The organism is Streptomyces canus (genome assembly GCF_001514145.1).
GTDB classification, from domain to species: domain Bacteria; phylum Actinomycetota; class Actinomycetes; order Streptomycetales; family Streptomycetaceae; genus Streptomyces; species Streptomyces canus.
On sequence record NZ_KQ948660.1, the window covers coordinates 283,073 to 340,023 of the forward strand.

Below are 56,951 nucleotides of genomic sequence, written 5' to 3' on the forward strand. Positions count from 1 at the left end.
ACGAGGGCCGACGCCGCGTAGAACGCCGCCGCGAGGAGCAGACAGACGCGGGGAGACAGCAGGGTCAGCAGCGCGCCGCCGGTCGCGAAGCCGGTCACCTGCACCAGGCCCCAGAGCATGTTGAACACCGAACGGCCCAGGACATAGCCGTCCTTGGGCAGGATCTCGTTCATCAGTCCCCCGCGCACTCCCCCGCCGAGCGACGCGACCAGGCCCTGCAGGAGCAGGACGACGAAGACCGCCCAGACCGGCAGACCGGGCAGCGCCAGCACCGCCGTACCCGCCGCGAAGGCGAGGGAGATCGCGGTGAGGATCGCGCGCGGGGGCAGGCGGTCGGCGCCGGAGAGCAGGAACGCGGCCCCCAGTAACTGCGCCAGCTGCGGTCCGAACATGCTCACCGCCGACAGGAGCGGGGAGCCGGTGGCCCGGTAGACCAGCGTGGCCAGGGCCAGGCCGGCGATCGTCTGGGCGGCGGCGTAGCCGGCGAAGGAGAGGAGGAAGGGGGCGTATTCCGGGGTGCGGAAGAGGGTGCGGTAGCTGCGCATGCGGGGGAGTCTCGGAGCGGTCGGCAGCTGACGGTTAGTGTTTCGCGCGGTCGCGAAACCAAGGGGGGTCCATGGGCTGGTGGCAGGTCAACGCGGACACCCTCGTCCGCAGCCGGTTCGTGGTCTGCCCGTTCACCGAGACCTTCGCGACCCTGCGGCTGCTGCACACGGGCACCGCCGCCCACCCGGGCGAGGAGGCCTGGCTCCGCACCCACCTGCCCGGCTACCGCGCGCGCCTCGCGGCCGACCCGGTGACCGCGCTGCTGGTGCGCTCGGCGATGGGCACGTCCTGGATCGCCGACTTCCTCGCGCCGCTGCCGCGCGAGGGCACGCCCCTGGAGGAGACGCTCGCGCGGATCCGGGCGACCGACCCCGCCGAGGCCCGCGCGAACGTCCGGGTCTCCCTGCGCGGCCCGCTGCCCGCCGCTCTGGAGCGCGACGACCTCCCGGAGCGGGCCGCCGCGCTCCTCGCCTACGTCTGGACGCGGACCGTACGGCCGTACTGGGACCGTCGGCGGCGGATCCTGGAGGCGGACGTGGTCGCCCGGACCGCGCAGGTGAGCCGGGGCGGCTGGGCGGCCGTCATCGACTCCCTGACCCCGGGCCAGACCCGCTGGCTCGGCGACAACCGGCTCCAGGTGAACCGGCACGAGCGTCCGCCCCGCGAGATCTCCGGCGCCGAACTCGTCTTCGTCCCGGTCACCCCGGGCCGCGGCTGGGCGACGTGGGAGGAGCCGCGGCGGTACGCCATCGTCTACGGCTGCACGGGCGCCCTCGCCGACCCCGGCGCCCGGAGCGTGCCCGCGAGCCTCGGCACGCTGCTCGGCACCGCTCGGGCCAGGGTGCTGGTCCTGCTGGACTCCCCCCTGAGCACGAGCCAGCTCGTCGCCGTGACCGGGCAGGGGCTGGGCTCTGTGGGACGGCATCTGCGGGTGCTGCTGGACGCGGGCCTGGTGGAGCGGCGGCGGGCCGGGCGGTCGGTGCTGTACGCGCGGACGGCGGCCGGGGAGGTGCTCGTGGAGGCGTCGGGGGCCGGAACCGGGGATTCACTGAGCGGAGTTAGCATCCGGTCATGACGACTACAGATGGTTCCTCTCCCCTGGACGTCGAGATCGGTGCCCTCACGGGCGGTTCCGCCGACCTCGGCCGGTACGCCGGCAAGGCCGTCCTCATCGTGAACGTGGCTTCCAAGTGCGGGCTCACCCCGCAGTACAACGGCCTGGAGAAGCTCCAGGAGCGCTACGCGGACCAGGGCTTCACCGTGCTCGGCGTGCCCTGCAACCAGTTCCTGGGGCAGGAGCCCGGCAGCGCCGAGGAGATCGCGGAGTTCTGCTCGGCGACGTACGGGGTGACCTTCCCGCTGACCGAGAAGGTCGAGGTGAACGGCGAGGGGCGGCACGCGCTCTACGAGCGTCTGGTGGGCTTCGCCGACGCCGAGGGGCACACCGGGGACATCCGCTGGAACTTCGAGAAGTTCCTGATCGGCCGGGACGGGTCGGTGGTGGCGAGGTTCTCCCCGCAGACGGAGCCGGAGTCGGACGAGCTCGTCTCCGCCGTGGAGGGCGCGCTGGCGTAGGCGGCTGCGGTCCGGGTGGGTACAGACAGTCATGTGTGACTGCACCCACCGCAGGCACACGCCGAGCCCCCTCGGCAAGGACGGCGATCTGGTCGAGAGGGCTCTGTGGTGGTGCTTGTGCTGTTGTGGTGTGCAGTTGTGGATGAACGGGACGGGGATCAGACCGGTCCGCCCCTCACACCTTGACCGAGGCCACGAAGACGCTCCACGCCTCGGCGGGGAAGGCCAGCTTGGGACCCTCGGGGATCTTCGTGTCGCCGAGTTCGAGTGCTTCCTCTTCGGTCGACCTCACCATCAGGCACGCCCCGTTGGCGTTGGTGTAGGTGGAGGTCGTCCATGTGTCCAGGTTGCCCAGACGGATTGCCATATTCGCTCCGTAGCCAGATGTGCAGTGTGCGGATCACGCCAACCTTTACTGATCGTTGGCGTGATCGACGCTACTCGCCGACTTCCTCTTTCGGAGCAGCCATTCACTCTTCTGGCGGCATATTCCAAAGGACTCTTCCAGCCGGACCGGGCCGGGGTGTACTATCCGGCCCGCCCTGTCCGGAAGCGGTTCAACGGGCGTATTCCCGGGCGTACTCCTTGGCGATGTCCTCGATCAGCTGACGCGACTGGTCGACGTTGAGCGCCTGCGCCCTCAAGTGCTCATACATGACGGTGTACTTCTGCACGTCGTGCGCTTTCTCCAGGTACAGGTCGCTGGTGACGCCCTCGATGTAGACGACGCTGGAATCGGCCGCGTCCGAGAACTCCAGAATGGAGTACTGGCCGCTGAGTCCGGGGTGGGCGCCGACGTCGAACGGCAGTACCTGCACGGTGATATGGGGCTGCTGGGACATCTCGACGAGGTACTCCAACTGCTCGCGCATCACCTGCCGGTTGCCGACCACCCGGCGCAGGGACGCCTCGTCCAGGACCACCCACAGCCGCAGCGGATCCCGCTCGGCCGCGACCCGGCTCTGCCGCCGCAGCCGCACCTCGACCCGCTTGTCGTTCTCCGTGTCCGTCGCCTCGGGCGCGCCGCCGCGCACGATGGCCTCGGCGTACGGCCGGGTCTGCAACAGGCCGGTGATGATCTGGGGTTCGTACACCCTCAGCGACTCGGCGTCGGTCTCCAGACCGATGTACACGCTGTACGGGATGTCCCCGAAGGCATGCCACCAGCCCTGCTGCCGCGAGTCCTTGGCCATCTGCATCAGGGAGTCGACGATGCGCTGGTCCTCGACCTCGTACACCCCGCACAGGTCGCGGACATCGCGCTGGCTGATGCTGCGCCGGCCGTTCTCCAGCCGGCTGATCTTCGACTGCGACACGAGCAGCCGCTCCGCCACCTCTTCGGCCGTCATGCCCTTGAGCTCGCGGAGCCTGCGCAGCTCCTGGCCCAGCCGGCGCCGCCTGACGGTGGGATTGACATTGGACGCCACGGGACGTGCACCTCCGGCTGCGTGCCTCGTTCTTGACTTTGCGTATCTGCTGTTGAGCAGACTGCCACCAAGGTGCTTATTACCGCTGGGAAACGGTGTATATGCGCTGCGTACACGTCAGTCGAGGGCCCCCGGTCCGACCGCGCCCGGACATGCGGCCGCGCGGGGCGGCGGAACCCGGCGACGCCCGATGTACGGACGTACGGTTCCGTCGCCCCGCGCGGACCAGCGGCTCCCGGACCGGTCTTTGGGGACTGACGGTGCGGCGGCTGTGTGGTGCGTGGTGCGGGTCGTGCTGTCGGCGGTGCGTGCCGTGGAACTGCGGCTCAGTGAGCCACGGCGCGCGCCATCGGTCCTCGGCGCGGTTGCATCGGAACGCCGCGAGCGGGTTCCGGTGCGGGCCTGGCTCCCGGGGCGGCCTGGCGGCCGGCGGGTGCCGGGCTACGACGTGGCTGTGCGGCCACACCGTTCTGGACGTCCATCACGGCGTGCGCGACGAGACCGCCCATCGGGTCGTGCCTGATGAGGTCCCGCAGCCGGGACCTCGAGGACCGTCCCTCGTTGCCCGGATACAGGTGCTTGCCGAGGCCGACCGCGTGTGCCAGGGCGGCGAGCGCGGCGGTCCGCGGGTCCGGCGGTACGCCGGTGCGGATCGCCGAGTCCAGACGGGACTTGATCTCCCGGCTGATCTCGTTGTCCGTCGCCTGGTAGCGGGTCGTCGGCAGCACTCCGCACATCTGACCCGCCACGGCATGAACCATGCCGCACCGCTCCAGATGCGAGAGGTATGTCTGGCGGAGCCCCAGTCGCGGCCCGCCGATCCAGTTCACTGCCCGCACGGGAGCGCCACGCCTTCGCAGCAACTCCAACGCGCAGTCCAAAGTCGGATCTCCAGTCGGCCGTGGGGCTACCACGGCGATACGATCCCCGTCTGGGGCTATCCGTCCGGCCAGCGCCAGCTCCACTAGCTGTGCTCCGGCCAGACCGAGGTCGAGCGACTGCGGCTGTGCGGTGGTACCCGTGGTCGGGTCCAACGCCAGCAGCAGAAGCTCCTCCGGAAGTGTTCTGCGGCTCCTGCCCATCCATGCCTCCCCGCGTGGATGACAGACAGGGTGACCCCTCTCACATTGGTCTGTCGAGGGTGCGTGACCTGTTTGTAGTGGAACCGGTAGGTATGTCGTTCTCGTCTACCGCTTGGGACAGGGCCACACACAGGACACTGGTACATGGTTCGGACAGCGTGGTGTGGCGGCTGCCCGTACGGCGATTCAACGGTTCGGCAGACGCAGGGTGACGGATACCGATCACCCGCGGCACATGGAGGAGGCATCGGTGGCGGGCGAGTCCCCCGACAGGTCGAAGCAGCGCGAGTCGTCGGCAGAACCGACGTCGGGGAGCGCGAGTCCGGTTCCCGAGGCGAGGAGTTCCGCCCGCGATCCCCGGCTGGCGGTGGCACGGGAGTCCATCTCCCTCGGCGGTGTCGACACGGCCACGCGGGTCTTCTCGGTACGTGACCTCCCACAGACCCCCGAGAAGCCCGCCGAGAGCCCCGCAGAGGCCGCAACGGGCGGATCCGACACGGGGAGGCCGGACGAGGCCCCCTCGGCCGCGGAGAAGCGCCCTGAGGACGCCGAGGGAGCGGAGAGCCCGGAGGACTCGGCCACGACGGAGAGCCCCGGCGACTCCAGCGCGGCGGGAGACGCGGGCGGCACGGACACGACGGACGACCCCGATGATTCCGGCACGGCCGAGAACTCCGACGACTCCGACACAGCGGGAAACCCGGACGCCACGGATACGACCGACGACCCCGACGATTCCGGCACGGCCGAGAACTCCGACGACTCCGACACAGCGGGAGAAGCGGGCGGCACGGACGCGACTGAGGAACCGGACGATTCGGCCACGGCCGAGAGTTCCAGCGACTCCGGCGCGCCCGACGCGCGACTGCGGGACGCGGTGGCGGCGTGGGTCCGCACAGGGGACGAGAAGACCGGGCCCGAGGGCAAGGACGCCGAGTCCACCGACGACGCCTCCTCGGACGAGTCCGCCCCGGACACCGCGCCGAAGTCCCAGTCGGAGACCGACAGCAAGCCGGAGCCGGCCACGGAAACCGACGCGGCAACCGACACCGACGCCGCCGAGACGGCCGTAGCCGACGCCGAGGACCACGTCCCGGACACCGGCGACTCGGATTCGCGCCCCGCCCCCACCGACCCGCAGACGGACGACGAGCCCGGCGACGACGGCGAGACCCCCGACGACGGTGGGTCCGGTGACGCGGACGTGAGCGACAAGCGTCCCGTCGACCAGCCCACCGCCGTCTTCAAGGCGCCCCGGCCCCCCGTGGACCAGCCCACCACCATGCTGAAGCTCGGCAAGGCGGCGGAGGCACCGGCAGAGCCCAAGGATGCCGAAGCACCCCGCAAGCCGGAGACCCCCGCCGAGCGGACGAGCAAGTTCGTCGCGTTGAAGGCCCTCGACGAGCCGCGTGAGTCGCGCCCGAAGCCGGACGTGACCGCCGCCGTCCCCCAGGTCGGCCAGGTCGGCCCGGAACGGACCACGCAGCAGCCCCTGCCGCCGAAGCCGCCCCTCGACCTGCTCGCGGAGCTCACCAACACTCCGCCGCCCCCGCCCAGCCCCCTGCGCACCCTCGGCCGCCGGGTCAAGATCTGGACCCCGATCCTCATCCTCCTGGTCGTCGCGTTTGCGATCGCGCAGTCCCTGCGCCCGCTGCCGACCCCCACGCTCAGCCTCACCGCCGAGGACTCCTACACCTTCGACGGCAGCAAGGCCACCCTCCCCTGGCCCACCCAGGGCCAGGGCTGGCTGGACGTCAACGGCGTCGGCACGATGGGGAACTTCGGCAAGCAGACCCCCGTCGCGATCGGCTCCGTGGCCAAGGCCATGACTGCCTACATCGTCCTGAAGGACCACCCCCTCAAGTCCGGCGAGGAGGGCCCGAAGATCACCGTCGACGCGCTCGCCGAGAAGGAGGGCGGCTACAACAAGCAGGGCGAGTCCACCCTCAACACCGTCAAGAAGGGCGACGTCCTCACCGAGCGGCAGGCGATCGCGGCGATCATGATCCCCTCCGCCAACAACATCGCCCGGCTGCTCGCCCGCTGGGACTCCGGTTCCGAGGCGGCGTTCATCAAGAAGATGAACGACACCGCCGAGGAACTCGGCATGAAGAACACGAAGTACACCGACGCCTCGGGCCTGAAGGAGACCACCGTCTCCAGCGCCGAGGACCAGGTGAAGCTCGGCAACGAGCTGGTGAAGATCCCGGCACTGGTGGAGATCACGTCCATGGGACAGTGGATCGATCCGTCCGGACAGAAGTGGTACAACTACAACTATCTGGTCCCTTACACCGGCATCGGCATCAAGACCGGCACCACCACCGCAGCCGGCGGCAACCTCCTCTTCGCGGGCCGCAAGGAGGTCGGCGGGGAGACCGTCACCGTCGTCGGCGCGATCCTCGGCCAGCACAAGGCGCCGATCATCAAGACCGTCAACGACGTCAGCAAGGTCGCACTGCTCGCCGCCGAGGACGCCCTGACCTCGGCGAAGATCCTGAAGAAGGGCGATGTCGTCGGGTACGTGGACGACGGCCTCGGCGGCCACACCCCCGTCGTGCTGACCAAGGACGTCACCGCCGTCGGCTGGTCCGGCTACAAGGTGAAGCTGTCCTTCGCCGCCGACGACGTACCGCACACCGCGAAGGCCGGCACCAAGGTCGGCAGCCTCACCGTCGGTGACGGCGAGGGCGGCGCGGTCAAGGTGCCGGTCACCCTCCAGAAGGATCTGACCGAACCGGGATTCTCCGACAAGCTGACCCGCGTCGGCTGATCCCGAACCGGGACGGACACCTCACGCGGTCCACCGGCCGGACCCCGCCCGGGTTCCGGACGGCGGGCCGCGTGCTAGCGTCACGAACCGGGGCAGGTCGACGCTGGGGCGCGGCCGGGACATGAAGACGGGACACCACGGGGAGTGCCTTCAGGTGGCCACTGCGGAGCCGACACGCGCCGACGACACCGACCCGGGCCCGGGTACCGGCCCGCGAATACGCGAGCCCGCAGAACCTGAGACCGGGAACGGCAGCCCTCCCACGGGCCTCAGGGCCAGGACCTGGACCGTTCTCCTCGCGCTGCGTGAGCGGCTGCTGCGCCACCCCGTCCTGTCCATGACCGCGCTCTCCGGCGTCCTCCACATCGTCTGGTTCTTCACGTTCGCGAACAGTGGCGGCGACCTCGCGGCGCAGGACGCGTGGGCCGAGTTCGTCGGCCGGCACCCGGACTCCGCGTACAACCTGGCCTGGTACGGCGGCATGCACCCGGTGTCGTACAGCATCGTCTCGCCGTATCTGATGTCGGTCCTCGGCGTCCGTACGACGATGATGCTGGCCGGGACCGTCTCGGCCGGGCTGCTGACGCTGATCCTCCTCCGCAGCCGGTCGGTGAAGAACCCCCTGTGGGCCTCGCTGGCGGGCGTGTACGCGTTCCTGTGCAACGCGGCCTCGGGCCGGGTGACCTTCGGACTGGGCACGGTGTTCGCGCTCGGCGCGGTCGCCGTCGTCTTCTGCTGGCCGCACCGCTGGCGCTACAAACGCTGGGCGAAGGCCCTGTGCGCGGCCACGCTCGCCGCGCTCGCGACCATGGCCTCACCGGTCGCCGGCCTGTTCGTGGGCCTGGTGGCGGTCGCCCTCTTCCTGCAGAAACGGCGTCCCGGTGCCTGGGCGCTGGGCATCGCTCCCACGGCCGTCGTCGCCCTGTCCGCCTGGCTCTTCCCGTTCGCCGGCACCCAGCCGATGAAGATCGCCTCGGTGCTCCTGCCGCTGGCCTACGGCCTCCTGGTCTTCCTCCTCGTCCCGCGCGAGTGGACGACGGTCCGGATCACGGCCGGCGTCTACAGCCTGTCGGTCGTCCTGGTCTGGCTGGTGAGCTCCCAGATCGGCTCCAACATCTCGCGCCTGTCGATGCTGTTCGCGGGGGTGGCGCTGGCGGCCGCGCTGCCGTTCGCGGTGCCGCGCACCCGCAAGTGGTACGCCCTCGTCGTCGCCTTCGCCGGCTTCACCACCTGGATCGGCTTCAAGTCCGTCGACGACGTCGTCCACACGACCCCCACGGCGTCCTGGGCACGCGAGCTGGCCCCCCTCGTCAACGAACTCCAGGAGGTCGGCGCCGAGAAGGGCCGCGTCGAGGTCGTACCGGCCGCCTCCCACCGCGAGGCGTCCGCGCTCGCGCCGTACGTCAACCTCGCCCGGGGCTGGAACCGGCAGGCCGACATGGAGCGCAACCCGCTTTTCTACGACGACACCCTGAACTCCGCGAACTACCACGAGTGGCTCCAGCGCTGGGCCGTGCACTTCGTGGTCGTGCCGAAGGACGAGCCCGACGGGGACGGGGGCGAACGGGAGCGGGAGCTGGTCCAGCGCGGGATGCCGTATCTGAAGCAGATCTGGGGCGACGCGAACTGGCAGCTGTTCCAGGTGACCGACCCGGCGCCGCTCGCCTCCCCGAACACGGTCGTCGACCGGGCCGCGCAGGGCGAGATGACCATGCGCGTGAAGAAGGCCGGGCGCATCCTCATCCGGATCCCCTACTCGCCCTGGCTGTCGATCGTGGACGCGGAGGGAAACAAGCTGAAGCCGCCGCAGGAGACGGACGCGTCGAAGGAGCGGGAGGACGGGGAGCCGAAGACCTTCGACAACGTCAACGGGTGCCTGATGGAGACGCCGGAGGACGCGGACGGGGACAAGTGGACGATGCTGCTCGCGCCGAAGGCGGGGACGTATCGGCTGGCTGCGCCTTATACGGTGCCCCGTGGGACGCCTTGTCCGGATGAGTTGAAGTGATCAGCGCAGCGTGATCAGCGCAGTTGATCCACATGGGCCTCCGCGCCCGGGACTGTCGGGACGAAAAGCGCCTGGCGTCGATCACCTCCAGCACCGGTCCCCGGTACGTACTCACCGGACTTCAGACGGAGTCGAACCGAATCCCTCTCCACATCTGATGCTCAGTCAGGTAGACCGGGCTCATGACAGAGGATGCGACGTACACCGATGAGACCCTCAGCCGCACGTATGCGGAACTGGCCGCCGTCGGCCCCTATGGAGCCGACCTCGGGCATGCCCTGATCACCATGGTCGAGCCGCACCCGGGCCAGGAACGACAGTACAATCGTTGGTACGAAGACGATCACTTCATTGCCGGCGCGATGGCCATGCCATGGATGTACGCGGGCCGCCGCTGGGTCGCCACCCGGGACCTGCAACTCCTGCGCTACCCCGCGGCCTCCTCGGTCGCACAGCCGGTGACGGCAGGGTGCTACATCTCCGTCTACTGGATGACCGCCGGCCGCTACAACGACCACATGCGGTGGACCGTGAGCATCAACAAACGTCTCAACCGTGACCACCGCGTCTTCCAGGAACGAACGCACGTTTTCACCGCCTTCCAGGACCACGCCGTGACGGTCTACCGCGATGGCGACCACGGCCCCCGAGACATCCACGCCCTCGACCACCCCTACACCGGGCTCATCGTCGAGGTCATCGACAGCAACTCCCCCGACCTACGTGGGGAACTGCTCGCATGGCTGCGCGACGACCACCTTCCGAAACGGCTGGCAGGCTCGACCGCGGCCCTGGTGACCGCCTTCGCGCCGACGCCGTTGCCCCTGGACCGGATGACCTATGTCAAACAGGTCGAGGGGGTCGGGACCCGGCTGACCCTGCTGTGGTTCCTCGAAGACGATCCGCGCGGCAACTGGCGCGACCACTTCGCGGACCTGGACACGGCGGTGGCGGCGTCCGGGCTGGGCGAGGTGCAGTTCGTAGCACCGTTCATACCAACGGTGCCCGGGACCGACCGCTATGTGGACGAGTTGCGGTGAGCCCAGGCCCGGCAGCGCGACCGAGGTTCGGGGTGGCACGCTCTGGTGAACAGCACTGATGGTGCGGTCAGTTCGATGTTGTCACCTGTCAGCCCGGGCTCCTGTCGTGGCGATCCGTGACACCGCCCGCGACGGCCGCTTCAGGACGGCCGTGTCGGGGTCATGGAGAGCGGCACGGCGCACGCTGTTCCCAGGGCCACGAGGCGAGAATGCGGGGTGACCTTCGACACATCGGAGGTCTTCCGCCGGGCCGACGGTTTCATCCTTCACTCATTTCCCCGCCAGTTGCTTCCAGTGCACTGTTCCCGCAGGACGGGCACGTGTCACCCGACCTCTGACGCAATGTCATGTCAACGATCCAGGGCATGAGTTGTGCGGAACGTCTACGTCCGGGGAACTTCGACGGTTGCCGACAAACACCCTCATGGGCCGTTTCAGCCTCTAGTCTGCTGCCAGACCCCCACAGGGCCTTCCCCCGCGGCATGGGCGGGATTCCCGCCCGTACCACTGAGAACAGGCGGCCGAGGGCATGCAACCACTGCACCCAGAAGATCCCGAGCAGCTAGGGCCCTACCGTCCGGTGGCCCGTCTTGGAGCAGGCGGGATGGGCCGGGTCTATCTGGCCACCTCGTCGGCCGGCCGCACCGTCGCGGTCAAGGTCATCCGTCCCGAGATGGCCGAGGACAAGAACTTCCGCATCCGCTTCCGGCGCGAGGTGGCGGCCGCGGCGGCGGTCGGCGGCGCCTACACGGCGTCCGTGGTGGACGCCGCTCCGGACGATCGGACGCCATGGCTCGCCACCGCCTACGTACCCGGCCCCACCGTGGCCGAGGCGGTCGCCGCCCACGGGCCGCTGCCGGTGGAGACGGTCCTCGCGCTGGGCGCGGGCATCGCCGAGGCGCTGATCGCGGTGCACGCCGAAGGGCTGGTGCATCGCGACCTCAAGCCGTCCAACGTGCTGCTCGCGGCGGACGGTCCGCGCGTCATCGATTTCGGCATCGTCCGGGCCCGGGACGGCTACCAGCTCACCGGCTCCGGCGGCCTGTTGGGCTCGCTCGAGTACGTCTGTCCCGAACAGGCCACCGGCGACCCGGTGGGACCGGAGGGAGACGTCTTCTGTCTCGGCTCGGTGCTCGCGTTCGCGGCGTCGGGACACGCGCCGTTCAGCGGGGCCTCCGCGGCCGCCCTGCTCTACCAGGTGGTCCACGGTTCGGCCGATATGACCCGGGTGCCCGAGCCGCTGGACAAAATCATCAGCCTCTGTCACGCCAAGGACCCGGCCCTTCGCATCAGCCCCGACCGGCTCTCTGCGGCCTGTGCGCCGGGCGGTGCCGACCAGGTGCTGACGGAGGGCTGGCTGCCCGCGCGGGTGGCCGCCATGGTCGACGACCGCCGGGCGGCCGCGACGGATCTCGAGCGTCTCGCGCGGACCCTGACGTCCGCACGGCCCGCGGCCGACGCAGCCGCCAGGGCCTCCATCGCGTCCGGGAGACACGGGCCGGGCCGGACGCCGATGGGACCGTCGTCGCGCGGCACCGACAGCAAAGCCGGCGCGGCGGATGCAGACCGCATCCGCCCGGCCGGGGACACCGACAACCGCGCCGCCGGTGGAGCCGGAGCCACCGGTGGAGCGCCGCCCACCGCCGATCCGCCGGACCGGAGACCCCCGGCGGCCGCGGCCGAATCGGCGGAACCGGCGGAACCGGCGACGGAACGTTCCGCCGCACCCGCGCACCGCCGTGCCCCCGAACGCTCCCGTATCGGTCGGCGCACCCTCCTCGCCGTGACCGCGGGCGCGGCCGTCGTCGGGGGCACCGCCCTCGTCGTCCGGGGAAGGGCCGGCAGGCAGCCGGCCCGCCGGCCCGGCCCCGCCCCCGAACCGACCTGGGTGTACCGCGGCGGCCCACTGCTCCAGACCCCGGCCGTCTTCAACGACGGCACGGCCCTGCTGAAGAGCCGCCCGGGCAACATGATCTGCCTCGACCTGAGGAACGGATCCCAGCCCGAATGGGTCTACCAGGGCATCAGCGTCTCCCCCAGTCCCGTCCTGCTGGCCAACGACGCCGCGGTCGCCCTCGGCACCGGTGCGACGGTGATCGGCGTCGACCTGGACGGCGGCACCGAGAAGTTCACCCTCGACTTCGGCCCGGACTGCCAGTTCGATCAACTCCTCGGCGGATACGACGGCTATGTCATCTCGGTCCTCGGCGCCAAGCTGGAACGCCGGTCAGAGGAGCAGGGCGTCGCGACCTCCACCAGCGCGGTCTTCGGCGTCGACCTCAGGGCCCGGCGCGCCGTCGTCATACCGATCGACCCCGAGGACGTCGGCGTTCCCCTCAAGCCCGTCATCACTTCCGACTACTTCGTCTACGCCGACGGGCTGCGCAATGTCACGGTCCGCAGCACCCGCGAGGACGGTGGCCTGCGCTGGCGGCACCCGGTGGGCTACGACCTGCGGCCGGGTCTCGCGGTGCTCGGCCGAACTGTCTTCGCCATAGGCTCCGAGTTCATCGCCCTGGACCTCGCCACCGGAAAGCTCCGCTGGAAGGTGAAGGCGGAACGCGGCGCGTTCGCCTCCCTCGGGGCGGGCGGCAACACGGTCTACGCCACGGGCACCGATCCCGACGGCGTCCACGCCTTCAACGCGGCGACCGGCGCCCGGCGCTGGTTCTGCGAGACCCCCCGCCTCAACGTCGACCATCCGGTCGCGGTGGGAGCGCACACCGTCCACGTGCCGGCCTTCGAGAACAGGAACGGCTTCTACGCGATCGACGCCGCCTCCGGCCGTCTGCTGTGGAACTTCACCGACGGCCGCGAGACCGGCGTCAACGACTGGCAGCTCTCCTGCGACGGGGCCGGACACCTCGTGGCCCAGCACTTCGACCGGGCCTACGGACTGCCCGTCACCTGAGGAACTTGCCCCGGACAGCCACTGCCGGCGAGCCATCGGCGGGCGGGCGGTGAGCCTCCTTGTGCGGCGGCGCGGTTCAGTCGTTCGGCGTCCTGGAGATGGCTTTGGGCCAATTGCCCCCCGGCCCAGTACGCGGCCCGCACCTCCCCCTCCGCGAAGTCCCGGCGCGGCAGACGCGGGCCGAGGGACTCCTCCAAGGCGTGGAAGTACAGCTCGAACGTGCTCGTCAGTTCGGGGTGGTTCAGCTCGGCACGGCGCACGGCCCGGTTGAGGAGGTCCAGCTCGCCGCCCCGCAGACAGGGAGCACGGCCGCGCTCGTACCGGATCAGCTCCAGCACACCCCAGTCGTCGTCGACGCGGCGACCGTCCCGCATGCACGGCGCAGGACCGTCACCTGCAACGGGTCTTCATCTTCCCCTTCGCCTGCGGACGGATCAGTGCAGCTGCGTCAGCTCGGCGCGTTCCCCTTTGTCGCTGGGACCGCGTGAGCCGGCGATCACGGAAACGTCACAGGCACCGATCGAGACCGCTCTTCGTCGGGCGCACGGTGGCGGACACACCGGGATGACGGCGTCCACACAGCACATTCCGGCAACAACGCGCCTTCGCGGCGGTTCGGGTCGGGTGGCACTCAGTACGTTCTGCCGACCTTGGAACGGCGGATCGAGGAGTGCGCGCGTGTTCAACCGGAACCGAGTCCTGAGAAGAGTGGCCGCTGTCGCCTCCATATCCCTGCTGACGGGCTGCGGCATGGTCTCCAGCAGCGCGGGGGCCGACAGGCCGATAGTCGTCGGGACGACCAGTACCCCCAGCACCCTCGATCCCGCCGGATCGTGGGACGGCTCCTGGGAACTGTTCCGGAACATCTACCAGACACTGCTCGCCTACCCCAACGGGGCCATCACCCCCCAGCCCGACGCTGCCAAGAGCTGTGCCTTCACGGACTCGGGCAACCGCACCTACCGATGTGAGCTGCGCTCCGGCCTGAAGTTCACCGACGGCGACACACTTGACGCACGGGCCGTCAAATACTCCATCGACCGGATCCGGGCCATCAACGCGCCGAGCGGGCCGGCCGGACTCCTCGGCAGCCTCGACCGGGTGCAGACGCTCGGCGACCACGAGGTGCTGTTCCATCTCAACAAGGCCGACGCCACCTTCCCGCTCGTGCTCGCGACCCCGGCCATGTCGATCGTCGACCCTGACGACTACCCCGCCAAGTCGCTGCGCAAGGAGGAGTCGGTGCACGGCTCCGGGCCGTACACGCTCAAGTCCTACGAGGACGGCAGGCAGGCGGAACTGGTCCGCAATGATCGCTACCACGGTTTCGCCGATCGGCAGAACGACGCGGTGACCATCCGCTACTTCCATGATTCGGCCACGATGGTCGCAGCCCTTCGGTCCGGGGCGATCGATGTCACCTACCGCGGTCTTGCGGCGTCCGACATCGTCGCCCTGCAGTCCTACAGAACCTCGGACCTGCAACTGATCGACGGAACCGGTATCAACATCAACTATCTGGTGTTCAACCCCAAGGCGCCATGGGTCAGGATTCCGGCCGTACGCAAGGCCGTTGCCCAGATCGTGGACCGTCCCGCCATCGCCTTCAAGGTCTACCAGGGCACCGTCGACCCGCTCTACTCCATGGTCCCGGCCGGGCTGACCGGCCACACCGCCAGTTACTTCGACGCATACGGCGACCCGAGCGCCTCCAAAGCCCGCAAGATCCTTGCTGACGCCGGCATTACCCAGCGCGTCCCGCTCACCTTCTGGTACACGACCGACCGCTACGGCTCGGAGACTGCGAAGGAGTTCAAGGAACTCAAGCGGCAACTGGACCGCTCGGGCCTGTTCGCCATCACCCTCAAGAGCCGGCCGTGGAAGACGTATGTCGCCGGTTACCAGAGGGGCGAGTACCCGGTGTTCGGGCGCGGTTGGTCCCCCGACTTCCCCGACGCCGACAACTTCATCGACCCCTTCGTCGGCGACCACAACACCCTTGGCACGCCCTACTCGTCGCCGGTGATCACCGGCAGGCTGCTGCCCGAGTCGCGCGCCGAGAGCGATCGCGGCGCGGCCGTCGGGGACTTCGAGGAGGCCCAGCAGATCCTCGTCGACGACGCCCGCCTGATCCCGCTCTGGCAGGGGCGGCAGTACATCGCGGCCAGTGACGGCATCTCCGGTGGCGAACAGGTGCTCGACCCTTCGACGATCATGATGATGTGGGAGCTGCACCGCAAGGTCAGTTGGTGAATCGGCCGCCCGGCGCTGTTCGCCGGTGCCACCTGATGCGAAGCCGCCTTGCGCAAAGTGAAAGCGCTCAGGCCGGTGGCCGCAGGTGTTCAGCCGGGGTATCGGGAAACTGGCCGCCGACAGGGAATCCGGGGCGCACGACGAGGACTTCTTCTTCGTCGAACTGGAACCGGGTGACGCGCTCCATGTGCCGGCCCGCCTGCGCGACACCCTGCACCGCTCCCGGCTGCTCAACCCGGGGGACTGCACGTGTCACCCGGCCGGTCGGCCGGTCGGTGAGGAAGCACCGCCTTGTCCACGGGTATGCCCAGCCTGTCGGCCACCGCGGTGAGCGCGGGTCCCAGTTCGAGCTCGATTCGAGCGACGGCATGTCGATCACCTCGGGTCACGTCCGGGTGATGATCAGCACGGGCTTTCAGGAAGTCTCCGACCTGCCCGTCACTGAGGTCGGCGTCACCGTCCGGGTTGATACCGGCAGCCACCGGCGCGAAGTCCGGATCGGCCTGCTCCAGCCGACGGGCCACTTCCTTGCGCGAAGTGAGCACGCCACACCCGAGGCACACCACCCGCTCCAGGCTGCCGTGGAGTTCCACGACTCCCTCGCTGCCCGCGGCCTGGTGCAGCCCGTCCGCGTTCTGGGTGATCACACCCGAGAGCAGCCCATGCCGCCCGAAAGCGGCCGTCGCCCGGTGCCCCGCGCCCGCGCACTGCCCGTGAAGTCCTGCTAGAGCATCGGCGTATGGCGGCTCAGGCTCCCACCCTCACCGCGGTAGTCGGGAATGCCCGACTCCGTGGAGATGCCCGCGCCACTGAGTACAGCTGTGCCGCTGATCGAGGAGCGCGCCGTTCGCCTGGCCGGCCCTGTCGCTCGGGACGTGACAGCTCATGCAGACGCGTGCCGCGTGGCGCCGCTTCCCCCGGTGCGGGAACTCGGCAACCGGCCCGTCCACATCGGTGGACTCCAGGGTGGGTCTCTTCTGACATGGGACCTTCCCTCCTCCAGCACTCGCCCATACTCTGACGCCCCGTCAGATAATGTGCCAGAGCAGGGAGGCCGCCGGTATGTCACTTCTCTCCGGGAAGACCGTCGTCGTGTCGGGCGTCGGCGCCGGGCTCGGTCATCAGGTCGCCGCGGCCGTCGTGCGGGACGGCGGGAACGCCGTGCTGGGGGCGCGGACCGAGGCGAACCTCGCGAAGAGTGCCGTCGAGATCGATCCGGACGGGGCGCACACGGCGTACCGGTCGACGGACATCACCGACGAGCAACAGTGCGTGCGGCTCGCGGAGTTGGCGGTGGAGCGGTTCGGGCGGCTGGACGCGGTCGTGCAGGTGGCCGCGTGGGACAGCTACTTCGGGGGGCTCGAGGACGCGGACTTCGCGACCTGGCAGTCGGTCATCGACGTGAACCTGCTGGGGTCGCTGCGGATGACCCGGGCCTGTCTGCCGGGGCTGAAGGCGGCGGGCGGCGGTTCGGTGGTGTTCGTCGGGACGCAGTCGGCCGTGGCCGCCCCCTCACAGGTTCGGCAGGCCGCGTACGCCGCCTCGAAGGGGGCGCTGACCAGCGCGATGTACTCGATGGCGCGGGAGCTCGGACCACACCGGATCCGGGTCAACACCGTATTGCCGGGCTGGATGTGGGGGCCGCCGGTGCAGGCGTACGTGCAGTTCACGGCGCATACGGAGAAGGTGCCGGAGGCGGACGTACTCAAGCGGCTCACCGACCGGATGGCCCTGCCCGATCTCGCGACCGACGGGGATGTGGCGGACGCGACGGTGTTCCTGGCCTCGGACCGGGCGCGGGCGATCACCGGACAGTCGTTGCTGGTCAACGCCGGGGAGCTGATGCGGTGAGTTCATGTAGGTGAACACAGGCCATCATCACGAATATCTTTACCTCCCCTTGACCCTACACCAGCTTGTCGTGTCCACGCGGTGGCGCCCACGATGAGCGCCGGGCTGATCCCTGGGAGGGCGCATATGAACGGTCTCGACTGGGCCGTGCTCATCGGCTATTTCGGCGTGATGGTCGCGATCGGCGTCTGGTCGCACAAACGGGTGGACGACGTCAGCGACTTCTTCACGGCCGGCGGCAAGATGCCGTGGTGGCTGTCGGGCATCTCGCACCACATGTCGGGCTACAGCGCGGTGATGTTCACCGGGTACGCGGGCATCGCCTACACGTATGGCGTCACCTCGTTCGTCACCTGGTCCTTCCCCATCGCACTCGGCATCGCCATCGGCTCGAAGCTGTTCGCGCCGCGTATCAACCGGCTGCGCTCACGGCTCCATGTGGCTTCCCCACTCGAATACCTCAAGAACCGCTACGACTTGAAGACCCAGCAGGCGCTGGCCTGGTCGGGCATGCTGCTGAAGATCGTGGACGTGGGTGCCAAGTGGGCCGCGATCGCGACCCTGTTGTCCGTGTTCACCGGGATCTCGCTCAACCAGGGCATCCTGATCACCGGCGCCATCACGGCCATCTACTGCACGATCGGCGGTCTGTGGGCCGACGCGCTCACGGAGTTGGGCCAGTTCGTCATCCAACTCCTCGCCGGTATCGCGATGTTCATCGCCGTCGTCCTCAAGCTCAACGACAAGGGCATCGGCTTCTTCGGCGCCTGGGACGAGCCCGAGCTCAAGGGGCACGGAGAGCCGCTGGTGGGGCCGTACGGCACGGTCTTCCTGCTCGCCTTCCTCTTCATCAAGCTCTTCGAGTACAACGGCGGCATGCTCAACCAGGCCCAGCGCTACATGGCCACGGCGAACGCGCACGAGGCCGAGCGCTCGGCACGGCTGTCGGCGATCCTGTGGCTGGTGTGGCCGGTCGTCCTGTTCTTCCCCATGTGGATGTCGCCGCTGCTGGTCGAGTCGCAGAAGACGGACGGCTCCGACTCCTACGGCCTGATGACCGAACAGCTGCTCCCGCACGGCCTGTTGGGCCTGGTGATCGTCGGCTTCTTCTCGCACACGATGGCCATGTGCTCCTCCGACGCCAACGCGATCGCGGCCGTCTTCACCCGGGACTGCGCGCCGGTGGTGTGGCGCAGGGCACGCAGCTGGAGCCAGGGTCAGGGCCTGCGGGTCGCGCGCATCACGACGGTCGTCTTCCTCGGCCTGTCGATGGCGGCGGCGACCCAGGTCAACTCGCCCACCTTCAAGGACATCATCACGGTGGTCATCAGGTGGGTCGCCGGTCTGATGGGCCCGATGGCGATCCCGATGATGCTCGGCCTGCTCCGCCCCTTCCGCCGCTCCGGTCCCACGGCCGCGCTCACCAGCTGGTCGATGGGTCTGCTCGCCTTCTGGCTGGTCAACTACCCGATCAGCTGGAACGTCGAGGGCGGTGTCCCGCTCCAGTACCAGGTCTCGATCCCGCTCGTGGTCTCGCTGATCCTGTACATCCTCGTCGGCTTCATCAAGCCGGAGGACACCCCGGAGCGCCTCGCGATCATCGAGAAGATCAACACGGACGGGGACGGGGCGGCGGCCGCGGCGATCCCGACTCCGGTGGGCCCGGCGGACCGTACACCGGTGAAGGACTGACCTCGGCCCCCTTGAAGCACCAGACCTCCTCAAGGCATGTGATCCCCTCAACCACCCGATTCTCCTGGGTGGTTGAGGGGATTGCTTTTGCCGGATCATTGCCGCCTGTGTACTTCAGAGTTCCCACAGCTGCTGTGTGATCACTGTCATGAACCTGAGCCACCCCCCAACGGGCGTACGGGCGGCCGCCCTTGCCACCTGCGCCCTGCTCCTGGTCGCGGGCCGCGCCGATGCCGCCTCACCCGCCCACCCCCACGACCACCTCAGATCAGGGCCGGTCGACCCCACGAGGACCACCGCCGTCACCGCCCTGACCGCCCAGGACGACGGCGACGGCGGCGACGGCGACGGCACCGACCGCGACGACCCGACGGCCGGGTTCGCCCAGCAGGCCCGTATGAAGACGGCTCCCGGCGACTCGATCGGCCCCGGCGCGCTGACCCACGCCTACGCGCAGGCAGGGAAGCTGCCGACCGTGCCGACCCGGTGGTCGGAGGTCACGAACGTCCCGCTCCAGCAGGAGGACAAGGAGTACGCCGACCCCGTCGCCTCGAACTTCGGTTCCGGGTTCGGCCTCGTCAGTGGCCGGGTCTCCTCGCTCGCCGTCGACGGGCACACCGTGTACGAGGGCGCCGCCGACGGCGGCCTGTGGCGCTCGGGCGACGACGGGCGGCACTGGAAGCCCCTGTCCGACCAGCAGCAGACCCTCGCCATGGGCGCCCTGGCCGTGAACCCCGCCGACCACTCCCTGTGGATCGGCACCGGCGAGCCCAGCAACTCCGGCGACTCCTACACCGGCCTCGGCATCTACCGCTCCACCGACCGGGGCAACACCTGGAAGCAGGTGGGCAGACGGATCGACGGCAGCATCGTCCCCCGCATCACCTTCGACGGCCGGGGGAACGTCTACGCGGCCACCAACGAGGGCGTCCTGCGCCGCGCCGCCGACGACATCACCACCGACTGGACGGTCGCCCTCGCCCCCGGCGACCCGGACACCAGTTGGTCCTCGGCCGCCACCGACGTCGCCGTACGCCCCGGGACGGGCGGACGGCAGGTGACCGCCGTGATCGCGCGTCAGTTCGTCGCCGCCGGCGACGCGAACGGCGTTTACCAGTCCGACGACTTCGGAAGACCAGGCACCTGGCACAAGGTCACGGTGACCGGCGACCTGGCAGACGTCACCCCGGGACGGTCGACCCTGTCGTACTCGGCCGACGGCCGTGAACTGTTCGCCCTCGTGGGCGACGCCACGAACGGCAGCAGCGACGGCGACGTCTTCCGCTCGGCCACCGGTGACGCGGCCGGGCCCTGGACGACGGTCGCCGACGAGGACGTCCTCAAGGCATCGGGCGCGCAGAACAGCGACGCGGCCGGCGCCGCCTGGTACAACCAGTACGTCGCCGTGGACCCCGCCGACCCCGACCACGTGTACGCGGGCTTCTCCGAGGTGTTCGAGAGCTGGGACGCCGGGAAGACCTGGGCGACCATAGGCCCGTACTGGAACTACGGCCTGAAGTGCTACACCAACGGCCTGATAGCGGGCGGCTGCCCGATGACCACCCACGCCGACCAGCACGCCATCGCCTTCGGCCCCGGCCACCGCGTCTACTTCGGCAACGACGGCGGCGTCTACGAGCGCTCGGCGACCCTGCGTCCTGACCCCGAGCTGCCCTCGAAGGGCTGGACCAACCTCAACCAGGACCTGCGCACGCTCCAGTACTATGACGCCGCCTACGGGACCGACCCGAAGACCGGCGCCCTGTCCACGTGGGGCGGCACCCAGGACAACGGCAACGTGCTGAGCCTGCCCGGCGCCCGGGAGCTGTACCAGCCCTCGGGCGGCGACGGCGGTTTCGTCCTCGTCGACCCGGCCGATACCGATCGCGCCGTCAACGAGTACGTCGACCTGGACATGAGCCTGACCACCAACGGCGGCCGCTCCGACGGCACCACGCCCTCCTTCACCGGCATCTCCCCGGCCTGCGACTGGAACGCCGACCTCAAGGGCTGCGACCCGGGCCCCGAGTTCATCGCCCCCTACACCTCCGACACCGCCGACGTGAACCACTGGGTCGCGGGCGGCCGTTACGTGTGGGACAACGCCGGCAAGGGCTGGGACACCCGCTGCACCGCCGACTCCTGCGACTGGACCGCCGTCCACGACACCGGCGAGGACCACTCCGTCACCGCCCTCGGCGTGAACGGCTCCGTGACGTACGCGGGCTGGGAGGACTGGAGCGGCGAGCAGTACGCCAGCGGCATCGACACCGACGCGGGCGGCACCTGGCACCGGCTCACCGCGCCGCTGCCGAACCGGTACGTCACCTCGCTCACCGTCGACCCGCGCGACGCCCGCCATGTCTGGGCCACGTACGGCGGCTTCACCCGCTCCTACGTCTCCGGCGCGGGCGAGGGCCACGTCTTCGAGAGCACCGACGGCGGCACCACCTGGGCCGACCGCACCGGCGACCTGCCGGACGCGCCGGCCGGGGCGCTCGCCCTGTGGCACGGCCACGTGGTCGTCGGCACGGACGTCGGCGTCTTCGCCGCCGCGCCGACCGCGACCGGCTCGTACACCTGGTACCGGCTCGGCGGCGCACTGCCGCACGCCGGAATCGTCTCCCTGGACGTCTCCCCCGACGGCGGACGCCTCCTGGTGGCGACACACGGACGTGGACTCTGGTCCGCGCAGGCACCGCTGTAACGGGTCGGGGGCGGGCATCCGGTCACGGGATGCCCGCCCCCGACCGCGGTCCTGTGGACGACGTGCTGAGGGCGATCGGGTGGACGTCACCCCCGCGGGTATCGCGCCAGCCACCCGGGAGACGCCCCCGCCGGACCATGCAGCGCGGGCCCCTGGGTCATCTCCATGGCGAAGTCGTCGGCGAGTTCCAGCAGGGTGGGACGGCCCTCCAGTTCGGCCAGCCAGGCCGGCGGGAGGGCCGTCTCGCCGTGCAGGGCGCCCAGCAGGCCGCCGGTGAGGGCGCCGGCCGCGGCCGAGGGGCCGTCGTGGTTCACGGCGAGGCACAGACCGTGCCGTACGTCCTCCCCGACCAGCGCGCAGTACACGGCGGCGGACAGCAGCCCGTCCGCCGAACCGTCGGCGGCCAGCTCCTCCACCCGCGCCGGGGTGGGCATCCCCTGCCGTACGGCACCCAGTGCGTGCTGGAGCGCGTCCGAGACGGGTTCGTGTCCGGGCCGCGCGGCGAGCAGTGCGAGCGCCCGCTGCACCGCCCCGTCGAGACTGTCGCCGAGGGCCAGCGCGTGCACGATCACGGCGTACGCGCCCGCCGACAGATAGGCGACGGGGTGCCCGTGGGTCTGCGCGGCACACTCGACAGCCAGCTGTACGACGAGCTGGGGCTCCCACCCGACCAGCAGCCCGAAGGCCGCGGACCGGGCGGTGGCCTCGGGCCCGAGCTCGTTCGGGTTCTTGGGCGACTCCAGCGTCCCCATGGTGTCGTCGCCGAACCCGAGGAGAAGGGACCGGGTCGGGTCACGGCGGGCGTACAGCCACTCCTCCCGGGCCAGCCACCCGTCGTCCTTGCGCCGCTCGTCGGGCCCCCAGTCCCGCTGGGTGGCGGCCCATCGCAGATACGCCCGGTGCAGATCGGTGGGCGGGTGCCAGGCGCCGGTGTCCCGTCGGACCTGGGCCCGTATGAGCCCGTCCACGGTGAAGAGGCTGAGCTGGGTGAGATGAGTGACGGCGCCGCGTCGGCCGTACCCGAATCCGAGGTCCACGAGCCCCTCGGCGCCGTACGCCTCCCGGATCTCGTCCAGTCCGAGTCCGTCGATCGGCGCGCCCAGCGCGTCACCCACGGCCACCCCGAGGAGCGTCCCACGCACCCGGCTTCGGAAGTCCTGCTGCTCGGCACGCCCCCAGACGACGGCCCCGGCTGTCGCACCCACCAAGACCTCCCATGGCGACCGTCCGTATGTACGACGCTCAGCACTGTAATCGACGGGGGGTGGGAGGTTCAGGGGGCGTGTGGGTATGCGGGGTGAGACCCGGTTGGTCCTCGAAGTGTGGTTATCGCCTGGAAACCGCAGGTCACCGGAAGGCGGCGGCGTTGCGGGCCGCCCAGTCGGCGAAGCTGCGGGGCGGACGGCCGAGGACCCGCTCGACGTCCGGGCTGACGCGCCGCAGGCCCGGTGACGGGTCGCCGAGGATGTCGAGGGTGGCGTCCGCGACCGGCTCCGGCATGAACCGCACCATCTCCGCCCTGGCCTCGCTCCGGGTCTGCTCGACGAACCGCACCGGCTCACCCACCACGTCCGCGATCGCGGCGGTCTGCTGCCGGGGGGATATCGGGGCGGGCCCGGTCAGTTCGTGGACGCGCCCGGCGTGGCCGGGATCCCGCAGCGCCACGGCGGCGACCTGGGCGATGTCCTGCGGATCGACGGTCGGCAGCGCGACGTCCCCGAACGGCGCCGCCACCGCCCGCTCTTCACGCACCGCTTCGGCCCACTGGAGGGTGTTGGAGTGGAACCCGCCGGGCCGCAGCATGGTCCATTCGAGGCCCGACCGCCTTACGGCGTCCTCCAGTGCGGAGGGATGGTCGCCGGTGGCGACGCCCTGCGAGGACAACAGCACGACCCGCCGGACACCGCCGGCCCGGACGACTTCGAGCACGTCGTCGAGGTTGCCGCCTTGCGTCACGAAGTCGCCGGAGGTCAGGAGGAAGAGCGCTTCGGCCCCGTCGAGGGCGGGTTTGAGGGTCTGGGGTGCGGCGAGGTCGGCCTGGTGATGCCGTAGCCCTGCCGGGCGTTCCCGGGGACTCCGCCGGGAGACGGCGGTCACCCGCTCCCCCGTCGCGAGGAGTTCCCTCACGAGGGGCCGCCCGACGTTCCCCGTAGCACCGGTCACCACGATCATGTTGCTCCCCTTTTTCCGAGGTCCTGGACTGGTTCCTGTGGACACACGGCGAAGCTACTATCGGGACGACAGTAGGTACCTAGAGGAAAGTAATGGCGGAGAGGGTTGATGTGACGGAGACCACTACACGCGGCCGCGGGCCCAGGACCGATGTCCCGCCGGAGAACGCCTGCCCCATCGCCCCCGTGGTCGACATCGTCTTCAGCCGCTGGACCACACCGATCCTCTGGGCCCTCCACGAGTACGGCCGCCAGCGCTTCGTGGAAGTGGAACGCCGGATCGCCACCATCTCCCCCAAGGTCCTGACCCAGCGCCTGCGCCAACTGGAACGCGACGGCCTGGTCCACCGCACGTACCACGCGGAGGTCCCGCCCCGCGTGGAGTACGAGATCACCGAACTGGGCCGCAGCCTGGCCCCGCTGTTCGCGACGCTGGCGGAGTGGTCACCGAATCTGGAGAGGGTGGAGGAGGCTCGGCGGGCTTATGACGCCAGGGACCCTGCCTGCCGAGCCCGGAACGGGTCGTGATCCTGGTGCACCCGGGCAATAGGGGCTGAGGATTATCCGGCGACCCTCCGCACCTGGTCCCGCACCGCACGTGCCCGCTCGTCGTCCGGGTTCGATGCGCATGCGCGTTCCGCGTCGGCGAGGGCCGCGTCGAGGGCGGCGAGGGCGAGGTGGGTTTCGGCTCGGCGGCACAGGGCCCAGGTGTAGGTGGGGTCGAGGTCCAGGGCGCGGTTCAGGGCGGTGAGTGCCTCCGCGAAGCGGCCCAGTCGGGACAGGGCAGCGCCTCGGCTTGCGTGGGCCGAGGCGTAGTCGGGGGCGAGTGCGAGTACGTGATCGTAGTCGCGGAGGGACTCCTCGAGGCGGCCGGCGTTACGGAGGGCGTCGCCGCGCTCGCAGCGGCCCCAGGGCCAGTCCGGCTGGAGGGTGACCGCTCGGTCGAGGTCGGCCAGCTGGCGGGCGGGGTCGCCGAGGCCACGCCATACGCGGGCGCGGCGGACCAGGGCCCAGGTGTAGTCGGGTTTGAGGTCGAGGGCCCGGTCCAGGTCCGCCAAGGCGGAGTCGAGTTCACCCCGGGTCAGGCGGACGGCGCCTCGGGACGCCCAGGCCAAGTGGTGGGTGGGGTCGAGTCGGATCCCCGTGTCCAGGTCCCTGAGCGCTTCGTCGCCGTGGTTCAGCACCCTGTGGTACTCGCCCCGCACCGAGTGGGCGGAGGCGTTGGCCGGCTCCAGCGCGAGGGCCTGGTCCAGGTCGTCGACCGCCGCTTCGTAGTCGCCGAGTTCGCCGCGCACGTAGGAACGGCCGCGGTAGGCGCGCGCGAGCCCGGTATTCAGCGCCACCGCCTGGTCGTACTCACGCAGTGCCTCCTCCAGCGCGCCCAGGCGGCGTAGCGCGCTGCCGCGTACCACTCGGGCGTGTGCCTGGGCCGGTTCTTCGAGGGCCGCCCGGGACAGCAGTCGGGCGAGTGCCGCGGGAACGCCGCCCTCGGTGAGCGTCCGGGACAGTTCGCTCCCCCACCGGGACACCGCTTCCATGTGGCCGTCCCGGCCCGCGTCCAGCAGGGTCCGCGCCCATCGGCCCGCGGTGACATCGTCCGTGTCACAGGCGTCCATGAAGTCCCGCAACACCAACGGCAGCGCGACACGCGCTTGAGCGCACAGCAGGTGGTAGGACTCGGCGAGGCGCAGCTCCCGCCACTCCTCGTCCGCCCACAGCTCCCCGTCCGGGCGCCCGGCTGCGGACTCCGCCCGCCACTCGCCGAATATCCGGGCAAGACGCTCCTGTTGCTGGACCCAGCCGCGCGGCGACCGCCCGCGCTGCATCCGCAGCATCGCCTCCCGTACCAGGTCGTGGTAGCGGAGCCGGTCGCCGCGGTCGGTGACGAACGGCAGGGACCGCAGCCAGGCGAAGAGCTGTTCCGCCTCGTCGTCCGGGCAGTCCACGGCCGCCCGGAACACGTCCATGTCCAGTTGGCGGGGCAGCGAGCACGCGAGGGCCGCGGATCGCCGTACCGGATCGTGTTCCCACTTCAGGAAGCGTTCTACGGCCGTCGCACTGGGGTCGCCGATGTCCTCGGGGTCGGTGGGGCGCTGCTCGGCGAGGGTCGACACCAGGACGGGCAGTCCGCCCGTGAGGCGCAGCACCTCCTCCACCACGGGCTCGGCGACCACTCCCTTGCCCGCCAGCAGGCCACGGGCCTCCGCCTCCGTGAACGGTCCGAGGGGCATGTCCGTCATGAAGTCGGCGAAGGCGCCCCAGCGGGCGGTGTCGAAGGGGCGTTGGCCCGCCGTCACCACGACGACCGTCGCCGGGAGGGTGCCGTACCGGTCGCCGGTCATGACCTCGTGCAGCCAGCCGTCGAGGAATTGGCCGGTCCGTTCGTACGTGTCGAAGAAGAGGACGATCCAGGGGGCCGCGGCCGCCGCGTCGGTGAGTTCGTTCAGAAGCACCGGGGTGAGTATCTGTTCCGGGTGCATGACCAGTTGGACGTCTTCCTGGCTGCGGAAGCGTGCGCTGAGCCCGGCCCGCAACCGGTCTGCTCCCTGGGCGAGTTGAGCCGCGTCCAGGGCTCCCGCGAAAGCTCCCACGCCCGGCACCATTCCCAGTCCGGCCAGTCCTGCCCGCGCCGCGGCCATGCTGCCCGCCGACGGTCCTTCGGGCTCCGCTTCGAGGGTGGCGACGGCGGCGGCCTCCGCCTCGCGCCGGCGCTCGCGGTGGGTGGCGAGGAGGCGTTCCAGTTCCTTGAAACGGCAGCCCTGGTCGCCCAGTTGGCGGCCGATCTCCGACATCGCCTCCGGCACGCTGCCGACGCTCTCGTCGACATAGACCGTGAACGCGCCTTTCTCGCGGGCCACTTGCTCCAGTTCCCGGACCAGGAAGGTCTTCCCGACACCGGCGTTGCCGTGCACATGGAAGAGGAACCGGTGCCGCTCGTCCTCGGGCGCCAGGTCGAGGTTGCGTCGGAACGCCGCCCGCTCGTCACTCCGCCCCACGAAGCCGGCGCGCCTGCGCTGCCGGATCAGCTCCTGCATCGACGGCCGCACCGCCATCCGATCACCCCCGTCATGCAAACACCCCGAAGTCTGGCAGAGGTCCGAAGCCCTGGACAGCCGTCCAGCGATTGACTTCGGAATACGTTCCGAAGTACCGTTGGATCATGCCCACCCCCACGGTCGCCTTCTCCGAGCTCTCCAAGAACTCAAAGCGTGTCGCCGAAACGCTCGACCGGACCCAGCGCGTGCACATCACGCGTCGAGACGGCGAGGATCTGTACCTGACGACTGCCCGCCACGACCAGCAGCGCGAGGAGACGGCGGACATCACGGCTCGTCTTCTCGCCGCCCTCGTCCGCAGTGACGCCGGCGAGCGGGCCATACTGCGGGCGCTGCCTTCGGTCTTCCCATGGATGCGCCATCTGTCGGCAGACGAATCGAAGGAGTTCGTGGCCGAGCTCATCGACGCCACGTACGACGCCGCACAACTGGACGTCCACGCCAATCTGCACCGAGTCGTCGTCGAATGGCGCGCGACGGCCCGGATCCTCGCCGATCCCGGTCTCACTGCACAGCTCACCCGTCGACTGCCGGACGAGGACCATGGCGAGGTGACGGCGCCATGAGTCCCAAGCGCGGCGACGACGTCGCCCCGCCGCCGGTCGACCGCGAGTGGCGGCTGCGCTTCGCCACGAACGAAGCGGCGAAAGGGTGGGGGGAACTGGGCGCGGAAGCCCCCGGGAACACCCGGCGCTGTTTCGAGGCACTGCGCCGCGACCCCGTGTCCCGAGCGGACCCCGACAGACATCACCGACTGCGCGGGCGCCTGGCCACCGGCAGTCTCGGGGGGCGGGAGTATCCCCAGTGGGAATACGAGGTGACGGCGTGCGGTCGCGTCCGGTACCTCGTCGACGAGGCCCGCCACACGGTCCACTTCGTGTACGCGTCTCCGCGCCACCCCAAGGACACCGAGTAGACCAGCCGCGGCCAACCTGCCTCCCCGCCAACGGATTTGGCGTTGGATCACATTGTCTTTCGCGGGGAAGATGGCCCCCATGGCATCGACACCCCCACGCACCACACGCAGCGCACTCCACCTCTCCGCCACCCTCCTCACCGCGAGCGTCGCGCTGTACATAGCGCTCGTGGCGTTCGGGAACATCACGGACTTCGGGACCAACCAGGCGTTCGTGCAGCATGTTCTCGCGATGGACACGACGTTCAAGGACGACGATCTGATGTGGAGAGCCATCACCAGCAAGGGACTTCAGAACACGGCGTACGTCGCGATCATCGTCTGGGAGACGCTCGCGGCGCTCGTGCTGATCTACGGCACGTGGCTGTGGGTGCGCGGGGACGATCCGCGGGCCCGGCGCTTCTCCACCTACGGCCTGCTCATGCTCATGCTGCTCTTCGGCGCCGGGTTCATCGCGATCGGCGGGGAGTGGTTCTCCATGTGGCAGTCGGACACCTGGAACGGGCTGGACGCGGCGCTGCGGGTGTTCGTGTTGAGCGGGGTCGTGCTGCTGGTGGTCAATCTGCCGGACCGCAGCGCCAGTTAGGGCCAGTTGGCGCTAGTTGACGACGACGACCTTCGTCCCCGTCTCGCCGAACGTCCACAGTGCCGACCCGTCCGCCGTCTTCATGCGGATGCCGCCGGTCTGGACGCCGTTCGCGGGCGGGGGCGAGGAGCCGTCCACCGCGTTGGAGAAGGCGACGTTCACGCCGCCCACGGCGGTGAAGTACACGATGTGCTCGATCCGCACGCCGTCGGATCCGGTCGTCGGGTCTCCCCGGCGCAGCGAGACCGAGTAGGTGCCGGGGGCCGGGTCCACCGTCCCCGGCCAGACGGCGAAGGTCCGCCGGGCCGCCTCGCTCGCGTCGATCAGCCAGACCCGCTTGTCGCCGAGCGAGTAGACGATCCGACGGCCGGTCCCGGAGGCGTCCGGGACCGCGGTCGCCGACGGCTCGGGCTGCGCGGACGCGCGGGGGGACGCCGACACGCTCGGCCGGGCGGTGGCGGCCACGCTCGGCTTCGTTCCCTTGTCGGCCTGTACGGCCAGGGCGACGACGGCGGCTATCGCCCCCACGGTCAGACCCGTCACCCAGACCTTCGGGGCTGGCACGGCACGCATCTCCTCGGCTAAGGATCCCCGTCGAACGGGGGTCGGATCATCGTACCGGCCCCCGCCGAGACACCTTTCCCGTCAGTCCAGCACCGGCAGCAGCTCCGGCAGGTGCCCGTCGGAGACCTGCGCCGCCTTCTGCCGCTCCTCGGACACCTCCCCGTAGAGCGTCGTGCGCGGGCGGGCGGGACGGCCCGCCGCCTCCGCCACCGCGATCAGGTCCTTCACCGACTTGTACGAGCCGTACGACGAACCCGCCATCCGCGAGATCGTCTCCTCCATCAGGGTGCCGCCCAGGTCGTTCGCGCCCGAGCGGAGCATTTCCGCCGCGCCCTCCGTACCCAGCTTGACCCAGCTGGTCTGGATGTTCGGCACCCAGGGGTGGAGCAGCAGCCGTGCCATCGCCGTGACCGCCCTGTTGTCCCGCATGGACGGGCCGGGGCGGGCGATGCCGGCCAGGTACACCGGGGCGTTGGTGTGGATGAAGGGGAGCGTCACGAACTCCGTGAAGCCGCCCGTGCGTTGCTGGATTCCGGCCAGCGTGCGCAGGTGGCCCAGCCAGTGGCGGGGCTGGTCCACATGGCCGTACATCATCGTCGACGAGGACCTGATGCCGACCTCGTGCGCGGTCTCGATCACCTCGATCCAGGTCGCCGTCGGCAGCTTGCCCTTGGTCAGCACCCAGCGGACCTCGTCGTCGAGGATCTCGGCGGCCGTGCCGGGGATGGAGTCGAGGCCGGCCTCCTTTGCCGTCGTCAGCCACTCGCGGATGGACATGCCGGTGCGGGTCGCGCCGTTGACGACCTCCATCGGGGAGAAGGCGTGCACATGCATGCCGGGGACCCGCTCCTTCACCGCGCGGGCGATGTCGAAGTACGCCGTCCCCGGCAGGTCCGGGTGGATCCCGCCCTGCATGCAGACCTCCACCGCGCCCACCTCCCAGGCCTGCTGGGCACGGTCGGCCACCTGGTCCAGGGACAGGGTGTAGGCGTCGGCGTCGGTGCGTCGCTGGGCGAAGGCGCAGAACCGGCAGCCCGTGTAGCAGACGTTGGTGAAGTTGATGTTCCGCGTGACGATGTACGTGACGTCGTCGCCGGCCACCGACTTGCGGACGTCGTCGGCCACTTGGCACAGGGCGTCCAGGGCGGGCCCGTCCGCGTGCAGCAGGGCGAGGGCCTCTTCGTCGGTCAGGCGCGTGGGGTCGTCGGCGGCGACCCGCAGCGCCTGCCGTACGTCCGTGTCGATGCGCTCGGGCACCATGCCGGGGGCAGCGGCCTCGCGCAGGGCGCCCCAGTCGCCGTAGACCTCGTCGAAGTCGTCGCGGCGGTCGGACGTACGGCCCTCGGTGTCGATCGTGGCGTGCAGATCCGTGCGGCCGGACGGGACGAAGACCTCCTCCGGCTCCTGCCAGGGCAGTCCCCGCGGAAGGGCGTCGGGGCGTGCCAGGCCCGTCTCCGGGTCCGCCAGCGCCGCCACGTGCGGCCGCAGCCGCGGATCCAGCCACGGCTCGCCGCGCTGCACGAACTCGGGGTACACACAAAGACGTTCCCGCAGCTCGAAACCGGCCGCCGCGGACCGCTCGGTGAGCTCCTCGATCTGCGGCCAGGGCCGCTCGGGGTTCACGTGGTCGATGGTGAGCGGGCTGACCCCGCCCCAGTCGTCGATCCCCGCCCCGATCAGCCGCTCGTACTCGCTGTCGACCAGGTTCGGCGGGGCCTGGATGTTGGCGGCCGGGCCCATGATGAGACGGGCGACGGCCACCGCGGCGACCAGCTCGTCCAGTTCCGCGTCGGGCATGCCGCGCATCGCGGTGTCCGGCTTGGCGCGGAAGTTCTGGATGATCAGTTCCTGGACGCTGTGATACGCCCGTGCTGTGCGCCGGAGCGCGAAGAGGGACTCGGCGCGCTCCTCGTACGTCTCCCCGATCCCGATGAGGATGCCGCTCGTGAAAGGCACCGACGAACGCCCGGCGTCCTCCAGGACCCGCAGCCGTACGGCGGGTTCCTTGTCCGGGGAGCCGTAGTGCGGTCCGCCGGGCTCGGACCAGAGCCGCTCGGCGGTCGTCTCCAGCATCATGCCCATGCTCGGCGCGACCGGCTTGAGCCGCTGGAAGTCGGTCCAGGACAGCACGCCCGGGTTGAGGTGGGGCAGCAGCCCGGTCTCCTCCAGGATGCGGATGGAGATGGCCCGGACGTAGGCGATGGTGTCGTCGTAGCCATGGGCGTCAAGCCACTCCCTGGCCTCCGGCCAGCGGTCCTCGGGTTTGTCGCCGAGGGTGATCAGCGCTTCCTTGCAGCCCAGCGCGGCACCCTTGCGGGCCACGTCCAGGACCTCGTCGGGGGACATGAACATCCCGTGGCCGCCCCGGCGGAGCTTGCCGGGCACGGTCACGAAGGTGCAGTAGTGGCACTTGTCCCGGCACAGCCGGGTCAGCGGGATGAAGACGCTCTTCGAGTACGTGATGACACCGGGGCGGCCCGCCTGCGCGAGGCCCGCGTCCCTGACGCGGGCGGCCGACGCGGTGAGGTCGACGAGGGCCTCGCCGCGCGCTTGCAGCAGGACCGCTGCCTCGGCCACGTCGAGTGCGACGCCGTCCCGGGCCCGTTTGAGAGCGCGACGCAGGGAGTTCTCGGTGGGGCCGGTACCGCCGGGGCGGTCGGTGGGGCCGGTTCCGGAGGTCGCGGAAGTCGTCATCCTTCGAGCATACGAGCGGTGTGACCAGGGCAGAGGTGCCACCCGAAGGTGGGTGACGTCACACGCCCTCACCATCCCCCTGGACATAACGGGCATACTCGTCAAGCACCTTGAGTACCTCGGCCTCCCCGGCCGGGGGCAGTTGCAGCACGACCTCCTCGATCCCGAGCTCGGCGTAGTGGGCGAGCTTGCCGGGGGTGGGGACGACGGCGTACGGAACGACCTGGAGGGCGGCCGGGTCACGGCCCGCATCGGCCCAGGCGGTGCGCAGCACGGGCAGGGACTCGGTCAGACCGCGTCCGCCGATGGGCAGCCAGCCGTCGGCGTACTCGCAGATGTGGGAGAACAGCTTCGGCCCTGCGGCGCCGCCCACGAGGGTCCGCTTCCGGACGGGCTTGGGGAAGGCGTGGCTGGCCCGGACGCTCCCGAACCGCCCCTCATAGGCGGTCGGTTCGTCCGCCCAGAGCGCCTGCATGAGCGCCATCCGGTCCCGGACGAGCTCACGCCGGGTGCGCCACTCGACGCCGTGATCGGCGGCTTCCTCGACGTTCCAGCCGAACCCGAGTCCGAGCGTGAACCGTCCGCCGGAAAGGTGGTCGAGGGTCGCGATCTGCTTGGCGAGGTCGATCGGGTCGTGCTGGGCGACGAGCGTGATGCCGGTGCCGAGACCGAGCCGCTCGGTGACGGCGGCGGCCTGGCCGAGCGCGACGAAGGGGTCGAGGGTACGGCCGTACTCGCGCGGCAGGTCGCCGCCGGCCGGGTACGGGGTGACCCGCTCGACGGGGATGTGGGTGTGCTCGGGCAGATACAGCCCGGCGAAGCCCCGCGCCTCCAGCTCACGGGCGATCCGGGTCGGGGTGATGGTCTCGTCGGTGAGGAAGATCGTCACGGAAATTCGCATGACTGCATCTGTACCGGGCGGGGGCCGGGATGTCCATACCGACTGGTCGGGATCAGCGCCGTGATCGAGCCCGCTGCCGCGTGTCGGTCATCTGTCGGGGCTGTCGGTCATCTGTCAGGGCTGTCGGTCGGATATCGGGGGCTTGTCGACAAGGACCCGGAGTCTTGTCGCAGATCCCGCCGGGTGACCGCCCGCCGGCCCTGCGACCTCCCTGGAGTCACCATGACCACCCACGTCACGATCATCGGCGCCGGACTCGGCGGCCTCATGCTCGCCCGCGTCCTGCACGTCAACGGCATCCCGTCCACCGTCTACGAGGCGGAGTCCTCGCCGACGGCGCGTGCGCAGGGCGGGATGCTCGACATCCACGACTACAACGGACAGCTCGCGTTGGAGGCGGCGGGCCTGATGGAGGAGTTCCGCGGTCTCGTCCTGGAGGGGCGCGAGGCGACGCGGCTGCTCGACCGGGACGGGACGCTCCTGTTCGAGAAGGCCGACGACGGCACCGGCGGCCGCCCCGAGGTGCAGCGCGGCGAGCTGCGGCAGCTCCTGCTCGACTCGCTCCCGGCCGGGACGGTCCGCTGGGGCCACAAGGTCAGCGGCACGCGTGTGCTGGGCGAGGGGCGCCACGAGGTGACGTTCGCGGACGGCGGGAGCGTGGTCACCGGTCTGCTGGTCGGCGCGGACGGTGCCTGGTCACGGGTGCGGCCGCTGCTCTCCGCCGCGAGGCCCGAGTACACCGGCATGTCCTGCGTCGAGGTGCACCTGTACGACGCCGACACCCGGCACCCGGTCAGCGCGAAAGCGGTCGGAAGCGGCGCTCTGTTCGTGCTCGCGCCGGGCAAGGGCTTCGTGACGCACCGGGAGAGGGGCGGCAACCTGCACACCTACGTGATGTTCGCCCGCCCGCAGGACTGGTTCGCGGACATCGACTTCACCGACCCCGCCGCGGCCACCGCCCGCATCGCGGCGGAGTTCGACGGCTGGGCCCCGGAACTCACCGCACTGATCACCGACGGCGACACCGCCCCGGTACTGCGTCCCTTCGTCGCCCTGCCCGTCGAGCACCGGTGGGAGCGGGTGCCGGGAGTGACACTGATCGGCGACGCCGCCCATGTGGCCGCCCCGAACGGCGAGGGCGCCAACCTCGCCATGCTCGACGGCGCCGAACTCGCCCGGGCCCTCGCGGCCCACCCCGACGACATCGAGACCGCGCTCACCGAGCACGAACGCGCCATGTTCCCCCGCAGCGCCGCAACCGCCACCGAGGGCACCGAGCTCTACGCCCTCATGTTCGGCGAGAGCACACCGCACGGCCTGATCGACATGTTCACCGGACACGAACAGGGCGAGTGAGGTCATGCGTTGAGGTAGCGGTACCTGCCGTCACTCGGCGAGACGAAGAGTTGGCCGTCCCGAACTTGCCATTCAGTCGTGCCGTCGACTTCATGGCTGGCCAGGAAGAGGCCTGTTACGTGGTCTCCGTCCTCGTTGGCCGGGATCCTCGCCATGTCCCGGACCTGACGGACAAGCCAGTCCACACCCGACTCGCGGATGTCGGCGCCGTAGAACAGGTAATGAATCCAGTTGACGTGCCGGCGGGGAGTGCCCCATCCGTTGGAGTAGTGGTCGTCTTCGTGGGACGAGATGATCCCCTGGGCTGCGGCGAGTTGTTCCTCGTCGCACTCCAGCCATCCTCTGACCGACACGTAGATACCCATCGATGTTTCCTCTCCCCACGTCAGCGCAGAACCTGTGAAGGAGCCGACATGAGCACGGGCCGTTGGCAGAAGTCGTCCTACTGCCAGGAAGGCGACGCCTGCGTCCACATATCCAGCGACCCCGACAACGTCCACATCACCGACTCCGACGCTGCCCAAACCATCGTCACCGTCAGCCACGGCGCCTTCGCCGCCCTGGTGAAGTCACTCTGACCCGTCCGCCAGGTCCGCCACCACCGCCGCGTGGTCCGACGGCCAGACCCCGTCCACCGGCCCGTCGCCCGCGCGCCGGACGCCCAGGACATGGCCCAGCCCCCTCGCCGCCGGCGGGCCCACGTGGATGTAGTCGATACGGACCGGCGGGGCCACGCGGACGTACGGGTTCGCCGGGTCCCAGGTCGCCGAGGGGGCCGTCGGGTCCGCGTACTCCCAGGCGTCCAGGAAGAGTTGGTCCGGTGCGGCCGGGGCCGTCTTGTAGCCGCCGAAGAGGCGGACCTCGTCGGAGTCGGGCCAGGCGTTGAAGTCGCCGGTGACGACGGGCGGGAAGTCGGTGCCCGACCTGTGCGTGGCCACGAACTCCGCCAGAGCCGTGACCTGTTGGCAGCGGATCGCCGAGGCGGTGGGGGCCGAGGTGAGGTGGGTGGTGAAGAAGGGGATGTCGTACGACGGTCCCGCGAGCCGGGTGTGGAAGGCCAGGCGGCCGTCGTCCAGATCCTCGGGGGCCGGCAGCCGCAGGACGGCCTGGTCGGCCACCGGCCATCGGCTCAGTACCGCGTTGCCGACCTCGACCCCCGGGTCGCCGATCCGCCGCTGCCAGCGCTCCGAGGCGGGCGACGCGGCCCACGCCCAGTGCAGGCCCAGCTCCCCGGCCAGCCACTCCGCCAGGTTCTCGGAGCCGGCCGACCACACCTCCTGGAGGCCGACCACATCCGGCCGCAGCTCCCGCAGCACCGCCAGGATCGCCTTCTGGCGTTCCTCCCACGGGCCGAAGCGCCACCACAGGTTCCAGGTCACCACGCGCATCGCCGACACCCCTTCGTCCGTCCGGCCCGCACCCTGAGATCATCGAGGCCGCCGGTCAGGTTACGGAAGACAAGAGACAGGAGTCTCACCCCCCATGTCCCGCGACGCCGAGCGCAAGTACCGCACCGCCAGGGCCGTTCAGCGCCTGCTCAACCCCGTCATGCGGCGGCTGCCCCTGCAGACCGTCCTGGAGACCACCGGCCGCACCTCGGGCCTGCCCCGCCGGACCCCGGTGGGCGGCAAACGGGTCGGCGGGACCTTCTGGCTGGTCTCCGAGTTCGGCGAGCGTTCGCAGTACGTCCGCAACATCAAGGCCGATCCGCGGGTGCGGGTGCGCATCCGGGGGCGGTGGCACACCGGGACCGCCCATCTCATGCCGGACGACGACACCGCCGTACGACTGCGCTCGCTGCCCCTGATGAACAGCGCGGCGGTACGGGCCATAGGAGCCGGGCAGTTGACCGTGCGGGTGGATCTGGACCAGTGAAGAGATACGGTGGATTCGCCGACCGGACAGTCCTTCGGCATGTGTCTCGTTCGCGGAGGATGAGAGAAGGATGGACCGGGCGCTGCTGGCCGACTTTCTCCGCGCGCGCCGGGAGGTGCTGCAGCCGGAGGACGTCGGGCTTCCCCGCGGGCCGCGGCGTCGTACCGGGGGACTGCGGCGCGAGGAGGTCGCCGCACTGGCCGGCATGTCGGTCGACTACTACAGCCGGATCGAACAGCAGCGCGGTCCGATGCCGTCCGAGCAGGTGCTCGCCGGGCTCGCCCGGGGCCTGCACCTCAGCCTGAGCGAACGCGACCACCTCTTCGACCTCGCCGGGCACTCGGCGCCGCGACGGCACCTGCGCGACGACCACGTCAGCCCCACCATGCTGCGCATCGTCGAACGGCTCGGGGACACACCCGCCCTGGTGATGTCCCGCTTCAACGAGACGCTGCTGCAGAATCAGCCGGCGGTCGCCCTGCTGGGCGACTACACCCGCTTCAGCGGAATGTCCCGCTACCTGGTCTACCGCTGGTTCACCGACCCCGCGCAACGCGACCTCTACCCCGTCGAGGACCACGACCTACGAGGCAGGGTCTTCACCTCGGAGATCCGGGCGGCGTACACGTCGGACCCTGAGGGAATCGCCGGCGAGATCGTCGCCGCGCTGCTGGACGTCAGCCCCGAGTTCGCCGAGGTCTGGCGGCTGCACGAGGTGGACGTCACCCACCACAACGACCTCAAGCGCTACCGCCACCCCGAGCTGGGCGAACTGGAGCTGTACTGCCAGCGCCTGATCGACCCCGACCAGGCCCAGGAACTCCTGGTCTTCTCCGCCACACCTGGCTCACCCAGCTACGAGAAGCTCCACCTCCTGTCCGCCGTGAGGGACTAGTCGTACGAGTTATCTCCATCTGCACCGCTCGGTCTGCCACGGACAACTTGTCCGTGGATAAGTGAGGCCTTCATCCGGGTTCTGATCAACGCCACGCTTGATCAGTCGAACACGGGAGGCTGAGATGGATCGGGCGCTGTTGGCCCACTTCCTCCGGGCGCGCCGGGAGGTGCTGCAGCCGGAGGACGTGGGGCTTCCCCGCGGGCCGCGGCGTCGTACCGGGGGACTGCGGCGCGAGGAGGTCGCCGCACTGGCCGGCATGTCGGTCGACTACTACAGCCGGATCGAGCAGCAGCGCGGTCCGATGCCGTCCGAGCAGGTGCTCGCCGGGCTCGCCCGGGGCCTGCACCTCAGCCTGGGCGAGCGCGACCACCTCTTCGACCTCGGCGGACATTCGGCGCCGCGGCGGCATCTGCGCGAGGATCACGTCAGCCCCACCATGCTGCGCATCGTCGAACGACTCGCGGATACACCGGCGTTGGTGATGTCCCGCTTCAACGAGACGCTGCTGCAGAATCAGCCGGCGGTCGCCCTGCTGGGCGACTACACCCGCTTCAGCGGAATGTCCCGCTACCTGGTCTACCGCTGGTTCACCGACCCGGCACAACGCGACCTCTACCCCGCCGAGGACCACGACCTACGCGGCAGGGTCTTCACCGTCGACCTCCGGTCGGTGTACACCGCGGACCCCCGGGGCCGGGCCGGCGAGATCGTCGCCGCGCTGCTGGACGTCAGCCCCGAGTTCGCCGAGGTCTGGCGGCTGCACGAGGTGGACCTCACCCACCACAACGACCTCAAGCGCTACCTGCATCCCGAGCTGGGCGAACTGCAGTTGTACTGCCAGCGCCTGATCGACCCCGACCAGGCCCAGGAACTCCTGGTCTTCTCCGCCACACCCGGCTCACCCAGCTACGAAAAGCTCCAACTCCTGCCCGCCGTGGGCGTTCAGGCATCCCATGACCCAGAAGTGCTTCGAGAGGATTTCCGATGAAGGCAGTACGTTTCCACGAGTACGGCGACCCGAGCGTCCTGCGCTACGAGGACGTCGAGCAACCCGTACCCGGCGCCGGTCAGGTTCTGATCGGGGTCGCCGCGACATCGTTCAACGGGGTCGACGGCAACATCCGCGGGGGCTTCATGCAGGGCCCCATCCCGGTGACGTTGCCGCACACCCCCGGCATCGACGTCTCCGGCACGGTCCACGCGCTGGGTGAGGGCGTGACCGGCCTCGAGATCGGCGATCAGGTCGTCGGCTTCCTGCCGATGGCGGGCGTCGGCGCGGCCGCGGAGTACGTGGTGGCCCCGGCCGGGATTCTGACGCCGGCGCCCCGGAGCATCCCGCTGCCCGACGCCGCCGCGCTGCCGGTGGTGGGGCTCACCGCCTGGCAGGCCCTGTTCGATCACGCGAAGCTGGTGCCGGGGCAGCGCGTGCTCATCAACGGTGCGGGCGGCGCGGTCGGCGGCTACGCCGTGCAGCTGGCCAAGAACGCCGGCGCGTACGTGATCGCCACGGCCGGCCCGCGCAGCAGCGAGCACGTCGGGACGGCGGGTGCGGACGAGGTCGTCGACCACACCGCCACCGAGGTGACCGCGGCGGTGACCGAGCCGGTCGACGTCGTGCTCAACCTCGCTCCGATCGACCCGGCGCAGCTGGCCGCGCTGCTCACCCTGATCCGTTCCGGTGGAGTGCTGGTGAACACCACGGTGTGGATGCCCGCGCCCAGCGACGAACAGCGCGGTGTGCGCGGCATCGACCTGTTCGTCAACAGCGACGCCGAACAGCTGTCGCGGCTGGTGGCGCTGGTCGACTCTGGCGAGCTGCGCGTCGACGTGGCGCAGCGGGTGCCGCTGGCGGAGCTGCCGGCAGTCCACACCCGGGCCGCCACGGGCGAGCTGCACGGCAAGGTCGTCATCGTCGCGCCCGGCACCTGATCCTCACCCGACCGTCCCTTGAAGGAGACGACCCCGATGATCCCCGACGACGACCCGTCCCGCTCACTGACCGTGGCGGACCCCGACGATCCCGGCACGACGTACATCTCTCTGGTGGGCAACACGTACGCCATGCTGGTCACCGGCGAGCAGACCGCCGGCCGGTACTGCCTGATCGACATGCGCGTCCCCGACGGCGGCGGCCCGCCGCCGCACCGGCACGACTTCGAGGAGATGTTCACCGTCCTCGAGGGCGAGATCGAGTTCACCTTCCGCGGCGAGAAGCACACCGTACGGGCCGGGTCCACGGTCAACATCCCGGCCAACGCCCCGCACAACTTCCGCAACGCCTCGGGTGCGCCGGCCCGCATGCTGTGCATGTGCACCCCCGCCGGCCAGGACGAGTACTTCACGCGCATCGGCGATGTCGTCGCGGGCAAGGACGCGCCGCCGCCCCACCTGTCGGAGGACGAGCTCGCGGAGCGCCGCCGCCGCGCGGCCGAGTTGGCCCCGACCTACCGGAGCGAGTTCCTGTGAGGGGCAGGAGCACATGAGCAAGCGGCACGGCGGCGGCCCCGCGCCCGGCGGGAAGCCACCGCCGCGCCGCTCAGAGAGTCACGGGTGTCACTTGGCCGGCTTGTAGAAGGCGTACGTCGCGGTGTACGCCACGCTCACCTGGTCCGTGCCGGTGCAGGCGGTGGCCGGGGCGACGCCGCCGGTGGTGTTGAGGCGCTGTATGTAGGAGACGCCCCCGAAGACGCCCGCGCCCCGGGTGGCGGTGGCCTGGAGCAGGAGCTCGGGGATGGTGCCGGTCTTGGGGGAGTTGGCGATCGCCGCGGCGTTCACCGCGCTGCCGTCCACCGTGGAGACCCAGACGGGGCCACGGGAGTGCAGGGCGACCGTGCGGCCTCTCCTGTCCGACAGGGTGGCGGCCGGCTCCAGGAGCTTCCAGGCACCGTCGGTGCAGGTGTAGGTCTGCACGCCCCGGGCCGGGTAGACGCCCGTCAGCTTGTTGCCGTCGGGAACCTTCAGGGCCGCGGGGGCCTTCACGGGCTTGAGCGCCGCATCGGCGGGGGCCGCGTTACCGGCGGTCGTCCCCAGGAAGGCGGTCGCGGCGGCGAGGGCCGCGGTGGTCAGGGCGAGTCGTTTGGTGAGCTTCAAGTCGGTTCTCCGGAAAGGTTCTTGACTGGTCTTCAGTACAGCGACATCGATGTCGCCGCCCCCGGTCCGGGACTCTACGGGCCCTCCCGAGGGTTACCGGCCAGTTGGCCGAACCCCGTCCCGAAGAGCCGCTCACCCCGGCCAGACGATCGACTGCACCTCGCTGTAGGCGTGCAGCGCGTACGACCCGCAGTCCCGTCCGACCCCGCTGCTGCGGAAGCCTCCGAACGGTGCCTCCATGTTGCGGCCGACCGTGTTGACCCCGACTCCCCCGGCCCGTAGCCGCCGTGCCACCCGGAAGGCGCGGGCCACGTCGGCCGACCAGACGTAGTCGATGAGGCCGTAGTCGGTGTCGTTGGCGAGCGCGATGCCCTCCTCCTCGTCGTCGAAGGGCGTCACGGTCACGACGGGGCCGAAGATCTCCTCGCGGACCACCCGCATCTCCGGGCCACAGTCGGCGAGGAGGGTCGGGGCGACGTAGAAACCGCGGTCGGCAGCGGGCCGTTCACCGCCCACGATGACGGAAGCGCCTTCCTTGCGGCCGAGTTCGACGTACGACTCCACCCGCTCCCGGTGCGCCGCCGAGATCACCGGCCCGACGACCGTTCCGGCCTCCCGGGGGTTACCCACCTTCAACCTGTCTGCGTACGCGGCCAGTTGCTCGACGAGTCGCTCGTAGATCCCGCGCTGCACCAGCACCCTCGTCGGTGCCGTACAGATCTGTCCGCTGTAGAAGGAGAAGGTGGTCCCGATCCCGGCCACGGCCGACCCGAGATCCGCGTCCTCGAAGACGACCGCCGCTCCCTTTCCGCCCAGCTCCATCAACTGCCGCTTCATGGACCGCCCGCACACCTCGCCGATGCGCTGTCCGACGGCCGTGGAGCCGGTGAAGCTGACCATGTCGACGTCCGGGGAGTCGACCGCGGCCTCACCGACCTCCACGGCACGGCCGCTCACCACGTTCACGACCCCGCGCGGAACCCCGGCGGCCTCCAGCGCCTCCGCCATGCGGTACACGGAGAGGGGGTCCTGCGGGGCGGGCTTCACGACCACCGTGTTGCCCATGACGAGCGCGGGGGCGATCTTGCCCGCCGGGTTCGCCCAGGGGTTGTTGTACGACGTGATGCAGGTGACGACCCCGACGGGCTGCCGGACGGCCAGCGCGCCCATCACCGCGGCCTTCCCCATCGGCCCGGCCTCGTTGATCTGCGGCGGGATCGCCCACTCGGCGGGCTCGACCTGCGCGTACCGCCGGAAGCGGGCGGCGGCGACGCCGACCTGCATCGCGCGGGCCGTGGCGGTGGTCGCCCCGGTCTCGGCCTGGGCCAGTTCGGCGTACGGCACCAGGCGGGAGCGCATGAGGTCGGAGGCGCGGGCGAGGATCGCCGCCCGCTCCCCCACCGGCGTGCGCGACCACGCCCCGAAGGCCTCGCGGGCCGCGGCACAGGCCGCGCGCACCTGATCCCGCGAGGCCTCCGGAGCCCACCCGACGGTCTCCTCGGTGGCCGGATCGACCACCGCGTAGTGCCCACGGTCCGGCACGACCCACTCACCGCCGACGAAGAGCCGCTGCCCGGCCGAGGGGCCGATCGAGGGATCGGCCGCAGCACCGGCCGACGGACCATCTGCGGGCCTGCCCGACCCCGCCGCAGCACCGGCCGCGGGACCGATCAAGGAATCGGGAGAGGGATCGGTCGAGGGCCCGCCCGACGGACCATCCGCCGCACCGGCCAAGGGCCCGACCTGCCCCCCGCCCACCGAGGGCCCGACCCGCGCCCCCGCCGAAGATCCCTCCCCGGAGCCCACCTCGTTCCTCACCTCGCCGGCGGAGCTCACCTGGTGCTCACCGTCCGCGTGTCCCGCCCCGACCGCAGCACCCGGCCCGGTACGGCTCCGCTCACCACGTCGTCCCGGATCGCCTCGATCCCGTTGACCCATACGGCCCGTATTCCGATCGCCTTGGAGTCCAGCCGTGGACTGTCACCCGGCAGGTCGTGCACCAGGGTGGCCGTGCCCGCGGCGATCCGTTCCGGGTCGAAGAGCACGAGGTCCGCATGGAAGCCCTCCTCGATCCGCCCGCGCTCCCGCAGGCCGAACAGCTGGGCCGGGTCGTCGGTGAGCATCTTCACGGCCTGCTCCAGCGACGTCAGCCGCCGCCCGCGCAGACAGTCCCCGATGAAGCGGGTCGTGTACGGCGCCCCGCACATCCGGTCCAGGTGCGCGCCCGCGTCGGAGCCGCCGAGCAGCACGTCCTCGTGCTGCCAGGCCTCGGCACGCATCGCCCAGGACGCCGGGTCGTTGTCGGTGGGCATGGGCCACAGGACCGTACGCAACGAGTCGGCCGCGCAGATCTCGACCAGCGCGGCGAACGGCTCCTGCCCGCGCTCGGCCGCGATGTCCTCCACGACCCGTCCACTGAGCCCGCGGTTCGCCTCGCTGTAGGTGTCGCCGATGACGTACCGCCCGAAGTTGGTCAGCCGCCGGAAGACCCCCGCCTCCTTGGACACGGAGTGCCTGAGCAGTTCCTTCTGTACGTCCGGATCGCGCAGCCGCTCGATCCGCTCGGGGACGGGCAGTGCGAGAACCGGTCCCCAGCCGGGGATCAGGTTCAGTGCGCAGAACGTGCCCAGGGACATGTTCATCGGGGTCAGGATCGGCATGGTGAGAGCGACGACCCGGCCACCCGCCTTCCTCGCCTGCTCGCTCGCGAACAGCTGCCTCGGCACCCGCTCCGGCACGGACGAGTCAATGGTCAGCACGTTCCAGTTCAACGGCCGCCCGGCCGCCGCGCTCATCTCCACGAACAGTTCGATCTCGGCATCGCTGAACTGATCGAGACACCCGGCGACGATCGCCTCGATCTGTGTCCCCTCGTGCTCCCCGACGGCCCGCGACAGGGCCAGCAGCTCGGCGGGCAGCGCGTGCCGGGACGCCACGGGCTTTCCGTCGCCGTCGGAGTGCGTGGACGACTGGGTGGTGGAGAGACCCCAGGCGCCGGCGTCCATGGCCTCGTGGAACAGCCGCAGCATCTCCGCGAGTTGCTCCTCGGACGGCTGCCCCCCGATGGCGTCCGGCCCCATGACATACCGCCGCAGCGCGCAATGGCCCACCATGAAACCGGCGTTGACCGCGATCCGGTCTTCGAGCGCGTCCAGGTACTCGCCGAAGGAGTGCCAGCTCCAGGGTGCCCCCTCCTCCAGGGCGACCAGCGACATCCCCTCGACCTTGGACATCATCCGGCGGGTGTAGTCGGCGTCGTCCGGGCGGGCCGGGTTCAGCGGCGCCAGGGTGAAGCCGCAGTTCCCGGCGGCGACCGTGGTGACCCCATGGTTGAGGGAGGGGGTCGCGTACGGGTCCCAGAACAGCTGGGCGTCGTAGTGCGTGTGCGGATCGACGAACCCGGGAGCGAGGACGAGCCCGCCGGCGTCCTCGCTGGTGCGGGCCTCCTCGGCGACACCCCGGCCGATCACGGCGATACGACCGTCCCGGATGCCGACGTCGGCGGTGAAGGCGGGCGCACCGGTCCCGTCGACAACGGTCGCACCCCTGATGACGTGATCGAGCATGGAACCGAGCCCCCCTATGCGGATTCGCGGAATCGGGTCGTCCGGTGCACCGGATCCGTGTCGATCTTCGGAATCACGTGCTCCCCGATGAGACGGATCGTCTGCAGCGTCTCCTCCTTCGGCACCCCCACCGGCAGCCCGAAGCTCAGCTGGTCCGCCCCGGCCTGCTCCCACCGCTTGCACTGCCGGACCACCTCGTCGGGATCCCCGCAGATCAGCAGCTCCTCCTCGATGAGCACCTCCACGAACTCCGCGGTGTACTCGGGCAGCGTCTCGGGCCACACCGGGAACCCCTCGGGCCGCGGGAAGGTGTCGTGGTACCGGAACACCAGGGACGGCAGATAGTGCAGCCCCCCGTTCACCGCGATCTCGATCGCCTCGGCGTGCGTCGGCGCGCAGATGGCCGTCGTCGTCACCATCACGTTGTCGTTGACGAAGTCCCCGATCGGCTCGGCGTCGACCACCGCCGTCTTGTACTGCTCGAGGACCCACTCCATGTCGGAGACCTTCTGCACGCTGAAGCCCAGCACCCCGAGCCCCTTGCGGGCAGCCATGGCGTACGACGGCGGCGACCCGGCCGCGTACCACATCGCGGGGTGCGACTTCCCGTACGGCTTCGGCAGCACCTTCCGCGGCGGCAGCTGCCAGTGCTTGCCCTGGAAGCCGGTGTACTCGTCCTGGAGCCACATCTTGGGGAACTCGGCGATGGTCTCTTCCCAGATCTCCTTGGTGTAGTTCATGTCGGTCACGCCCGGTATGAACCCGAGGATCTCGTGCGATCCCGCCCCGCGCCCGCTGCCGAACTCGAAGCGGTTCTCAGTGAGATGGTCGAGCATGGCCACTTTCTCGGCGACCTTCACGGGGTGGTTGACCTGGGCGAGCGGGTTGAAGATCCCGGAGCCGAGATGGATCCGCTCGGTCGCGTGCGCGAGGTACCCGAGGAACACGTCGTTGGCGGAGAGGTGCGAGTACTCCTCCAGGAAGTGGTGCTCGGACGCCCAGGCGTACTTGAAGCCGGACCGGTCCGCCTGGATGACGTACTCGGTCTCCTCCATCAGCGCCTTGTGTTCGGCCAGCGGGTCGGTCTCGGCACGTTTGCCCACGTATCCCTGTACAAAGAGCCCGAATTCCAAGGAGGTTCACCGTCCCCAGTCTGTCTCTGACACTCCTGTTTCTGACACACCGTCAGATTCTCGATCTGCCGCCGACTGTGGCACCGGGCGCATACACCGTCAATAGCTGACGGGCGGTCAGATGACGGAGACCCCGGCGAGCCACCCGCCGTCGATCACGAACGGCTGGCCGGTGATGTACGAGGAGTCGGCTGAGGTCAGGAAGAGCGCGAGCGCCGCCACCTCCTCCGGCCGCCCGATCCGGCCCAGCGGGACGACCTTGCGGTAGAACCGGTCGAGCCCCCGGGAGGCCTCCTCGCCGTCCGCCGACGGGTCCAGGACCGCGGGGTTGGACATGGCGGTGTCCACGGCACCCGGGCACATCGCGTTGACCCGGATACCGCGCGGTGCCAGCTCCAGCGCGGCGACCCGGGTGAGCCCGAGGATCGCGTGCTTGGAGGCCGCGTAGGCGCCCACGCCCGCCATCCCGGTCACCCCGGTGTAGGAGGCGGTGTTGACGACCGTGCCGCCGTCGGACAGGACGGGCGCCACGGTCCTGATGCCGAGGAAGCAGCCGACCTGGTTGACGTTCACGATCTGCATGAACTCGTCGAGGGGGGTGTCGAGAAGGGAGTTGAAGCGCAGGATGCCGGCGTTGTTGACGAGCCCGTCGACCCGGCCGTACTCCTCGACGACGGCCTGTGCCGCCCGCCGCCAGTCGGACTCCTGGCTCACGTCCAGGTGGACGTACAGCGCCCCGATCTCCTCGGCGAGCGCCTTCCCCTGCTCGTCCAGCACATCGCCCACGACGACCTCGGCGCCCTCCTCCCGGAACAGCCGGGCCTCCTGCTCGCCCTGCCCGCGCGCCGCGCCCGTGACGAGGACGACACGTCCGTCCAGCTTGCCCATGCGGTGACTCCTCAGAGGTGGGGGGCGGTGTCGGCGCCGAACGCCGAGATCTGGTCGATGAGTTCGGCTCGGTCGCGGCTGCGGAAGCGCACCTGGATCTGGTCCACGCCCATCGCGCGGTAGGCACGCAGGGACTCGGCGAGTGCGTCGGGCGGGCCGCTGAGCGTCCGGCGGCCGACGTCCCACGTGGGCGTGCCGACGTAGAGCGGCTCGGCGATGGCCCCGACGCTGAACGGCTCTTCGATGCCCGCCTCCGCCCGCAGCCGCCCTATCCGCTCGATCTGTGCCGGCAGCCGGTCCCGGGGGTCCCCCTGGGGCAGCCACCCGTCGCCCTTGAGCGCGGCCCGGCGTACGGCGGCCTGGGAGGAACCCCCGACCCACACCGGTACGCGGGACTGCGCGGGCCGGGGTCGCTGTCCGAGGCCCTCGAAGTCGTAGAGCTTGCCGTGGTGTTCGGGGAACTCGTCGGGCCCCAGGGCCTTTCGCAGGGCGTCGATCGACTCGTCGAGGACGGCGCCGCGCCCCGCGAAGTCGACCCCGAGCGCCTCGAACTCCTCCTGCACATGGCCCGCGCCGACACCGAGGATCAGCCGCCCGCCGCTGAGATGGTCGAGGGTGGCGTACTGCTTGGCGGTCAGCAGGGGGTGCCGCAGCCCGACCACCGCCACATGGCTCAGCAGCCGCACGCGTTCGGTCACGCCCGCCAGGAAGGCGAGGGTGGCGACCGGGTCGTACCAGACCGTGCTCATCGCGGGAGCGAGGCGGCGCGGTACGGCCACGTGGTCGCAGGCCGCGATGTACGCGAACCCGGCGCGGTCGGCGGCCCCGGCCACCTCGGCGAGGTCCTCAGGCCCGGCGCCGGCCTCCCAGGGCTCGGCGTAGATCGTGCTCTGGGACTGGACGGGGAGCTGGATGCCGTACTCGATCACTTCGGGCCGTCCCAGAGGCCGTCCGGGGTGAGGCCGAGCAGTTCGATGGCGTTGCCGCGGACGATCCGCTCCACCACGTCGGCGTCCAGGTGCCCCATCTGGGCCTCGCCGACCTCGCGGGACTTCGGCCAAGTGGAGTCGGAGTGGGGGTAGTCGGTCTCGTACAGCACGTTCCCCACGCCGATCGCGTCGAGGTTCTTCAGGCCGAACGCGTCGTCGAAGAAGCAACCGTAGACATGCTCGGTGAAGAGCTCGGACGGCGGGCGGTGGACCTTGTCGGCGACGCCGCCCCAGCCGCGGTTCTCCTCCCAGACGACGTCGGCGCGCTCCAGGATGTAGGGGATCCAGCCGATCTGGCCTTCCGCGTACATCACCTTGAGGTTCGGGAAGCGCTCGAACTTGCCGCTCATCAGCCAGTCGACCATCGAGAAGCAGCAGTTGGCGAAGGTGATCGTGGAGCCGACGGCGGGCGGGGCGTCGGCGGAGGTGGACGGCATACGGCTGCTGGAGCCGATGTGCATCGAGATGACCGTGCCGGTCTCGTCGCAGGCGGCGAGGAAGGGGTCCCAGTCGTCGGAGTGGACGGAGGGCAGGCCCAGGTGCGGGGGTATCTCGGAGAAGGCGACGGCGCGCACGCCTCGGGCGGCGTTGCGGCGGACCTCGGCGGCGGCCAACTCGGCGTCCCAGAGCGGGATGAGGGTGAGCGGTATGAGCCGGCCCTGCGCGTCGGGGCCGCACCACTCCTCCACCATCCAGTCGTTGTAGGCCTGGACGCAGAGCAGGCCCAGTTCGTGGTCCTTGGCCTCGGTGAAGGTCTGGCCGCAGAAGCGCGGGAAGGTCGGGAAGCAGACGGCCGACTGGACGTGGTTGACGTCCATGTCGGCGAGGCGGGCGGGAACGTCGTACGACCCCGGGCGCATCTGCTCGTAGGTGATGACCTCCAGCTTGATCTCGTCCCTGCTGTAGCCGACCGCCGTGTCGAGTCGGGTGAGGGGGCGCTGGAGTCCCTCGTACAGCCACCAGTCGCCCAGGGGTCCGTCGTCCCCGGGGGCACCCATCACGGGCTTGAAGCGGCCGCCCAGGAAGCTGATCTCCTTGAGCGGGGCGCGGACGATGCGGGGGCCGGTGTCGAGGTACTTCTTCGGGAGCCGGTTCTGCCAGACGTCGGAGGGCTCCACCGTGTGGTCGTCGACGGAGATGATCTTCGGAAGTGCCGTCGTGGTCTCCATGGCGCTCACGGTAGCGCCGATCTGACGGTCCGTCAGCTGGGTGGACGGCGGCCGATGACGACGGTTCCTGTGCGCAAGTGTGCGGAGAGAGAGTGAGGGCCTTGTGACTTACCGCGCGCCCATCTGTGATCAGCCTCTCCACAGCTGACGCATCCGCCATGGACAAGGCAAACTGACGGGGTTGTCAACAGGCCCTAGGGGGACGGCGATGGACGGTGTACCGCGGGTGCCGAAGCAGAGGCGTCCGGGCTCCTCGGCGGGGGCCGGGGAGGACACGGGCTCCGTGACGGGGTCCGGGGGGTACGAGGTCCTCGCGGCGGGGATCGGGGAGGGCCCGGACCCCGCGAGCGGAGCCGTGCAACATGCGGGCCCCGTGGCGGGAGTCGGGGAGGGCCCGGGCTCCGCGGCGGAAGCCGGGCAACATGCGGGCCTCGCGGCGGGGGCCGGGAAGGACACGGGCTCCGCGGCCGGAGCCGCGACCGGAGTCGAGGAGGACACGGACCCCGCGCCGCGAGCCGGACAACACACCAGCCCCGTGGCGGGAGTCGGAGAGGACACGAACCCTGCGGCGGAAGCCGGGCAACACGCGGGCCCTGCGGCCGGAGCCGGGAAGGACACGGGCTCCGCGGCCGGAGCCGTGGCGGGAGTCGGGGAGGGCCCGGGCTCCGCGGCGGAAGCCGGGCAACATGCGGGCCTCGCGGCGGGGGCCGGTCAGCACACGAGCCCCGCGACCGGAGTCGAGGAGGACACGAACCCTGCGCCGCGAACCGGACAACACACCAGCCCCGCGACCGGAGTCGGAGAGGACACGAACCCTGCGGCGGAAGCCGGGCAACACGCGGGCCCTGCGGCCGGAGCCGGGAAGGACACGGGCTCCGCGGCCGGAGCCGTGGCGGGAGTCGGGGAGGGCACCGGCCCCGTGGCGGGAGTCCGGCAACACACCAACCCCGCCACCGGATCCGAGCAGCACACCAACCCCGCGACGGCGCCCGCCCCGCTGCGGTTCAGTGTGCTCGGGCCGGTGCGGGCCCGGCGGGGTGAGGAGTTGTTGAACACCGGGTCGCCCCAGCAACGCGCCCTGCTTGCCGCCCTGTTGCTGCGGGAGGGACGTACCGCGACCGCCGCCGAGCTGATCGACGCCCTGTGGGGGGAGGAACCGCCCTCCCAGGCCCTGGCCGCCGTGCGCACGTACGCCTCCCGGCTCCGCAAGGTCCTCGACCCCGGGATCCTGGTCAGCGAGTCCACCGGGTACGCGATCCGCGGGCTCGGCGAGGACGCGCTCGACCTCGCCGCCGCCCAGGAACTGGCCACCGAGGCGGAGAAGGCCCGCAGCGCCGGGGACCTGCGCCATGCGCGGGACGCGCTGACCCGGGCGTTGGCCCTGTGGGACGGCGAGGTGCTCGCGGGAGTGCCGGGGCCGTACGCCGAGGCACAGCGCGTGCGCCTTCAGGAGTGGCGGCTGCAACTCCTGGAAACCCGCCTGGACATGGACCTGGAGCAGGGCTGCCACGCGGAGGCGGTCTCCGAACTCACCGCCCTCACCGCCGAACACCCCCTGCGCGAACGCCTGCGCGAGCTGCTCATGCTGGCCCTGTACCGCTCCGGCCGCCAGGCGGAGGCCCTCGCGGTCTACGCCGACACCCGCCGCCTGCTCGCCGACGAACTCGGCGTCGACCCCCGCCCCGGCCTGCGCGAACTCCAGCAGCGCATCCTCCGGGCCGACCCCGGCCTCGCGGCCCCCGCCTCCCCGCAGCCCGAACCGGTCGCCGCCCCCGTCCGCCCCGCACAACTCCCGGCCACCGTCCCCGACTTCACCGGACGCGCGGCCTTCGTCACCGAACTGAGCCAGGTGCTCGCCTCCGGATCCGAGGGCCACGTGATGGCGGTCTCCGCGCTGGCCGGCATCGGAGGCGTCGGCAAGACCACCCTCGCGGTGCACGTGGCCCACCAGTGCCGCGCGGCCTTCCCCGACGGGCAGCTCTACGTCGACCTCCAGGGCGCGGGCTCCCGGGCGGCCGAACCGGAGACGGTCCTCGGCGCCTTCCTCAGAGCCCTCGGCACCGCCGACTCCGCGATCCCGGACTCCCTCCAGGAGCGGTCCGCCCTGTACCGCTCGGTCCTCGACGGCCGCCGGGTCCTCGTCCTGCTCGACAACGCGCGCGACGCGGCCCAGATACGGCCCCTGCTGCCGGGCACGGAAGGCTGCGCGGCCCTGGTGACCTCCCGGGTCCGCATGGTCGACCTCGCCGGAGCCCACCTGGTCGACCTGGACGTGATGTCCCCCGACGAGGCCCTCCAGCTGTTCACCAAGATCGTCGGCGAGGAACGGGTCGCCTCCGAGCGCAAGGCCGCCCTCGACGTGGTCGCCGCCTGCGGGTTCCTCCCGCTCGCCATCCGCATCGCCGCCTCCCGCCTGGCGGCCCGCCGCACCTGGACGGTCTCCGTCCTCGCGGCGAAGCTCGCCGACGAACGCCGCCGCCTCGACGAACTCCAGGCCGGCGACCTCGCGGTGAAGGCCACCTTCGAACTCGGCTACGGCCAGCTGGAGCCCGCCCAGGCCCGCGCCTTCCGCCTGCTGGGCCTCGCCGACGGCCCGGACATCTCGCTGGCCGCGGCCGCCGCGGTGCTGGATCTCCCCGCGGAGGACACCGAGGACCTCCTGGAGGCCCTGGTCGACACCTCCCTGCTGGAATCGGCGGCGCCCGGCCGCTACCGGTTCCACGATCTCGTACGGCTCTACGCGCGTGCGTGCGCCGAGCGGGACGAGTGGCCGCCCAGCGAGCGAGAGGCCGCGCTGTCGCGGCTGCTGGACTTCTATCTCGCGACCGCGGCGGCCGTGTACGCCATCGAGCGTCCCGGCGACCGGCTGGTGGAGCACCTGGAGGAGATCCGCTACCCCGGGCTGTCCTTCGAGGACCGCCACACCGCCCAGGACTGGCTGTACGCGGAGGCCAACGCCCTGCTCGCCTTCGTCCAGCAGTGCGCGAAGGGGGCCCTGCTGCGACGGGCGGTGGATCTGCTGTGGGTGGCGAAGGACCTGGCCGAGTCGGGGGCCAACTCCAAGCAGTACGAGGTCGCCGCCGTCGCCCTGCGGGACGCGGCCGACGCGGCGGACGACCCGCGCAGCCGCGCGCGTGCGCTCACCACGCTGACCAACGTCCATCTCGTCGCCGGCCGCTTCGAGCAGGCGGATGCGGAAGCCCGGCTGGCCATGGACCTCGCCCGCGCGGCGGACGACCTGGCGCCCCGTTGCTGGGCCGCCAACGACCGCGGGATCATCGCGCTCTACCAAGGGCGTCACCCCGAGGGCGAGGCGTACCTGCAGGAGGCCATCGAGAGCTTCCGGCTCGACCGGAACCTCGCGGGCGAGGCCAGCGCGCTGTGCAACCTCTCCCGCATCCATCTGGCCATGGGGCAGAGCACCAGCGCCGTGGAGCTCGCCCAGCAGGGCATCGTCATCTACGACCGGCTGGGGCACGCGCTGCGCGGCGCGAACGGCCGGTACGCGCTGGGCCTGGCGCTCACCGGACAGGGGCGCCTGGACGCCGCCGTGGACCGGCTGACCGAGGCGCTCGAGGTCTTCCGTGACAGCCGACAGCGGCTGTGGGAGGGCATGACGCTCTTCCGGCTCGCCGAGGCGCACCTCGTCGGCCACCGGCCCGCGCAGGCCGCCGCCCTGACCGAGCAGGCCCTGGCCGTACTGCGGGGCATCGGCGGCGAGTGGCGGCGCGGCAACGTCCTCACCGTCCTCGGCCGCGCCCTCAGCGGGCTCGGGCAGCCCGGCCGGGCGGAGGCGTGCTGGCAGGAGGCGCTCGGTATCTTCGAGCAGCTGGGCTCGCCGGAGGCGGCCGACGTACGGCTCCTGCTCACCCCGTCGGCCACCGTGTAGGGCGCCCGGCGGACCGGCGTTCATCGTTCGTTTATCGCCGCACGGCACCCTCAGGTTGTCGATCCGTCGCGTCGGGGGGCAGACGGGTCAGCGGTGGTCTCCATCGCTAGGGTTACCGACCCTGACATGACCGCCCGGCGACCCTCGGGGGAGTCGCCGGGCGGGCTTCGCCCATCACACAAACGGGAGAGTCACCACCCATGAGTGCAACCGAGAAGCAGGACGGCACGGTCAAGCCGCTCGACAACCACGCCACGGGGACCGAGGACGAGGTCAAGCCGCTCGACAACCACGCCACCGGCGCCGAGAAGGTCGTCACCCTGGCCGCCGGTACGGACGGCACGGTCAAGCCGCTCGACAACCACGCCACGGACGAGAAGGCCTGACAAGGACTTACCTCGCACGGGGATCGGCCGCGGCGGCGCGGAGGGGGAGCCGTCGCGGCCGAGGCATGTCCGGGCCGGCCCGCTCAGGACCGGCGCAGCTCCCCCTTCACCACCTTCCCGCTCGCGTTCCGCGGCAGCGTCGTCACGAACTCCACGGTCCTGGGCACCTTGTAGTTCGCCATCTCGCGGCGGGCCCAGGCGATGAGGTCGTCGGCGGTGAGGACCGAGCCCGGGCGGCGGACCACGTACGCCCTGCCGACCTCGCCGAGCCGTGCGTCCGGCACGCCGACGACCGCCACGTCGGCCACGGCCGGGTGCAGCCCGAGGAGTTGCTCTATCTCCGCCGGGTAGGCGTTGAAGCCGCCCACGATGAACATGTCCTTCAGCCGGTCGGTGATCCGCAGGTTGCCCGCCGCGTCCAGGACGCCGATGTCACCCGTGCGCAGCCAGCCGTCCTCCGTCACGGCCTCCGCGGTGGCCGCCTCGTCCTCGTAGTAGCCGCGCATCACGTTGAAGCCGCGGACCAGGACCTCGCCGGGCTCGCCGGCCGGCGCCTCGACCCGCACCTCCGTCCCGGGGATGGCCCGCCCGGACGTCGACGCGATCACCGGCAGCGGGTCGCCGCTCCGGCACATCGTCACGATGCCGCTCGCCTCCGAGAGGCCGTACGCGGTCAGGACCGTCTCCACGCCCAGCTCGCCGTGCAGTTGCTCGACCAAACGCAACGGCACCACGGCCGCGCCCGTCACCACCAAGCGCAGGGCGGACAGGTCGTAGGAGGACCGCGCCGGATGGTCGAGGAGCGACTGGTGGAGGGTCGGTGGGCCCGGCAGTACCGAGACCCGTTCCGCCGCGATGTTCGCCAGCACGGTGTCGACGTTGAACACCGACTGCGGGATCATCGTCGCCCCGCGCATCAGACAGGCGATCACGCCGGCCTTGTAGCCGAAGGTGTGGAAGAAGGGGTTCACGATCAGGTAGCGGTCGCCCTGCCGCAGTCCGGCCAGATCGCACCAGACGTCGTACGCCCGCAAGGTCTGCTCGTGGGTGATCACCGCGCCCTTGGGGCGGCCGGTGGTCCCGGAGGTGAAGACGATGTCCGAGGGCCAGGACCCCTCGACCGCCGAGGCCCTGGCCCGCACCTCGGCCTGACCGACCCCGTCCCCGCTCGCCAGGAAGTCCTTCCAGGTACGGAAGTCCGCCGGGGCGTCGTCCGACAGCACCACCACCTGCTCCAGCTCCGGCAGTGCCGGCCCCTCCGCGACCGCCCGGCGCAGGGACGCCACGTACGACGTGCCCAGGAAGGTGCCGGTCACGAACAGCAGCCGGGTCCCGCTCCGGCGCAGCACATCCGCCGCCTCGGCGCCCTTGAAGCGGGTGTTGAGGGGCACCAGGACCGCGCCCGCCGACACCGCGCCCAGCGCCGCGACCATCCAGTCCAGGGAGTTGGGGGCCCAGACCGCCACCCGGTCGCCCGGCCGCACGCCGTTCGCGATGCACGCGGCCGCCGCCCGCTCCACGCGGGCGCCCAACTCGCCGTACGTGACCCGGTTCCGGCCCTCCACGACCGCCTCCGCGGCGGCGTACCGCTCCGCGGCCCGGGCCACCAGCTCCGGGATGCTCCGCCACTCCACATCGGCCTCCCCGAAAGCGGAAACGCATTAGCTGACTACCCGTCAGATTAGCTGTAGCCTGACGGGCTGTCAGCAGGCCTCACAGTGTGCGGAGGTGCGTGCAGCGTGACCCTCAAGGACGCCACGGCGATCGTCGGTATCGGACGGACCCCGTTCGCCAAACGCCTCGCCGAGGACGAGAGAACCCTGGCCTGCCGGGCCGTTCTCGCCGCCCTCGACGACGCCGGGATCGCCCCCGGCGAGGTCGACGCCCTGGCCTCGTACACCATGGAGGAGACGGACGAGGTCGAGCTGGCCAAGGCCGTCGGCCTCGGTGACCTCACCTTCTTCAGCAAGGTCGGCTACGGCGGCGGCGGTTCGTGCGCCACGGTCGCGCATCTCGCGGCGGCGATCGCGAGCGGCCAGGCGAGCGTCGGCGTCGCCTGGCGGTCGCGGAAGCGCGGCTCGGGGCCCCGCCCCTGGACCAACACCACCGTCCAGCTCCCCACCCCGGCCCAGTGGACGAGACCCTTCGGTCTGCTCCGCCCCGCCGACGAGATCGCCATGCTCACCCGCCGCTACCTGCACGAGTACGGAGCCACCCGCGACCACCTCTTCAACGTCGCCCTCGCCTGCCGCAACCGCGCCAACCAGAACCCCGCCGCGATCATGTACGACCGTCCCCTGACCCGCGAGATGTACATGTCCTCCCGCTGGATCAGCGAACCCCTGTGCCTCTTCGACAACTGCCTCGAGACGGACGGGGCACTGGCCTGTGTGCTGGTCGGCCGGGAGCGCGCCCGCGACTGCCCGAACACCCCCGTCTACGTCCACTCCGCCGCCCAGGGCCTGCCCGCCCAGCACCACGGCATGGTCAACTACTGGAACGACGACCCGCTCACCGGCCCCGCCTGGACCGCCGCCCGGCACCTGTGGAAACACGCCGACTTCACCCCGCAGGACGTCGACGTGGCGCAGATCTACGACGCGTTCACCTCCCTCGTCCCGCTGTCCCTGGAGGGCTACGGATTCTGCGGTCGCGGAGAGGGCGGTTCCTTCACGGAGGGCGGGGCCCTGGAGATCGGCGGACGGCTGCCGATCAACACCTCCGGCGGGGGGCTGTCCGAGGCCTACGTGCACGGCTTCAACCTCATCGACGAGGGCGTACGGCAACTACGCGGGACCAGCACCGCCCAGGTACCGGACGCCACCACCTGCCTCGTCACCGCCGGCGAGGGCGTCCCCACCTCCGCCCTGCTGCTGACCAACAGGAGCTGACATGCTCGAACCGGTGAAGGACACCACGGGCGCCCCCTTCTGGGATTACGCCGCCCGGGGTGAACTGCGCGTCCAGGCCTGCGCCGACTGCGGGGAACTCCGCTTTCCGCCCCGTCCCTGCTGCCCGCACTGCCGGTCGTTCGCCGAGGAGTGGCGCCCGGTCTCGGGGCGCGGCCGCGTCTGGTCCTACGTCGTCCCCCACCCACCCCTCCTGCCCGACTACGCGGCGCAGGCGCCGTACAACGTGGTCGTCGTCGAGTTGGAGGAGGCTCCTCGGATACGGCTGGTCGGGAATCTGGTCACCGCGGCCGGGGCACCGCTGGACTCCCTCGATCCGGGCCGGATCCGGATCGGCGCCCGGGTGCACGTGGTGTTCGCCGACGGGCTTCCGCAGTGGGTGCTGTCGTGACCGGCCTGCGGGTCAGCGCCGACAAGGACACCGGTGTCGCCGTCGTCACCCTCGACCGGCCGCACCGGCTGAACGCCATCGACCTGAGCATGCGGGACGAACTCATCGCCGCTTGGCGCGAGTTACGGTTCGACGACTCCGTACGGACCGTGGTCCTGACCGGTGCCGGGGAGCGGGCCTTCTGCACGGGACTGGACCGGGACGCCGAGGTTCCGCAGCCCAACTCCCCCTACATGGCGGATGATCCGCTTCTCCACATCGGCCCGAAGTCCAACGACCTCTGGAAACCGGTCATCGCCGCCGTGAACGGGATGGCCTGCGGTGGCGCCTTCTACCTCCTGGGCGAGAGCGACTTCCTCGTCGCCGACCCGGCCGCCACCTTCTTCGACCCGCACACCACCTACGGGATGGTCAGCGCCTACGAGTCGGTGCTCATGGCGCAGGTCATGCCGCACGGGGAGGCCGCGCGCATGGCGCTGATGGGGACGGCGGAACGGCTCTCCGCCGAGCGCGCCCACGCCGTCGGGCTCGTCACCGAACTCACGGCACCGGGCGGCGCGTTGGCCGCCGCGGCCGCCGCCGCCGAGATCATCGCCGGGTATCCGCCGGAAGGGGTGCAGGGCACGGTCCGCGCGCTCTGGGCCGCCAAGGAGGCCGCCGTGAAACAGGGCTTCGCCCAGGCCCCGCACCTCGTCTCGCTCGGGAACCTCCCCCCGGACCGCCAGGCCGAACTGTTCCGTTCCCGGCGGTCGGGATTCAGGTCGCGCTAGCGCTACACCACGTCGGCTTCCGGCTCGACCCAGCAGCGGTCGAGCTTCGCCAGGACGGCCCCACTCGCCTGCACCTGGATCTTCGACGTGCCTCTGGCGGGCACCGTGATCCGCTTGTCCACAGAGCTCAGCGTCCGGCCGGATGCGTCGGTGAAGGAGAACTCGACCTCGAAGGTCGCCTGACTGCTGTTCGGGTTGGTGACCTCGACAGTCGTGTAGGGGGTCGCCTTCGTGGCGCAGCTCACCACCCTCGCCGTGCCGTCCCTGAGTGTCGAGCTGCTGCGGGTGCTGGTGGAGCGGGGTGTATAGCTGTCGTGCTTCTGGCGGGAGCTGCTGCAGCCACCGCCGCTGTCACTGTCGCTGTGGCTGCTCTTGTGCCGCCCGCTCTTGTGCCCGCTGGAGAACCCGGTCAGCGCGAGCACCACCGCTGCCATGACTGCCGCAAATTTGAGAACACGCCCCCGTGAATGCATGCGATCACTCTAACGGGGGCCTCCGACATCGCGCTCAGGTGGCCCTGGCCGTCCCCGTCCCCTTCTCCGCGTCCAGCGCGTACACACACCGGTCCTTGCTGCACGCGTACACGACCCCGTCCTTGACCACCGGCGACCCGGTGATCTCCCCGCCGGTCGCGAGCTTCCAGCGCAGCCGGCCGTCGTCGGCCTTCAGGGTGTAGAGCAGATGGTCCGTGGAGCCGAAGTGGATCCGCCCCTCGGCCACCGCGGGCGCCCCCACGATGTCCCCGCCCGCCTGGAACCGCCACTTCGGCGTACCGGTGACCGCGTCCAGCGTGTACAGCCCCTTGCCGCTGCCCACATGGACATGTCCCCCGGCCACCAGCACCGGCTCGACGGACGTCCGGGCCTCGGTGGCGATGCGCCAGCGGTCG

49 protein-coding genes and 1 pseudogene (2 of these 50 running past the window's edge) are annotated in these 56,951 nt (G+C 70.7%); 26 read left to right on the forward strand and 24 right to left on the reverse strand.

The window, feature by feature from the left end:
* Positions 1 to 545, reverse strand: partial view of an MFS transporter gene (locus AQJ46_RS18070; protein WP_059206570.1) — the beginning only. Its footprint begins 667 nt before the window's first position; the window shows 545 of its 1,212 coding nt (coding positions 1-545); the start codon lies at positions 543 to 545; its stop codon lies off the left edge, out of view.
* Positions 546 to 616: 71 nt separating this feature from the next.
* Between AQJ46_RS18070 and AQJ46_RS18075 the strand changes: the two genes are divergently transcribed.
* Positions 617 to 1,621, forward strand: coding sequence for an ArsR/SmtB family transcription factor (locus AQJ46_RS18075; RefSeq protein WP_059206571.1), 1,005 nt, complete (start codon positions 617 to 619; stop codon positions 1,619 to 1,621).
* Positions 1,618 to 2,121: a glutathione peroxidase gene (locus tag AQJ46_RS18080; protein WP_059206572.1), complete on the forward strand. Its 504-nt coding sequence runs from the start codon at positions 1,618 to 1,620 to the stop codon at positions 2,119 to 2,121. The genes AQJ46_RS18075 and AQJ46_RS18080 overlap by 4 nt, the downstream gene beginning before the upstream one ends.
* Before the next feature lie 175 nt (positions 2,122 to 2,296).
* On the opposite strand, the gene AQJ46_RS18085 is transcribed toward AQJ46_RS18080, so the two are convergent.
* The 3 genes from AQJ46_RS18085 to AQJ46_RS18095 form a co-directional block, all read right to left on the reverse strand.
* Positions 2,297 to 2,488 (reverse strand): DUF397 domain-containing protein, encoded by a 192-nt coding sequence (locus AQJ46_RS18085; RefSeq protein WP_057608458.1) that lies wholly within the window; start codon positions 2,486 to 2,488, stop codon positions 2,297 to 2,299.
* A gap of 190 nt (positions 2,489 to 2,678) precedes the next feature.
* A complete protein-coding gene (locus AQJ46_RS18090) occupies positions 2,679 to 3,548 on the reverse strand; it encodes a helix-turn-helix domain-containing protein (RefSeq protein WP_059206573.1) in 870 nt (289 codons plus the stop codon).
* A gap of 326 nt (positions 3,549 to 3,874) precedes the next feature.
* Positions 3,875 to 4,630 carry a GOLPH3/VPS74 family protein gene (locus AQJ46_RS18095; RefSeq protein WP_057608460.1) on the reverse strand — a complete coding sequence of 252 codons (756 nt, stop codon included), beginning with the start codon at positions 4,628 to 4,630 and terminating at the stop codon, positions 3,875 to 3,877.
* 235 nt (positions 4,631 to 4,865) lie between these two features.
* Here AQJ46_RS18095 and AQJ46_RS18100 point away from each other — a divergent pair, with 235 nt between their 5' ends.
* The 4 genes from AQJ46_RS18100 to AQJ46_RS18115 all read left to right on the forward strand — a co-directional run bounded on the left by AQJ46_RS18100 (position 4,866) and on the right by AQJ46_RS18115 (position 13,362).
* Positions 4,866 to 7,403, forward strand: coding sequence for a D-alanyl-D-alanine carboxypeptidase (locus tag AQJ46_RS18100; RefSeq protein ID WP_063803818.1), 2,538 nt, complete (start codon positions 4,866 to 4,868; stop codon positions 7,401 to 7,403).
* A gap of 154 nt (positions 7,404 to 7,557) precedes the next feature.
* On the forward strand, positions 7,558 to 9,411 hold the full coding sequence (locus AQJ46_RS18105; protein ID WP_059206854.1) for a hypothetical protein: 1,854 nt from the start codon (positions 7,558 to 7,560) through the stop codon (positions 9,409 to 9,411).
* Between the two features lie 182 nt (positions 9,412 to 9,593).
* Positions 9,594 to 10,451: a hypothetical protein gene (locus tag AQJ46_RS18110; RefSeq protein ID WP_059206574.1), complete on the forward strand. Its 858-nt coding sequence runs from the start codon at positions 9,594 to 9,596 to the stop codon at positions 10,449 to 10,451.
* Positions 10,452 to 11,055: 604 nt separating this feature from the next.
* Positions 11,056 to 13,362, forward strand: coding sequence for a protein kinase domain-containing protein (locus AQJ46_RS18115; protein WP_404828451.1), 2,307 nt, complete (start codon positions 11,056 to 11,058; stop codon positions 13,360 to 13,362).
* Here AQJ46_RS18115 and AQJ46_RS18120 read toward each other — a convergent pair.
* Positions 13,341 to 13,736 carry a hypothetical protein gene (locus tag AQJ46_RS18120; protein ID WP_059206576.1) on the reverse strand — a complete coding sequence of 132 codons (396 nt, stop codon included), beginning with the start codon at positions 13,734 to 13,736 and terminating at the stop codon, positions 13,341 to 13,343. The two genes, AQJ46_RS18115 and AQJ46_RS18120, sit on opposite strands and share 22 nt — an antisense overlap.
* Positions 13,737 to 14,040: 304 nt before the next feature.
* On the opposite strand from AQJ46_RS18120, the gene AQJ46_RS18125 reads away from it, so the two are divergent.
* Entirely contained in the window at positions 14,041 to 15,615 is a 1,575-nt protein-coding gene (locus AQJ46_RS18125) for an ABC transporter substrate-binding protein (RefSeq protein ID WP_059206577.1), read from the forward strand.
* Between the two features lie 230 nt (positions 15,616 to 15,845).
* On the opposite strand, the pseudogene AQJ46_RS52265 reads toward AQJ46_RS18125, so the two are convergent.
* Positions 15,846 to 16,441 (reverse strand): annotated as a pseudogene (locus AQJ46_RS52265) (Sir2 family NAD-dependent protein deacetylase); the annotation flags it as partial.
* A 236-nt stretch (positions 16,442 to 16,677) separates the two neighbouring features.
* Here AQJ46_RS52265 and AQJ46_RS18135 point away from each other — a divergent pair.
* The 3 genes from AQJ46_RS18135 to AQJ46_RS18145 all read left to right on the forward strand — a co-directional run bounded on the left by AQJ46_RS18135 (position 16,678) and on the right by AQJ46_RS18145 (position 21,865).
* Positions 16,678 to 17,466, forward strand: coding sequence for an SDR family oxidoreductase (locus tag AQJ46_RS18135; protein ID WP_059206579.1), 789 nt, complete (start codon positions 16,678 to 16,680; stop codon positions 17,464 to 17,466).
* A gap of 126 nt (positions 17,467 to 17,592) precedes the next feature.
* Positions 17,593 to 19,158: a sodium:solute symporter family protein gene (locus tag AQJ46_RS18140; protein WP_059206580.1), complete on the forward strand. Its 1,566-nt coding sequence runs from the start codon at positions 17,593 to 17,595 to the stop codon at positions 19,156 to 19,158.
* Positions 19,159 to 19,306: 148 nt separating this feature from the next.
* Entirely contained in the window at positions 19,307 to 21,865 is a 2,559-nt protein-coding gene (locus AQJ46_RS18145) for a beta propeller repeat protein (protein WP_059206581.1), read from the forward strand.
* 86 nt (positions 21,866 to 21,951) lie between these two features.
* On the opposite strand, the gene AQJ46_RS18150 is transcribed toward AQJ46_RS18145, so the two are convergent.
* Both AQJ46_RS18150 and AQJ46_RS18155 read right to left on the reverse strand, forming a co-directional pair.
* Positions 21,952 to 23,070, reverse strand: a complete 1,119-nt coding sequence (locus AQJ46_RS18150) for an ADP-ribosylglycohydrolase family protein (RefSeq protein WP_059206582.1) — start codon at positions 23,068 to 23,070, stop codon at positions 21,952 to 21,954.
* Positions 23,071 to 23,212: 142 nt separating this feature from the next.
* Positions 23,213 to 24,037 (reverse strand): NAD(P)H-binding protein, encoded by an 825-nt coding sequence (locus AQJ46_RS18155; protein ID WP_059206583.1) that lies wholly within the window; start codon positions 24,035 to 24,037, stop codon positions 23,213 to 23,215.
* Positions 24,038 to 24,129: 92 nt separating this feature from the next.
* Here AQJ46_RS18155 and AQJ46_RS18160 point away from each other — a divergent pair, with 92 nt between their 5' ends.
* A complete protein-coding gene (locus AQJ46_RS18160; protein ID WP_059206584.1) occupies positions 24,130 to 24,564 on the forward strand; it encodes a winged helix-turn-helix transcriptional regulator in 435 nt (144 codons plus the stop codon).
* 32 nt (positions 24,565 to 24,596) lie between these two features.
* Here AQJ46_RS18160 and AQJ46_RS18165 read toward each other — a convergent pair whose 3' ends face one another.
* Positions 24,597 to 27,089: a tetratricopeptide repeat protein gene (locus AQJ46_RS18165; protein WP_063803819.1), complete on the reverse strand. Its 2,493-nt coding sequence runs from the start codon at positions 27,087 to 27,089 to the stop codon at positions 24,597 to 24,599.
* Positions 27,090 to 27,196: 107 nt separating this feature from the next.
* Here AQJ46_RS18165 and AQJ46_RS18170 point away from each other — a divergent pair, with 107 nt between their 5' ends.
* The 3 genes from AQJ46_RS18170 (at position 27,197) to AQJ46_RS18180 (ending at position 28,594) form a co-directional block, all read left to right on the forward strand.
* Positions 27,197 to 27,658 (forward strand): hypothetical protein, encoded by a 462-nt coding sequence (locus AQJ46_RS18170; RefSeq protein WP_059206585.1) that lies wholly within the window; start codon positions 27,197 to 27,199, stop codon positions 27,656 to 27,658.
* The gene (locus AQJ46_RS18175) at positions 27,655 to 28,008 is read left to right on the forward strand and encodes a hypothetical protein (protein ID WP_059206586.1); all 354 of its coding nucleotides are present in this window, start codon (positions 27,655 to 27,657) and stop codon (positions 28,006 to 28,008) included. The genes AQJ46_RS18170 and AQJ46_RS18175 overlap by 4 nt, the downstream gene beginning before the upstream one ends.
* 79 nt (positions 28,009 to 28,087) lie before the next feature.
* Positions 28,088 to 28,594: a DUF2165 domain-containing protein gene (locus AQJ46_RS18180; protein ID WP_059206587.1), complete on the forward strand. Its 507-nt coding sequence runs from the start codon at positions 28,088 to 28,090 to the stop codon at positions 28,592 to 28,594.
* Between the two features lie 12 nt (positions 28,595 to 28,606).
* On the opposite strand, the gene AQJ46_RS18185 is transcribed toward AQJ46_RS18180, so the two are convergent.
* The 3 genes from AQJ46_RS18185 to AQJ46_RS18195 all read right to left on the reverse strand — a co-directional run bounded on the left by AQJ46_RS18185 (position 28,607) and on the right by AQJ46_RS18195 (position 32,753).
* Complete coding sequence (locus tag AQJ46_RS18185) at positions 28,607 to 29,167, reverse strand: L,D-transpeptidase (RefSeq protein WP_057608470.1); 561 nt, start codon at positions 29,165 to 29,167, stop codon at positions 28,607 to 28,609.
* Between the two features lie 72 nt (positions 29,168 to 29,239).
* A complete protein-coding gene (locus AQJ46_RS18190; RefSeq protein WP_059206588.1) occupies positions 29,240 to 31,852 on the reverse strand; it encodes a bifunctional FO biosynthesis protein CofGH in 2,613 nt (870 codons plus the stop codon).
* A gap of 58 nt (positions 31,853 to 31,910) precedes the next feature.
* Positions 31,911 to 32,753, reverse strand: coding sequence for an LLM class F420-dependent oxidoreductase (locus AQJ46_RS18195; protein ID WP_059206589.1), 843 nt, complete (start codon positions 32,751 to 32,753; stop codon positions 31,911 to 31,913).
* 222 nt (positions 32,754 to 32,975) lie between these two features.
* Here AQJ46_RS18195 and AQJ46_RS18200 point away from each other — a divergent pair, with 222 nt between their 5' ends.
* Positions 32,976 to 34,109 carry an FAD-dependent oxidoreductase gene (locus AQJ46_RS18200; protein ID WP_059206590.1) on the forward strand — a complete coding sequence of 378 codons (1,134 nt, stop codon included), beginning with the start codon at positions 32,976 to 32,978 and terminating at the stop codon, positions 34,107 to 34,109.
* 2 nt (positions 34,110 to 34,111) lie between these two features.
* Here AQJ46_RS18200 and AQJ46_RS18205 read toward each other — a convergent pair whose 3' ends face one another.
* On the reverse strand, positions 34,112 to 34,474 hold the full coding sequence (locus AQJ46_RS18205; protein ID WP_059206591.1) for a hypothetical protein: 363 nt from the start codon (positions 34,472 to 34,474) through the stop codon (positions 34,112 to 34,114).
* A gap of 48 nt (positions 34,475 to 34,522) precedes the next feature.
* On the opposite strand from AQJ46_RS18205, the gene AQJ46_RS18210 reads away from it, so the two are divergent.
* Positions 34,523 to 34,687: a DUF397 domain-containing protein gene (locus tag AQJ46_RS18210; RefSeq protein ID WP_059206592.1), complete on the forward strand. Its 165-nt coding sequence runs from the start codon at positions 34,523 to 34,525 to the stop codon at positions 34,685 to 34,687.
* On the opposite strand, the gene AQJ46_RS18215 is transcribed toward AQJ46_RS18210, so the two are convergent.
* Entirely contained in the window at positions 34,679 to 35,497 is an 819-nt protein-coding gene (locus tag AQJ46_RS18215; RefSeq protein ID WP_208616945.1) for an endonuclease/exonuclease/phosphatase family protein, read from the reverse strand. The two genes, AQJ46_RS18210 and AQJ46_RS18215, sit on opposite strands and share 9 nt — an antisense overlap.
* A 94-nt stretch (positions 35,498 to 35,591) precedes the next feature.
* Between AQJ46_RS18215 and AQJ46_RS18220 the strand changes: the two genes are divergently transcribed.
* The 5 genes from AQJ46_RS18220 (at position 35,592) to AQJ46_RS18240 (ending at position 39,348) form a co-directional block, all read left to right on the forward strand.
* Positions 35,592 to 35,984 (forward strand): nitroreductase/quinone reductase family protein, encoded by a 393-nt coding sequence (locus AQJ46_RS18220; protein WP_059206594.1) that lies wholly within the window; start codon positions 35,592 to 35,594, stop codon positions 35,982 to 35,984.
* A gap of 70 nt (positions 35,985 to 36,054) precedes the next feature.
* Complete coding sequence (locus AQJ46_RS18225) at positions 36,055 to 36,879, forward strand: helix-turn-helix transcriptional regulator (RefSeq protein ID WP_059206595.1); 825 nt, start codon at positions 36,055 to 36,057, stop codon at positions 36,877 to 36,879.
* Between the two features lie 124 nt (positions 36,880 to 37,003).
* Positions 37,004 to 37,870: a helix-turn-helix transcriptional regulator gene (locus AQJ46_RS18230; protein WP_059206596.1), complete on the forward strand. Its 867-nt coding sequence runs from the start codon at positions 37,004 to 37,006 to the stop codon at positions 37,868 to 37,870.
* Positions 37,867 to 38,811, forward strand: a complete 945-nt coding sequence (locus AQJ46_RS18235; RefSeq protein WP_059206597.1) for an NADP-dependent oxidoreductase — start codon at positions 37,867 to 37,869, stop codon at positions 38,809 to 38,811. Before AQJ46_RS18230 ends, AQJ46_RS18235 begins: the two co-directional genes overlap by 4 nt.
* A gap of 36 nt (positions 38,812 to 38,847) precedes the next feature.
* Complete coding sequence (locus AQJ46_RS18240) at positions 38,848 to 39,348, forward strand: cupin domain-containing protein (protein WP_059206598.1); 501 nt, start codon at positions 38,848 to 38,850, stop codon at positions 39,346 to 39,348.
* A gap of 87 nt (positions 39,349 to 39,435) precedes the next feature.
* On the opposite strand, the gene AQJ46_RS18245 is transcribed toward AQJ46_RS18240, so the two are convergent.
* The 7 genes from AQJ46_RS18245 to AQJ46_RS18275 all read right to left on the reverse strand — a co-directional run bounded on the left by AQJ46_RS18245 (position 39,436) and on the right by AQJ46_RS18275 (position 47,726).
* Entirely contained in the window at positions 39,436 to 39,972 is a 537-nt protein-coding gene (locus AQJ46_RS18245; protein WP_057608479.1) for a DUF3455 domain-containing protein, read from the reverse strand.
* 132 nt (positions 39,973 to 40,104) lie between these two features.
* Positions 40,105 to 41,562: an aldehyde dehydrogenase family protein gene (locus AQJ46_RS18250; RefSeq protein ID WP_059206856.1), complete on the reverse strand. Its 1,458-nt coding sequence runs from the start codon at positions 41,560 to 41,562 to the stop codon at positions 40,105 to 40,107.
* A 242-nt stretch (positions 41,563 to 41,804) separates the two neighbouring features.
* A complete protein-coding gene (locus tag AQJ46_RS18255; RefSeq protein ID WP_059206599.1) occupies positions 41,805 to 43,538 on the reverse strand; it encodes an N-acyl-D-amino-acid deacylase family protein in 1,734 nt (577 codons plus the stop codon).
* Between the two features lie 14 nt (positions 43,539 to 43,552).
* Positions 43,553 to 44,671 (reverse strand): LLM class flavin-dependent oxidoreductase, encoded by a 1,119-nt coding sequence (locus AQJ46_RS18260; RefSeq protein ID WP_079072332.1) that lies wholly within the window; start codon positions 44,669 to 44,671, stop codon positions 43,553 to 43,555.
* Between the two features lie 117 nt (positions 44,672 to 44,788).
* Complete coding sequence (locus AQJ46_RS18265; RefSeq protein WP_059206601.1) at positions 44,789 to 45,559, reverse strand: SDR family NAD(P)-dependent oxidoreductase; 771 nt, start codon at positions 45,557 to 45,559, stop codon at positions 44,789 to 44,791.
* 11 nt (positions 45,560 to 45,570) lie between these two features.
* Positions 45,571 to 46,485: an LLM class F420-dependent oxidoreductase gene (locus AQJ46_RS18270; RefSeq protein WP_059206857.1), complete on the reverse strand. Its 915-nt coding sequence runs from the start codon at positions 46,483 to 46,485 to the stop codon at positions 45,571 to 45,573.
* A complete protein-coding gene (locus tag AQJ46_RS18275; RefSeq protein WP_059206602.1) occupies positions 46,485 to 47,726 on the reverse strand; it encodes an amidohydrolase family protein in 1,242 nt (413 codons plus the stop codon). Before AQJ46_RS18275 ends, AQJ46_RS18270 begins: the two co-directional genes overlap by 1 nt.
* Positions 47,727 to 48,714: 988 nt before the next feature.
* Here AQJ46_RS18275 and AQJ46_RS18280 point away from each other — a divergent pair.
* Positions 48,715 to 51,606, forward strand: a complete 2,892-nt coding sequence (locus AQJ46_RS18280) for an AfsR/SARP family transcriptional regulator (RefSeq protein ID WP_107117296.1) — start codon at positions 48,715 to 48,717, stop codon at positions 51,604 to 51,606.
* 200 nt (positions 51,607 to 51,806) lie between these two features.
* Positions 51,807 to 51,992: a hypothetical protein gene (locus AQJ46_RS18285; protein ID WP_057608484.1), complete on the forward strand. Its 186-nt coding sequence runs from the start codon at positions 51,807 to 51,809 to the stop codon at positions 51,990 to 51,992.
* An 83-nt stretch (positions 51,993 to 52,075) separates the two neighbouring features.
* Here the strand turns inward: AQJ46_RS18285 and AQJ46_RS18290 are convergent, their stop codons facing one another.
* Entirely contained in the window at positions 52,076 to 53,626 is a 1,551-nt protein-coding gene (locus AQJ46_RS18290) for a FadD3 family acyl-CoA ligase (RefSeq protein WP_059206603.1), read from the reverse strand.
* 105 nt (positions 53,627 to 53,731) lie between these two features.
* Here AQJ46_RS18290 and AQJ46_RS18295 point away from each other — a divergent pair, with 105 nt between their 5' ends.
* From AQJ46_RS18295 to AQJ46_RS18305, 3 genes are read left to right on the forward strand one after another with little or no spacing between them, the layout of a single operon-like run.
* Positions 53,732 to 54,883 carry a lipid-transfer protein gene (locus tag AQJ46_RS18295; protein WP_059206604.1) on the forward strand — a complete coding sequence of 384 codons (1,152 nt, stop codon included), beginning with the start codon at positions 53,732 to 53,734 and terminating at the stop codon, positions 54,881 to 54,883.
* 1 nt (position 54,884) lies between these two features.
* Entirely contained in the window at positions 54,885 to 55,292 is a 408-nt protein-coding gene (locus AQJ46_RS18300; RefSeq protein ID WP_059206605.1) for a Zn-ribbon domain-containing OB-fold protein, read from the forward strand.
* On the forward strand, positions 55,277 to 56,062 hold the full coding sequence (locus AQJ46_RS18305; RefSeq protein WP_059206606.1) for an enoyl-CoA hydratase/isomerase family protein: 786 nt from the start codon (positions 55,277 to 55,279) through the stop codon (positions 56,060 to 56,062). Before AQJ46_RS18300 ends, AQJ46_RS18305 begins: the two co-directional genes overlap by 16 nt.
* Positions 56,063 to 56,064: 2 nt before the next feature.
* Here AQJ46_RS18305 and AQJ46_RS18310 read toward each other — a convergent pair whose 3' ends face one another.
* Positions 56,065 to 56,496, reverse strand: a complete 432-nt coding sequence (locus tag AQJ46_RS18310) for a hypothetical protein (protein ID WP_225887349.1) — start codon at positions 56,494 to 56,496, stop codon at positions 56,065 to 56,067.
* 73 nt (positions 56,497 to 56,569) lie between these two features.
* Positions 56,570 to 56,951, reverse strand: partial view of a serine/threonine-protein kinase gene (locus AQJ46_RS18315; RefSeq protein WP_059206608.1) — the 3' end only. The gene runs 1,964 nt beyond the window's last position; the window shows 382 of its 2,346 coding nt (coding positions 1,965-2,346); the start codon falls outside the window, past its right edge; the stop codon is at positions 56,570 to 56,572.

What these genes read in the sequence shown, in the direction of transcription:
- AQJ46_RS18095 (WP_057608460.1), bottom strand. Translation starts at nt 4,630, where the DNA reads ATGGGCAGGAGCCGCAGAACACTTCCGGAGGAGCTTCTGCTGCTGGCG.
- AQJ46_RS18285 (WP_057608484.1), top strand. Translation starts at nt 51,807, where the DNA reads ATGAGTGCAACCGAGAAGCAGGACGGCACGGTCAAGCCGCTCGACAAC.
- AQJ46_RS18215 (WP_208616945.1), bottom strand. Translation starts at nt 35,497, where the DNA reads ATGCGCGTGGTGACCTGGAACCTGTGGTGGCGCTTCGGCCCGTGGGAG.
- AQJ46_RS18165 (WP_063803819.1), bottom strand. Translation starts at nt 27,089, where the DNA reads ATGGCGGTGCGGCCGTCGATGCAGGAGCTGATCCGGCAGCGCAGGCGC.
- AQJ46_RS18100 (WP_063803818.1), top strand. Translation starts at nt 4,866, where the DNA reads ATGGAGGAGGCATCGGTGGCGGGCGAGTCCCCCGACAGGTCGAAGCAG.
- AQJ46_RS18265 (WP_059206601.1), bottom strand. Translation starts at nt 45,559, where the DNA reads ATGGGCAAGCTGGACGGACGTGTCGTCCTCGTCACGGGCGCGGCGCGC.
- AQJ46_RS18120 (WP_059206576.1), bottom strand. Translation starts at nt 13,736, where the DNA reads ATGCGGGACGGTCGCCGCGTCGACGACGACTGGGGTGTGCTGGAGCTG.
- AQJ46_RS18310 (WP_225887349.1), bottom strand. Translation starts at nt 56,496, where the DNA reads ATGGCAGCGGTGGTGCTCGCGCTGACCGGGTTCTCCAGCGGGCACAAG.
- AQJ46_RS18300 (WP_059206605.1), top strand. Translation starts at nt 54,885, where the DNA reads ATGCTCGAACCGGTGAAGGACACCACGGGCGCCCCCTTCTGGGATTAC.
- AQJ46_RS18220 (WP_059206594.1), top strand. Translation starts at nt 35,592, where the DNA reads ATGTCCCGCGACGCCGAGCGCAAGTACCGCACCGCCAGGGCCGTTCAG.
- AQJ46_RS18240 (WP_059206598.1), top strand. Translation starts at nt 38,848, where the DNA reads ATGATCCCCGACGACGACCCGTCCCGCTCACTGACCGTGGCGGACCCC.
- AQJ46_RS18255 (WP_059206599.1), bottom strand. Translation starts at nt 43,538, where the DNA reads ATGCTCGATCACGTCATCAGGGGTGCGACCGTTGTCGACGGGACCGGT.
- AQJ46_RS18145 (WP_059206581.1), top strand. Translation starts at nt 19,307, where the DNA reads ATGAACCTGAGCCACCCCCCAACGGGCGTACGGGCGGCCGCCCTTGCC.
- AQJ46_RS18190 (WP_059206588.1), bottom strand. Translation starts at nt 31,852, where the DNA reads ATGACGACTTCCGCGACCTCCGGAACCGGCCCCACCGACCGCCCCGGC.
- AQJ46_RS18235 (WP_059206597.1), top strand. Translation starts at nt 37,867, where the DNA reads ATGAAGGCAGTACGTTTCCACGAGTACGGCGACCCGAGCGTCCTGCGC.
- AQJ46_RS18205 (WP_059206591.1), bottom strand. Translation starts at nt 34,474, where the DNA reads ATGGGTATCTACGTGTCGGTCAGAGGATGGCTGGAGTGCGACGAGGAA.
- AQJ46_RS18200 (WP_059206590.1), top strand. Translation starts at nt 32,976, where the DNA reads ATGACCACCCACGTCACGATCATCGGCGCCGGACTCGGCGGCCTCATG.
- AQJ46_RS18170 (WP_059206585.1), top strand. Translation starts at nt 27,197, where the DNA reads ATGCCCACCCCCACGGTCGCCTTCTCCGAGCTCTCCAAGAACTCAAAG.
- AQJ46_RS18210 (WP_059206592.1), top strand. Translation starts at nt 34,523, where the DNA reads ATGAGCACGGGCCGTTGGCAGAAGTCGTCCTACTGCCAGGAAGGCGAC.
- AQJ46_RS18175 (WP_059206586.1), top strand. Translation starts at nt 27,655, where the DNA reads ATGAGTCCCAAGCGCGGCGACGACGTCGCCCCGCCGCCGGTCGACCGC.
- AQJ46_RS18085 (WP_057608458.1), bottom strand. Translation starts at nt 2,488, where the DNA reads ATGGCAATCCGTCTGGGCAACCTGGACACATGGACGACCTCCACCTAC.
- AQJ46_RS18195 (WP_059206589.1), bottom strand. Translation starts at nt 32,753, where the DNA reads ATGCGAATTTCCGTGACGATCTTCCTCACCGACGAGACCATCACCCCG.
- AQJ46_RS18155 (WP_059206583.1), bottom strand. Translation starts at nt 24,037, where the DNA reads ATGATCGTGGTGACCGGTGCTACGGGGAACGTCGGGCGGCCCCTCGTG.
- AQJ46_RS18140 (WP_059206580.1), top strand. Translation starts at nt 17,593, where the DNA reads ATGAACGGTCTCGACTGGGCCGTGCTCATCGGCTATTTCGGCGTGATG.
- AQJ46_RS18115 (WP_404828451.1), top strand. Translation starts at nt 11,056, where the DNA reads ATGGGCCGGGTCTATCTGGCCACCTCGTCGGCCGGCCGCACCGTCGCG.
- AQJ46_RS18160 (WP_059206584.1), top strand. Translation starts at nt 24,130, where the DNA reads ATGGCGGAGAGGGTTGATGTGACGGAGACCACTACACGCGGCCGCGGG.
- AQJ46_RS18135 (WP_059206579.1), top strand. Translation starts at nt 16,678, where the DNA reads ATGTCACTTCTCTCCGGGAAGACCGTCGTCGTGTCGGGCGTCGGCGCC.
- AQJ46_RS18225 (WP_059206595.1), top strand. Translation starts at nt 36,055, where the DNA reads ATGGACCGGGCGCTGCTGGCCGACTTTCTCCGCGCGCGCCGGGAGGTG.
- AQJ46_RS18180 (WP_059206587.1), top strand. Translation starts at nt 28,088, where the DNA reads ATGGCATCGACACCCCCACGCACCACACGCAGCGCACTCCACCTCTCC.
- AQJ46_RS18080 (WP_059206572.1), top strand. Translation starts at nt 1,618, where the DNA reads ATGACGACTACAGATGGTTCCTCTCCCCTGGACGTCGAGATCGGTGCC.
- AQJ46_RS18185 (WP_057608470.1), bottom strand. Translation starts at nt 29,167, where the DNA reads ATGCGTGCCGTGCCAGCCCCGAAGGTCTGGGTGACGGGTCTGACCGTG.
- AQJ46_RS18230 (WP_059206596.1), top strand. Translation starts at nt 37,004, where the DNA reads ATGGATCGGGCGCTGTTGGCCCACTTCCTCCGGGCGCGCCGGGAGGTG.
- AQJ46_RS18110 (WP_059206574.1), top strand. Translation starts at nt 9,594, where the DNA reads ATGACAGAGGATGCGACGTACACCGATGAGACCCTCAGCCGCACGTAT.
- AQJ46_RS18075 (WP_059206571.1), top strand. Translation starts at nt 617, where the DNA reads ATGGGCTGGTGGCAGGTCAACGCGGACACCCTCGTCCGCAGCCGGTTC.